Source organism: Halalkalibacter akibai JCM 9157, assembly GCF_000513135.1.
Classification (GTDB): domain Bacteria; phylum Bacillota; class Bacilli; order Bacillales; family Bacillaceae_D; genus Halalkalibacter; species Halalkalibacter akibai.
Genome location: NZ_BAUV01000020.1, coordinates 1 through 57,671, shown reverse-complemented (window position 1 = coordinate 57,671; position 57,671 = coordinate 1). Strand labels below are relative to the sequence as shown.

General features: G+C 34.9%; 57 protein-coding genes and 3 pseudogenes (1 of these 60 running past the window's edge). 11 read left to right on the top strand and 49 right to left on the bottom strand.

All coding sequences use genetic code 11. From position 1 onward, the window contains the following. The 6 genes from JCM9157_RS12315 to JCM9157_RS12290 all read right to left on the bottom strand — a co-directional run. Window positions 1–200, bottom strand: the 5' portion of a protein-coding gene (locus tag JCM9157_RS12315) for a hypothetical protein (protein ID WP_148296863.1). It extends 553 nt beyond the left edge of the window; the window shows 200 of its 753 coding nt (coding positions 1–200); it begins with the start codon at window positions 198–200; the stop codon falls past the left edge of the window. Window positions 201–739: 539 nt separating this feature from the next. Next, window positions 740–1,570 (bottom strand): hypothetical protein, encoded by an 831-nt coding sequence (locus JCM9157_RS12310; RefSeq protein WP_035665084.1) that lies wholly within the window; start codon window positions 1,568–1,570, stop codon window positions 740–742. Window positions 1,571–1,694: 124 nt separating this feature from the next. Further along, a complete protein-coding gene (locus tag JCM9157_RS12305) occupies window positions 1,695–1,991 on the bottom strand; it encodes a nucleotidyltransferase family protein (protein WP_035665083.1) in 297 nt (98 codons plus the stop codon). Between the two features lie 598 nt (window positions 1,992–2,589). Next, window positions 2,590–3,039, bottom strand: a complete 450-nt coding sequence (locus tag JCM9157_RS23425; protein WP_052013117.1) for a GIY-YIG nuclease family protein — start codon at window positions 3,037–3,039, stop codon at window positions 2,590–2,592. Between the two features lie 11 nt (window positions 3,040–3,050). Continuing rightward, window positions 3,051–3,860: a hypothetical protein gene (locus tag JCM9157_RS12295; protein WP_035665081.1), complete on the bottom strand. Its 810-nt coding sequence runs from the start codon at window positions 3,858–3,860 to the stop codon at window positions 3,051–3,053. Window positions 3,861–4,048: 188 nt separating this feature from the next. Then, entirely contained in the window at window positions 4,049–5,038 is a 990-nt protein-coding gene (locus JCM9157_RS12290; protein ID WP_035665080.1) for a ParB N-terminal domain-containing protein, read from the bottom strand. Between the two features lie 489 nt (window positions 5,039–5,527). Between JCM9157_RS12290 and JCM9157_RS12285 the strand changes: the two genes are divergently transcribed. After that, window positions 5,528–5,839, top strand: a complete 312-nt coding sequence (locus JCM9157_RS12285; RefSeq protein WP_035665079.1) for a hypothetical protein — start codon at window positions 5,528–5,530, stop codon at window positions 5,837–5,839. 673 nt (window positions 5,840–6,512) lie between these two features. Here JCM9157_RS12285 and JCM9157_RS12280 read toward each other — a convergent pair. Both JCM9157_RS12280 and JCM9157_RS12275 read right to left on the bottom strand, forming a co-directional pair. Then, the gene (locus tag JCM9157_RS12280; RefSeq protein WP_035665078.1) at window positions 6,513–7,031 is read right to left on the bottom strand and encodes a hypothetical protein; all 519 of its coding nucleotides are present in this window, start codon (window positions 7,029–7,031) and stop codon (window positions 6,513–6,515) included. Next, window positions 7,031–7,225: a hypothetical protein gene (locus JCM9157_RS12275; RefSeq protein ID WP_035665077.1), complete on the bottom strand. Its 195-nt coding sequence runs from the start codon at window positions 7,223–7,225 to the stop codon at window positions 7,031–7,033. The genes JCM9157_RS12280 and JCM9157_RS12275 overlap by 1 nt, the downstream gene beginning before the upstream one ends. 456 nt (window positions 7,226–7,681) lie before the next feature. Between JCM9157_RS12275 and JCM9157_RS12270 the strand changes: the two genes are divergently transcribed. Next, window positions 7,682–8,956 (top strand): hypothetical protein, encoded by a 1,275-nt coding sequence (locus JCM9157_RS12270; protein ID WP_035665075.1) that lies wholly within the window; start codon window positions 7,682–7,684, stop codon window positions 8,954–8,956. Between the two features lie 96 nt (window positions 8,957–9,052). Here JCM9157_RS12270 and JCM9157_RS12265 read toward each other — a convergent pair whose 3' ends face one another. The 6 genes from JCM9157_RS12265 to dcd all read right to left on the bottom strand — a co-directional run bounded on the left by JCM9157_RS12265 (window position 9,053) and on the right by dcd (window position 16,870). Continuing rightward, entirely contained in the window at window positions 9,053–10,384 is a 1,332-nt protein-coding gene (locus JCM9157_RS12265; RefSeq protein ID WP_035665074.1) for a hypothetical protein, read from the bottom strand. Between the two features lie 58 nt (window positions 10,385–10,442). Beyond that, a complete protein-coding gene (locus JCM9157_RS12260; RefSeq protein ID WP_201768899.1) occupies window positions 10,443–12,896 on the bottom strand; it encodes a heavy metal translocating P-type ATPase in 2,454 nt (817 codons plus the stop codon). Between the two features lie 221 nt (window positions 12,897–13,117). Further along, window positions 13,118–13,324, bottom strand: coding sequence for a copper chaperone CopZ (gene copZ / locus JCM9157_RS12255; protein ID WP_003321466.1), 207 nt, complete (start codon window positions 13,322–13,324; stop codon window positions 13,118–13,120). A 215-nt stretch (window positions 13,325–13,539) separates the two neighbouring features. Continuing rightward, a complete protein-coding gene (locus JCM9157_RS25895) occupies window positions 13,540–14,880 on the bottom strand; it encodes a murein hydrolase activator EnvC family protein (protein ID WP_035665070.1) in 1,341 nt (446 codons plus the stop codon). Between the two features lie 953 nt (window positions 14,881–15,833). Continuing rightward, window positions 15,834–16,178 (bottom strand): hypothetical protein, encoded by a 345-nt coding sequence (locus tag JCM9157_RS12245; RefSeq protein ID WP_003320839.1) that lies wholly within the window; start codon window positions 16,176–16,178, stop codon window positions 15,834–15,836. After that, a complete protein-coding gene (dcd, locus tag JCM9157_RS12240) occupies window positions 16,175–16,870 on the bottom strand; it encodes a dCTP deaminase (protein ID WP_003320838.1) in 696 nt (231 codons plus the stop codon). The genes JCM9157_RS12245 and dcd overlap by 4 nt, the downstream gene beginning before the upstream one ends. 637 nt (window positions 16,871–17,507) lie before the next feature. On the opposite strand from dcd, the gene JCM9157_RS12235 reads away from it, so the two are divergent. Beyond that, window positions 17,508–17,897 (top strand): cytochrome b5 domain-containing protein, encoded by a 390-nt coding sequence (locus tag JCM9157_RS12235; protein WP_003322272.1) that lies wholly within the window; start codon window positions 17,508–17,510, stop codon window positions 17,895–17,897. Window positions 17,898–18,085: 188 nt separating this feature from the next. Here JCM9157_RS12235 and JCM9157_RS12230 read toward each other — a convergent pair. Together JCM9157_RS12230 and JCM9157_RS12225 are read right to left on the bottom strand one after the other, a co-directional pair. Beyond that, window positions 18,086–18,448, bottom strand: a pseudogene (locus JCM9157_RS12230) (GrpB family protein). Window positions 18,449–19,302: 854 nt separating this feature from the next. Beyond that, window positions 19,303–19,851, bottom strand: a complete 549-nt coding sequence (locus JCM9157_RS12225; RefSeq protein ID WP_035665068.1) for a recombinase family protein — start codon at window positions 19,849–19,851, stop codon at window positions 19,303–19,305. A gap of 390 nt (window positions 19,852–20,241) precedes the next feature. Between JCM9157_RS12225 and JCM9157_RS25315 the strand changes: the two genes are divergently transcribed. After that, window positions 20,242–20,454, top strand: coding sequence for an NUDIX domain-containing protein (locus tag JCM9157_RS25315; protein WP_235714961.1), 213 nt, complete (start codon window positions 20,242–20,244; stop codon window positions 20,452–20,454). Between the two features lie 1,065 nt (window positions 20,455–21,519). On the opposite strand, the gene JCM9157_RS12215 is transcribed toward JCM9157_RS25315, so the two are convergent. The 3 genes from JCM9157_RS12215 to JCM9157_RS12205 form a co-directional block, all read right to left on the bottom strand. Next, window positions 21,520–22,008 carry a DUF8837 domain-containing protein gene (locus tag JCM9157_RS12215; RefSeq protein WP_035665066.1) on the bottom strand — a complete coding sequence of 163 codons (489 nt, stop codon included), beginning with the start codon at window positions 22,006–22,008 and terminating at the stop codon, window positions 21,520–21,522. Between the two features lie 209 nt (window positions 22,009–22,217). Then, on the bottom strand, window positions 22,218–23,591 hold the full coding sequence (locus JCM9157_RS12210) for a beta propeller repeat protein (RefSeq protein ID WP_035665064.1): 1,374 nt from the start codon (window positions 23,589–23,591) through the stop codon (window positions 22,218–22,220). Window positions 23,592–23,998: 407 nt separating this feature from the next. Continuing rightward, window positions 23,999–24,811, bottom strand: a complete 813-nt coding sequence (locus JCM9157_RS12205) for a hypothetical protein (RefSeq protein WP_035665063.1) — start codon at window positions 24,809–24,811, stop codon at window positions 23,999–24,001. Window positions 24,812–25,104: 293 nt separating this feature from the next. Here JCM9157_RS12205 and JCM9157_RS24660 point away from each other — a divergent pair, with 293 nt between their 5' ends. After that, window positions 25,105–25,257 carry a hypothetical protein gene (locus JCM9157_RS24660; protein ID WP_158318624.1) on the top strand — a complete coding sequence of 51 codons (153 nt, stop codon included), beginning with the start codon at window positions 25,105–25,107 and terminating at the stop codon, window positions 25,255–25,257. Between the two features lie 15 nt (window positions 25,258–25,272). Then, complete coding sequence (locus tag JCM9157_RS12200) at window positions 25,273–25,542, top strand: glutaredoxin (protein WP_035665062.1); 270 nt, start codon at window positions 25,273–25,275, stop codon at window positions 25,540–25,542. Window positions 25,543–25,725: 183 nt separating this feature from the next. Here JCM9157_RS12200 and JCM9157_RS12195 read toward each other — a convergent pair whose 3' ends face one another. Continuing rightward, window positions 25,726–28,737 carry a Tn3 family transposase gene (locus JCM9157_RS12195; RefSeq protein ID WP_035665061.1) on the bottom strand — a complete coding sequence of 1,004 codons (3,012 nt, stop codon included), beginning with the start codon at window positions 28,735–28,737 and terminating at the stop codon, window positions 25,726–25,728. Between the two features lie 154 nt (window positions 28,738–28,891). Here JCM9157_RS12195 and JCM9157_RS24015 point away from each other — a divergent pair. After that, window positions 28,892–29,138, top strand: a pseudogene (locus JCM9157_RS24015) (tyrosine-type recombinase/integrase); the annotation flags it as partial. Window positions 29,139–29,446: 308 nt separating this feature from the next. On the opposite strand, the gene JCM9157_RS12185 reads toward JCM9157_RS24015, so the two are convergent. The 12 genes and pseudogenes from JCM9157_RS12185 to JCM9157_RS12135 all read right to left on the bottom strand — a co-directional run bounded on the left by JCM9157_RS12185 (window position 29,447) and on the right by JCM9157_RS12135 (window position 38,351). Then, complete coding sequence (locus JCM9157_RS12185) at window positions 29,447–29,686, bottom strand: hypothetical protein (protein ID WP_003322275.1); 240 nt, start codon at window positions 29,684–29,686, stop codon at window positions 29,447–29,449. Window positions 29,687–29,779: 93 nt separating this feature from the next. Continuing rightward, window positions 29,780–30,034, bottom strand: coding sequence for an SHOCT domain-containing protein (locus tag JCM9157_RS12180; RefSeq protein ID WP_003322276.1), 255 nt, complete (start codon window positions 30,032–30,034; stop codon window positions 29,780–29,782). Between the two features lie 277 nt (window positions 30,035–30,311). Continuing rightward, on the bottom strand, window positions 30,312–31,025 hold the full coding sequence (locus JCM9157_RS12175; RefSeq protein ID WP_035665059.1) for a DUF881 domain-containing protein: 714 nt from the start codon (window positions 31,023–31,025) through the stop codon (window positions 30,312–30,314). Window positions 31,026–31,368: 343 nt separating this feature from the next. Beyond that, window positions 31,369–32,625 carry a CopD family protein gene (locus JCM9157_RS25310; protein WP_235714960.1) on the bottom strand — a complete coding sequence of 419 codons (1,257 nt, stop codon included), beginning with the start codon at window positions 32,623–32,625 and terminating at the stop codon, window positions 31,369–31,371. Continuing rightward, window positions 32,555–33,256: a copper resistance CopC family protein gene (locus JCM9157_RS25305; protein ID WP_235714951.1), complete on the bottom strand. Its 702-nt coding sequence runs from the start codon at window positions 33,254–33,256 to the stop codon at window positions 32,555–32,557. The genes JCM9157_RS25310 and JCM9157_RS25305 overlap by 71 nt, the downstream gene beginning before the upstream one ends. 37 nt (window positions 33,257–33,293) lie before the next feature. Further along, window positions 33,294–33,479 carry a hypothetical protein gene (locus JCM9157_RS12165; protein ID WP_003322280.1) on the bottom strand — a complete coding sequence of 62 codons (186 nt, stop codon included), beginning with the start codon at window positions 33,477–33,479 and terminating at the stop codon, window positions 33,294–33,296. Beyond that, window positions 33,476–34,888 (bottom strand): sensor histidine kinase, encoded by a 1,413-nt coding sequence (locus JCM9157_RS12160; RefSeq protein ID WP_012960979.1) that lies wholly within the window; start codon window positions 34,886–34,888, stop codon window positions 33,476–33,478. Before JCM9157_RS12160 ends, JCM9157_RS12165 begins: the two co-directional genes overlap by 4 nt. Next, window positions 34,885–35,579: pseudogene (locus tag JCM9157_RS12155) on the bottom strand (response regulator transcription factor). The gene JCM9157_RS12160 and the pseudogene JCM9157_RS12155 overlap by 4 nt, the downstream one beginning before the upstream one ends. Window positions 35,580–35,928: 349 nt before the next feature. Beyond that, complete coding sequence (locus tag JCM9157_RS12150; RefSeq protein WP_003322284.1) at window positions 35,929–36,135, bottom strand: hypothetical protein; 207 nt, start codon at window positions 36,133–36,135, stop codon at window positions 35,929–35,931. Between the two features lie 124 nt (window positions 36,136–36,259). After that, window positions 36,260–36,994, bottom strand: a complete 735-nt coding sequence (locus JCM9157_RS12145) for a cytochrome c biogenesis CcdA family protein (RefSeq protein WP_034634016.1) — start codon at window positions 36,992–36,994, stop codon at window positions 36,260–36,262. Window positions 36,995–37,024: 30 nt separating this feature from the next. After that, complete coding sequence (locus JCM9157_RS12140; protein ID WP_035665057.1) at window positions 37,025–37,837, bottom strand: cytochrome c oxidase assembly protein; 813 nt, start codon at window positions 37,835–37,837, stop codon at window positions 37,025–37,027. 310 nt (window positions 37,838–38,147) lie between these two features. Further along, on the bottom strand, window positions 38,148–38,351 hold the full coding sequence (locus JCM9157_RS12135) for a hypothetical protein (protein ID WP_003322288.1): 204 nt from the start codon (window positions 38,349–38,351) through the stop codon (window positions 38,148–38,150). A gap of 318 nt (window positions 38,352–38,669) precedes the next feature. On the opposite strand from JCM9157_RS12135, the gene JCM9157_RS24010 reads away from it, so the two are divergent. After that, a complete protein-coding gene (locus JCM9157_RS24010) occupies window positions 38,670–38,996 on the top strand; it encodes a four-helix bundle copper-binding protein (RefSeq protein WP_235714948.1) in 327 nt (108 codons plus the stop codon). Between the two features lie 153 nt (window positions 38,997–39,149). On the opposite strand, the gene JCM9157_RS12130 is transcribed toward JCM9157_RS24010, so the two are convergent. From JCM9157_RS12130 to JCM9157_RS12120, 3 genes are all read right to left on the bottom strand, one after another. After that, window positions 39,150–39,788, bottom strand: a complete 639-nt coding sequence (locus JCM9157_RS12130; protein WP_003322291.1) for an NAD(P)/FAD-dependent oxidoreductase — start codon at window positions 39,786–39,788, stop codon at window positions 39,150–39,152. A 128-nt stretch (window positions 39,789–39,916) separates the two neighbouring features. Next, window positions 39,917–42,154: a spermidine synthase family protein gene (locus JCM9157_RS12125; RefSeq protein WP_035665055.1), complete on the bottom strand. Its 2,238-nt coding sequence runs from the start codon at window positions 42,152–42,154 to the stop codon at window positions 39,917–39,919. A gap of 174 nt (window positions 42,155–42,328) precedes the next feature. Further along, window positions 42,329–43,477 (bottom strand): YncE family protein, encoded by a 1,149-nt coding sequence (locus tag JCM9157_RS12120; protein ID WP_012960987.1) that lies wholly within the window; start codon window positions 43,475–43,477, stop codon window positions 42,329–42,331. Window positions 43,478–43,816: 339 nt separating this feature from the next. Between JCM9157_RS12120 and JCM9157_RS24395 the strand changes: the two genes are divergently transcribed. Next, window positions 43,817–43,999, top strand: coding sequence for a hypothetical protein (locus tag JCM9157_RS24395; protein ID WP_148296861.1), 183 nt, complete (start codon window positions 43,817–43,819; stop codon window positions 43,997–43,999). Between the two features lie 457 nt (window positions 44,000–44,456). Then, window positions 44,457–44,684, top strand: coding sequence for a hypothetical protein (locus tag JCM9157_RS12115; RefSeq protein ID WP_035665054.1), 228 nt, complete (start codon window positions 44,457–44,459; stop codon window positions 44,682–44,684). Window positions 44,685–45,142: 458 nt separating this feature from the next. On the opposite strand, the gene JCM9157_RS12110 is transcribed toward JCM9157_RS12115, so the two are convergent. From JCM9157_RS12110 to JCM9157_RS12060, 12 genes are all read right to left on the bottom strand, one after another. Then, window positions 45,143–45,781, bottom strand: a complete 639-nt coding sequence (locus JCM9157_RS12110; protein ID WP_003322320.1) for a TVP38/TMEM64 family protein — start codon at window positions 45,779–45,781, stop codon at window positions 45,143–45,145. Window positions 45,782–45,851: 70 nt separating this feature from the next. Next, window positions 45,852–47,192, bottom strand: a complete 1,341-nt coding sequence (locus JCM9157_RS12105) for a serine hydrolase (protein WP_012960991.1) — start codon at window positions 47,190–47,192, stop codon at window positions 45,852–45,854. Between the two features lie 299 nt (window positions 47,193–47,491). Then, entirely contained in the window at window positions 47,492–48,199 is a 708-nt protein-coding gene (locus JCM9157_RS12100) for a DUF8832 domain-containing protein (protein ID WP_035665052.1), read from the bottom strand. 12 nt (window positions 48,200–48,211) lie between these two features. Next, a complete protein-coding gene (locus JCM9157_RS12095) occupies window positions 48,212–49,288 on the bottom strand; it encodes an MFS transporter (RefSeq protein WP_268870947.1) in 1,077 nt (358 codons plus the stop codon). Next, a complete protein-coding gene (locus tag JCM9157_RS25755) occupies window positions 49,285–49,539 on the bottom strand; it encodes an MFS transporter (protein ID WP_268870596.1) in 255 nt (84 codons plus the stop codon). The genes JCM9157_RS12095 and JCM9157_RS25755 overlap by 4 nt, the downstream gene beginning before the upstream one ends. Before the next feature lie 66 nt (window positions 49,540–49,605). Beyond that, on the bottom strand, window positions 49,606–49,953 hold the full coding sequence (locus JCM9157_RS12090) for a four-helix bundle copper-binding protein (RefSeq protein ID WP_003322324.1): 348 nt from the start codon (window positions 49,951–49,953) through the stop codon (window positions 49,606–49,608). A gap of 207 nt (window positions 49,954–50,160) precedes the next feature. Then, entirely contained in the window at window positions 50,161–50,994 is an 834-nt protein-coding gene (locus tag JCM9157_RS12085; protein WP_035665048.1) for a M15 family metallopeptidase, read from the bottom strand. An 89-nt stretch (window positions 50,995–51,083) separates the two neighbouring features. After that, on the bottom strand, window positions 51,084–51,641 hold the full coding sequence (locus tag JCM9157_RS12080; protein WP_035665046.1) for a TVP38/TMEM64 family protein: 558 nt from the start codon (window positions 51,639–51,641) through the stop codon (window positions 51,084–51,086). A 319-nt stretch (window positions 51,642–51,960) separates the two neighbouring features. Continuing rightward, entirely contained in the window at window positions 51,961–52,200 is a 240-nt protein-coding gene (locus tag JCM9157_RS12075; protein ID WP_012960998.1) for a hypothetical protein, read from the bottom strand. A 3-nt stretch (window positions 52,201–52,203) separates the two neighbouring features. Beyond that, on the bottom strand, window positions 52,204–52,458 hold the full coding sequence (locus JCM9157_RS12070; RefSeq protein ID WP_035665045.1) for a hypothetical protein: 255 nt from the start codon (window positions 52,456–52,458) through the stop codon (window positions 52,204–52,206). 212 nt (window positions 52,459–52,670) lie between these two features. Next, window positions 52,671–54,056: a sensor histidine kinase gene (locus JCM9157_RS12065; protein ID WP_035665044.1), complete on the bottom strand. Its 1,386-nt coding sequence runs from the start codon at window positions 54,054–54,056 to the stop codon at window positions 52,671–52,673. Continuing rightward, window positions 54,053–54,751 (bottom strand): response regulator transcription factor, encoded by a 699-nt coding sequence (locus JCM9157_RS12060; RefSeq protein WP_035665043.1) that lies wholly within the window; start codon window positions 54,749–54,751, stop codon window positions 54,053–54,055. Before JCM9157_RS12060 ends, JCM9157_RS12065 begins: the two co-directional genes overlap by 4 nt. A 291-nt stretch (window positions 54,752–55,042) precedes the next feature. Between JCM9157_RS12060 and spoIIP the strand changes: the two genes are divergently transcribed. Beyond that, a complete protein-coding gene (spoIIP, locus tag JCM9157_RS12055; protein WP_035665042.1) occupies window positions 55,043–56,206 on the top strand; it encodes a stage II sporulation protein P in 1,164 nt (387 codons plus the stop codon). Between the two features lie 214 nt (window positions 56,207–56,420). Here the strand turns inward: spoIIP and JCM9157_RS12050 are convergent, their stop codons facing one another. Both JCM9157_RS12050 and JCM9157_RS23420 read right to left on the bottom strand, forming a co-directional pair. Beyond that, on the bottom strand, window positions 56,421–56,921 hold the full coding sequence (locus JCM9157_RS12050; protein WP_035665040.1) for a helix-turn-helix domain-containing protein: 501 nt from the start codon (window positions 56,919–56,921) through the stop codon (window positions 56,421–56,423). A 103-nt stretch (window positions 56,922–57,024) separates the two neighbouring features. Continuing rightward, a partial coding sequence (locus JCM9157_RS23420; protein ID WP_052013116.1) for a YwmB family TATA-box binding protein occupies window positions 57,025–57,671 on the bottom strand: 647 nt, incomplete at its 5' end.

Here is a 57,671-nt window from a genome sequence, read left to right as displayed (position 1 = left end):
GGTGTATTCATTGTTAATGCCTGTTGTAAATTTAGTAAACCGGTACTTTTAATAGATTTACAATCGTCATTATTAGAAGTTACATGGAGCGCTACGGCTTCTATATTCTCATGTTCTAACTTATCTAATGAAATATTAAATATATCAATAAAACCATCTACATCAACATCATTGTCATCTGATTTTACGTACTCAATCACACTTTTAGGATCGATCTCCAAATAATCATTTAAAAATTGAAGTGAGCCTTCAAAACTTGTTATATTAAAAAGTAAAGACATATAGATTCTCTCCCTTCTCCCATTAAATTATAGCATTTTCATCCCCCCTACTAAGTGAATTTTAACCAAAAACAGTCGATTTCCCATACAAATGGATCGACTTTTTTGATTGCTTTGTATAACTAATGCATCGATAGCTGAGAAACCCTAGCGGCAAAGAACAAGTTCTGTGTCGCTAGGGTTTGGTTATTAAAATAACTTTATAAATTAAAATGCCAATAAATAAACCTGGGACTAAAAAGACCATATATCAAAAAGCCACTAACTCGCGTTAATGGCCTTTTGTATGGCTTTCTCGACAAGGAAGGCAACGATCTTTTGTTGTACCTGTCTCACTTTCTCCTCATCAATTTCATTACTGCTTGGGTGATAGACGAATTTTAGTTGCTTTGCCAATCTAAATCAATTCATGACAATGTATGAGGTGATAAGGTTGTCCTATGACGAGCTAAGATGAATTATTCTTTATCCAAACCTAAGAAAAACTCAACAAAATCTCGCCCAAACTTGGACATCTCGAAATTTTCTTTTGACTTCATTTTTGGTTCTTTTAACTTAGGCAATGACCCTTTATTTCTTGGATTGGTTAGCTTATCAAGGTAAGTGTATAATTCTTTAAACCTCTTCGCGATTTCATCAAGATCATCTGTAATGTTCAAATCCGTTTTCGTTGTTAGTAGCCCAATCCTTAATAAATTTCTTCTGACGGATTCATATTGTTCGTAACTGATACCGCGCCTCTCCATAACATCCTGAAACGTTTCCCGGGCTTCTTGGTCAAACATAAACCGAGAGGAGTACATAAGCCTTAAAACAGAAATATCGACTATTCTGAGCTCTTTAAGCACATCATAATACGTTAGGATAAAATCATCCGACACTTGTTCGTGCTCTGTGATGTTTACAAACCCATTGACCATGTACTCAATTTTGTCTTCTTGTTGCTCATCAATGACATAATCCATTACATAATGAAAGAGTTGATCAATTTTTTCTTTTTGTTCATCTGATTTATGCTCTAAATTAACACGGATGTCTTCTATCTTGGTGTATAAATACTCAGCAAAAGTTGTCATGTTTCTTTCAAAACGATTGCGCTTATAATTTTGAACCGCACCTGAAACGCCAGGGATAAGTGAACCTGCTGTATCCACCAAGATATCTCCTACCACACTTGTAATAGAATTTTTTGCAACTTCAGCTGCAGTATCACTACCAACACTTAGAACGGTTTCTAGCGTGAGTCCTTTTCCGGTTTCTTTTAGATTTTTTCTTTTGTCTTCATTCAAAAGCGATCTCTCCCCTTGAAATCATATTATAAAAAGCCAAAAGGGAGTAATTTGCTCCCTTGGATTTATCATACCTTCCAAAATAACATTGTTTCAAATCAACAGTACAATATCATTAAGACTTTTATTCAGTATCATCCCAGAGGTAGACAATTTCTTTGAGTATTTGCTCTCGCAATTGTGGTTTTAACATTGTTTCAGTAGCTAAATCAACCTTCATGCCTAATTTATCTTCTAAATAATATTTGATAGACAAGAATTCTAAACCGAGTGCCTTCTCAGATTCTATTAGAATATCTACATCACTAGAATCTTGTTGTTCATTACGAGCGTATGAGCCAAAAATGCCAATTTTTTTAATCCCGTATTCTTCTTGTAAGAATTTTTTTGATTCTTTTATTTGTTTTTCCAGAACTTTCATTATGGCATCACAATCACCCTTCTCTTATAACCACTTTTCAAACCATATTATCAAAGTACACTTATATACTTTCTTTTAACAACCCTGCCCCATTAGTTAAGTGTATTATTTCACAAGGCAACCTAAAAATGAAGATATTTGTTGCACAGTATTAAGTCTACTACGTAGTAAGATAATGATCCCATCTTCAAACGATTTTACAATCCTTCCTATATTTACGCATTTTAATATTCTTATCTAATGCCTTTTTCCACAACACAACGCTTTTTACTTTTATGATTATCATTTCAGAAAATATAACAAAAGACCATTTACCGACTACTAATCTAGCAACAGACTAACAATGGATTGAATAGTAATTGCAGATTATATGATTTAATGATGTTTACGTATACTTATAACATTAAATTTCTACATCACAAAAAACTATCAAAGTTAATAAGCTGTTGCTAAAGTGTCGTGTAAAGTATCGGAAATTAACTAACGCTAGACTTTTGCTTTTGCCATTCTAGAGTCCGCTTAGTGCTATCTCTTTTATCAATGAAGTAATTTTACGCCCTATAAATAACACTTGGATTCTCTCCAAGTGTTATTTTAGTTAATATCCCTTAATTGAATCATCAATGTCTCTTGGATAATTTGATTTTTTAACCCATTCAATTTCTTCTTCGGATAAGTCGAACCATTCTCCTTTATATCTCTTTTGGTCAAAATATCGATGAAATAGATTTTCTGTTTTATGGTAGTTCCTAGTCTGTATTAAATGTTCAACACTAAATTCATATGGCATAATTGTACCGAAATCACTTTTAATTCTTTGTTCGGGATTTTTGGCTTTACCAATTTTCACTCGGTTATTCCCCGATTCTCTTACAAAGTAGACAAATCCACTATCAAGATTTTGTGAATCATAGCGATGACGTACCAACCCTAAATCATGCCATTCCTCTATATTCTTTTCATCATTATTATAAGGGTTATAATGTTTCCATAATATGAATATTAATAAACTTATTACTGCAATAACAATGATATCAAAAAGATCCATTTTTCTGCTCCTTATTGAATCATTAATGTTGGGGAATATACTCTTTCAATCGGTTGAAATCCACTACGTTTTTTAAAGGAAACCATGTGCCGATGTTTTTGAAGGACTAAGATAGGGTTCTGTAATCTCCTATCGAGTGTGTCTTCAACAACAGTAGAAATAATCGGAGAGTGGTGCGTACGAGTCCCAGCTATACCATTTAGATAAATGGTGTTACACGGTAAAACCGCAAATAAATCTTGGACAATTTTCAATAAACAGCTATAGACATATGATTCATATAAAGAATATCTTTTCGTCTTGGGCATATCATGATAACGTAAATAACCTCTCTTAGTAATCTTTTCTATCTTGAATGGAATTATAACATCTATCGGCTGAAGAAAAACGTCACACTCAACTGTTTTCTGATCATAAACGTGAAGGCTATACGCCTGAGCTACATCCAGTTCCTTGTGAAAGGTTGCATACTTTCTTACCGCTTCTCTCCAAGACTCTTGATCCCCTTGTAATACCTTTTTAACAAATGGGTATCTTCTTTTCCAATTACTATATAAATCCGAATCCATTCTCCTGGCTTTTTTTTGCTTTGATTCCCAATACCTAACTTTGAGTTTATCTAAGCATACGAGGCGTTCAATCTTTGAAGAGTTATATTTATTTTTGATATCAGCCCAAAATTTTTCATTAGGACCTATTTCGCCTTGCTGGTAAGGTTCAGCTATCTGCTTGTCCCAATTTATAGAAGAACAAGTGAACAAATGATAAGATTTCAATTGTGTTAAGTACGATTTGTGTCTTTCAGTAACCTTATAGCTCATACAGATCATCCTAGTTATTAGTAAAAACATTAAGAAACATCTTTATGTAGATTATGGATTAGTTTTGATTTTCTATTCATTAAACAAGAAAATCACCTAATTCTTTTGTATTATTCGGCTCGCCAAAAGCAATTTCTTATTATGGCTGAAAGAAGGTAGTCAAGCTATCTTGCCTACCTTCTTTCAGCCTATAATACATGATCGTTTTCATCATCATTTTCTTCAAACCTATAGCGAAATCCGCCTTTTTCAGTTTTCTCACCGTAAATCCATTTCAACTTCTTATTTAGTTCCGATAAAGCGTTCTTCAGCCTTCGCTTTTGAAATTGATCTTCTACTTGATCTCCAACTTTTGGATGGACCTTTTGCGACATCTTTTCTAACTCAGAACATAGATTCTCAACCCATTGAACAATATCTCCATCGGCCGCTCGTTCTGGGTTGGTTTTTATCACTTCCTCTAACACGATGCGTCTAGCATGAGATTTTGTAAATTGACCTTCTCTTAAAGTTAACAATAAAGATTCTTTCTTTCCCTCCTCTTCAAGTAAAGAATACATCTCATCCTTTAATGTTTTCTTTAGTGCCGCAGCATGAACTGTTGTAATTGACCTATTTCTCAGCTCAGTAAGAAGAGCTTCTATAAATTCGTCCTCTAGATCTAAATGGTAAATAACATCTAAGGCTTCTTGACTTGCTCTTAGCTTTGCTATTTCTACCCGTAATTCTTCAGGAACATTTGAACCTTTTAAACACTTTCTTAGAGTAGATATAGGAATGTTTAACTGTTTAGACAACTCTTTTTCTGTCAATCCGTTTTTTAATGCCTCTTCTATCATAAATTGCCTTTCTATCCCAGTCCTTCTTCTACTATGGAACGATTCACCTAGTCTTTCCATGTTACGGTCAAATTGGGATGACAGTTGTTTAACAACAAGACATTTTACTTCTCTAAACTTTAACGGGAAGAGGCTTCTAATTTCTTTAATCGCCTCAATCCTTCTTAACCCATCTAATATAAAATAATTTCCGTTTACATCTGGACCTTCAACTTCTAATGGCTTGTTTAATCCGTTTGCTTTCACATCATCATAAAGTGAAGAATTATTTAAATGAACTCTAGGTATTGAATCATACTTGAGTTTATTGATTGGAATTAAAACTTCACCATTATTCATTTTAAGCACCCACCTTTTTATAAAAGACATATGATTGAATTAATTTGTCCTATTACAGTTTTCCTAGTTTGATAGTGAATTTTTTTAGTAAATTCATTTAAGTTACAAGCTTTTATGCACAGCTGAGTGGATGACTTCGACTAGAGCCAACAGAAAATATTTTTAGAACGCCAAAGAGAGCAGCACTTGTAAAAGTGTTACTCTTTTGAATAAACGCACCCCGTTAGAGCTTAAAACTAAAATTTTTTTCTTCTTACGAACTTGTCACTTCCAAAGAAAAATCCTAGTCGAGATTTCCTTCTTCAATAAAGAGCATCTATCCAAATTAGAAGCGAAGATAGAAGCCCTCGGACAAGAAATTGAAGAGTATAAATTTACTAACATTTTAATCGACTAATAAAGTGAAATAAAATTATCCCCTACATTAGCCACCCAAAAGCCTATCTCTTATAATAAGCCATATTACAAAGAAAAGGAGATTGGTAAGATATGAGAATATATCAGTTACAAACTACTTGGAAAGATGGTAATGATATGGGGGGTGTAAGTTTTTACTTCAAGGTTGAGCCACATGTGCGAAAGGGGGAAGAGCTGCAAATGATAAAACAAGCTGCGAAGGATTTTTTAATGACAGATGAAGGCAAAAAAATTAACAAATCAAATTGCAACGGGAATTTCGGATGGGGTGACATTTTCGAGATTCCCCATGAAATGTTTAATAGATACGGTTTGTATCACCACGAAGGACCCAAAGTCTTTCATTCAGATACCGTGGAACACGACGTTCCTATTTTGTTTTAACGGAAATTTGAAATAGAAAGAAATAGAATATTGAATACCCTTTTCGTTTACTTAGGAATCATTACTAACCCTAATGATACCTATTATATTTACCCTATTTATAACTTTATCGTTTTTCTTGGATGTTTTATATACCCGTAAAGAAAATTTCTAGTTATGACCAAATGACACATCAACAAAACAGCTCTGTATTAATGTTAAAGCTAGTGAAACCCAAACAATAAGAGACTTTTTCTTAAAAGGACAGAAAATCGGGTTAAACCCCTCCTTTTATGTACGTTGATAAAAAGTTATTTTCATACTGGAACAATGACCCAACTCATTTACATTTTTTGTACTTTTGTTGTTATAGTAATTGACAAATCTTTTTTATTTACTCAATTTACAATATACAAATTTTAAATCCTACTACGTAAAAACAACATTTTACGTAGTACTTTCTTGGATTTTTAGGGACTATTAACACCTTTCCCCTTTAGATCGTCATCGTCGAATTAATAGCCGAAAAACATTTTCATACCATGTAGTATTTTAAAGTTCGTAAGGAAAAAGAGAAAGCTATTCATCCACGGATACAGGATGAATAAGTAAATTACCTAATTCAGCAAAGTGTTCATGGAACATATACGTTCTAGTAGGTTACTTTTCTCATTCTGAACTTGCACAGTAATTGTTACTGTTGGGAGAGTTTTCGCAACTGTTCCTGTTTCTTTATCCCATATCTCGTCATCCCCCGTGGTTTGTATACTGACAAGATCGTAGTTAAAAACAACACCACTAATCCACCCCCAGCATGAAGAAGTTGTCCCCACAGACCATCAACGTTAAGAGCACCAGTCTGATGGGTGACATTCGCTAGATAACTAACTGTCGGCATATTTAAAAGCAAAATAACAGTTGCAACTATGGTAAGAAGAAGTTTAAAGAGAATCCAATAATGCCTAAATAAGCCCCAGGGGGTCCCAAGTGACATGACAAGCCCAGTTAGAAAAGAAACGAGTGCTAATGGGACAATGACATACCATCCAATAATCTCCATAGCACTCCACGCAACTCTCCCCATTTGAACATCTTGCGCTGTCAATGCAGCTATTACGAGAGCTATATATCCAAATACCGCTCCCAGCCAGCCAACTGTTGATGTAATATGTATCGTGAGTGTTAATTTCCGAAACCATGGTACCATGATCATTAATAACTACCTCCGAAAGGTAAATGGCGACCTGGTCCGTGATCGCCGGTGAAGATCATGATGACAACTAGTACAACTATGAGGATCACAATGATTCCTATTACCTTAACCCAGGTTGGTGTTCTATGGTTAGAATCAGAGCCGGAATTTTCCACATCCTTTTCAGTTTTAGTGCCTGATGAAAACTTTTTCATTTAGGTAACCTCCAAATTATAATCTACAGTTAAGTATAACAATTTTTTATGAACATTCGATGAATAAAATTTCTCTTTTTAGCTATTCAAAGACCAGATGGTTTACTAATTTTTCTCTTTCATATGTTTATATCCTTCTTCTAAATCCACTAACAAAACAATTACTAATTAATCATCAAGGATACACAAACGTGTCGTTCTACAAACTTTCTACAAAATTTATTTATAATATGTGGTTAGAATATAAAATCTAGAGGCGAAATCAAGGAAACTTAGATTTTTGTGATGACTACCTTAGGGAGAGGAATAGCTAAAGATATAAAGCAAACAAGAACGAATACTAGCTAATATCCGCATCTTTGATATTTACGATCCTTACAAAAATTGCGTTTTCAAAATATGTGTATAGCTGATTTGTCAGACTTTTATAGCCTCAAAAAGTATAGGAGATGTATTATGATATATGGAATAGAAAGCAGAAGGTTAATTTTTATTCGACATCTAGGCGTAGCGGTATTTTCCGCTATATTGGTTTATTTGTTTTATCTATCTTATTCAGCATGGGGGGTTGTTCCTGCTTTATTCCCAGATTGGGGAGCTGATCATCCATTTTGGAGGGCATGGGCACATGCTGCATTTGTTCTTCTTTTCCTTACCCTGATCATTTCACCAGCTGCCACACTATGGCCCCCTATTAAACGATTGTATTCTTGGAGGCGTGAATTGGGTATATGGTTTGCTGTGTTATCTTTCGGACATGGTTACGCTATATGGGACCGTTGGGCGCGCTGGGATGTGGCAAGATTATTTGGATTTGAATATATGGAAGACGTAGGTGGATATATTCTCTTTAGACCAGAAGTTGGCATAATGAACATGATGGGACTTATAATAGCTCCTATGATCATCTTACTTGTCGTTACTTCTTTTGACGGGGCAGTAAAGTTACTCGGAGCATCTGCGTGGAAGTGGCTTCACACCACATTAGTACATGTTATTTTCTATATTGTTATGATTCGCGGTGTATTGTATCTTTTTTATTTCTTTCAATATTCGCCTCCTAACTGGCGGGCGTATCCTCCAATTTGGTTCTTATATGTTTTTCTTGGGATGGCTATTTTTGTCGTTTTACTTCAGGCGTGCGCCTTTACTAAGACTGTACTCCATCGGAGAGGACGCAAACAAAAGAATGGTATTATCCAGATAGCTGCAGTAATTGGTATAGCCATAATGTTTGCAATGCCTTTGGTGCTAATGACGGGAACGGTTGCTTATTTTGACAATCGAACGATAAAAGAACCGCCTGAGTTTACCCAGGCCGCAGAAGATTATGCACAAAATTTTGAAATGGTTATCCATGAAGAAAACCAGAATACTTACATTTGGGCAAAAAATCTTGACAGCGCACCATACTTTCGTCAAATGACCGAAATATCAGGGGAGAAGGTTCTGAACCAAATATACCGTTACGATGATCAGACTTTATATATGGAAGAACTAGATGCTGACATGGAGCTTGTTTGGTCTAAAATAGAGAATGTGAGACCAGAAGATATTGGAATTTTAGAAGTTGCCATAGAAACAGGAGGATGGGCAGAACAGTACGGAGCAGGAGAACACAAAATCCCATTTTCTAGTGGAGAATTACAAGTCTCCATTCATAATGTAGGGGAAATCATTCCCGATGCGGTGTTTGAAATTCCCGAAGATATTGAATTTAGTTCACCTTAATGAGGTATCCGTAAGTTAATTCTGAAATTCTACTGCATAGTATTGAAATCTGAATCTTAAGAGGAGAGGTGGTTATACCAACCTCTCCTCCATTTATTAATGTCCTCCGTGGTCGTCTCCGCCTAATGATACAATTTCTAGTTTTTCATCTAGAATGCCTTGAGTTGTAAATGAAATATCCTTAAATGTTCCTATCATAAAACCATGATTATATGGACCTTCTGTAGGATCATCACTAAAAGCAGGCTTAACAGTTGCTAGGTATTGATAAACTTCATCTGTAATTTCACCTTCATCTAACCAAATTATTGGAGCATGCTTTCCTAAATGAGCAAAAGGAGCAGCTGCAATGGCAAGTTCAGGTGTATTAGTTGATGAAAATACAAAACCATGCCCAGGACTAGTAATTCCCCAACCAAAGTCTATTTCAGCGTCTTTAAATGACGCGAATTCAATGGATTGAGCTATTGGATTATCGCCTTCAACTCGATGGACTGTACCATACGTTTCTAACTCTTGAGCAATCTCATCAGATATAATATCTTCTGGTCCTACAAGATAGATCGTTACCCCATTCTCTCTTGCATTAAGAGCATCAATTGTTTCTTGAGGAATACCATCATTGTCTACATAAAGTAAAGATTCGTTCATGTGAGCAATCCAGTTTCCAACAGAAATTGTATATTCTTTTGCGTTTTCCTCTGAAGAACCAATTATTACATTTGGATGAACTTCATTAATGGTTTCTGTGAATTTTTCTTCAATGTTTCTAGCAAAATCTGCTACATTTGCACCCTGTACTTGTTCAACATTGTAGGCGTTTAATTTATTTAATTCTGCTTCTGGAAGATCGCCAACCACGAGGACTTGAGTGTCTTCACTATTGCCTTTTGGTTGTAGTCGATTAAGTTCATTTAAGACATCTTCAGAAATTTCTCCGTCCCAATACAACATAGGACCATCATTAGGATGGTGAACCAGTGTTAGAGCGGCTAAGGAATATTGCCATTGATTTAATGGAGCCAATATAACTGTCCCAGGTTGATTTTCCTCATGGGTTGCTGGCCAAATGGTTTGTGATACGTGAATTGACAACTGGATAGGATCATCCTCATTTATTCGAGTAATGTTCTTAGTATTTACGACCTTTAATTCATCAGTTGCTAAATCATTAAGGTTCTCCGGAGCTTTTGCCGCTTCCTGTTCTAAATTAGATCTATCTACGTCAACTGAGTCACCATGGTGCCCTTCATGATCCATCTCTTCGTCCATATGATCTATTTCTTCGCCGTGATCGATATCCTGATCGTTTCCATGCCCTGCATGATCTTCTTCGACTTGGGTACAAGCGGCAAGGAGCATACTTAACAGTAAGAAGGAGACAACTAACATCAACTTAATAGCTTTTGCTTTTTTCAATTTATCCATTCCTTTCTAATGAATAACTCCATTTATCTCTCCTACCTTTATCTTATCCAAATTAACTCTACTCAATCGTTGATTTGAATTTTTTAAGTCTTAAAGTGTTTAACACAACCGAAACAGAACTAAATGCCATTGCTGCTCCGGCTATCATAGGATTCAGCAGAATTCCAAATTGGGGATATAGTAAACCCGCTGCTACTGGAATCAAGACAATGTTATAACCAAATGCCCACCCAAGGTTCTGCCAGATCATCTTCATCGTTGATTTAGATAGTCTGAGGGCCGTTACAACGCTTTTAATATCACCACGCATCAAAGTGATATCTGCGGTTTCCATCGCAACATCCGTCCCCGTTCCAATGGCAATTCCTACATCGGCTTGAGCGAGTGCAGGAGCATCATTGATACCATCACCGACCATAGCCACCATTTTTCCTTCTCCTTGTAGTTTTTTTACTTCTTCTGCCTTATGTTCAGGTAACACCTCAGCAATATAGTTATCGATTCCGGCTTCCATTGCAATCGCTTTGGCAGTTCGTTTATGATCGCCTGTTAACATAATCACTTCAATGCCCATCGATTTTAAAGCTTTGATAGCTGGGATGGTTCCTTTTTTCAATGTATCAGCTACTGCTATGATCCCTGCAAATTCCCCGTCAATCCCAACATACATGGGTGTTTTCCCTTGATCAGCTAATGCAATTGCTTTTTCTTCGTATAACCCCAAATCAATATTGTATTCACTCATCAGTTTGATGTTGCCAATTAAGACTTCTTTGGTATTTAATGAGGCAAGTAATCCGTGACCAACAATCGCTTCGAAAGATTCAGGGTCATTTATAGGAAGGTCTTTTTCTTTGGCAGCTTCCACAATGGCTTCACCTAATGGATGCTCTGATGCAGTTTCAACTGAGGCAGCCATTTGTAAAAGTTCATTCTCGCTTACTATGTCAGTTGTAATAATATCCGTTAGCTTTGGCTTGCCTTCCGTAATAGTACCGGTCTTATCTAAAACAACGGTCTTAATTTTATGGGCACGTTCTAAACTTGTAGCATTTTTAATTAGGATGCCATTTTCAGCTCCTTTTTCTGTACCAACCATGATTGCTGTTGGTGTTGCCAAACCTAACGCGCAAGGACAAGCAATAATAAGAATCGCAATAAAGGTAGTTAATGCGAAAATCAGACTTGGGTCCGGACCGACAAAATACCAAACAATAAATGAGACTACCGCTATTAGTAAGACTGCCGGTACAAAGTAAGCAGAAATTAAATCAACGACACGTTGAATGGGAGCTTTCGAACCTTGAGCTTCATTAACCATTCGAATAATTTGTGCGAGTGCCGTTTCTTTCCCTACTTTTGTTGCACGAAAACGGAAACTTCCAGATTTGTTAATAGTCGCACCGATAACCTCATCTCCAGATACTTTTTCTACTGGGATAGACTCACCGGTTAACATGGATTCATCTATCGTAGATCTACCTTTCGTGACGACTCCATCGACAGGAATACGTTCACCTGGCCTTACAATGATCTCATCATCAATCTTTACTTCATCAACAGAAATTTCGAGTTCATTTCCATCTCTAATCACTCTGGCTGTTTTTGCTTGCAAACTCATTAATTTCTTAATTGCCGTAGAGGTTTGCCCTTTTGCTTTCGCTTCAAAGTAACGTCCTAAGAGGATAAGCGTCGTAATAACGGTTGTGACATCGTAATAAAGTTGGTACGGGAAGCCCATTGCCGTAAGCTGATCCGGAAATAACGTCATCGCACCACTATAAAGCCATGCAGCTGACGTACCCATTGCTACTAATACATTCATATCTGCTGAACCATTTCTTAATACCTTATAGCTATTTTTGTAAAATCTCCAACCAGGTACGAGTTGGATGTAACTTGTTAACACAAGTAAGAATAAAGGATTAGACAAAAATGTCGGTACCCATGCTCCCCAGCCATGCATCATGTGAGGGATGCTACCAACTAACACAACGGTTGTTAAGACGGCTGCTACTGTAAAATCTTTTAAAAGCTTTCTCGTTTCTACCTCTTGCTCATCAGATTCTTCTCTCTGTTCATTTTCATTGATAATTGATGCTTCATATCCTATCTTTTCAATTCGTTTTATAACAGCTTCGGGATCTAATATTCCTTTTTCTCCTTCAACCTGAGCTTGATTAGCAGCCAGGTTCACATTAACAGATTGCACACCTTCTACTTTTGCAATAGCCTTTTCCACACGGGTAACACATGATGAACATGTCATTCCCTTTACAGAAAATAGAACCTTTCTTTGATCATCGTTATCAATGGGCTTAGCATCATATCCAGCCTTCTCAATAGCCTTTATAATTGCCTCAGACATTTCTATTGTTTCATCCGCTTCAACTTGAGCTTGATTGGCTGCCAGGTTTACATTAACAGATCGAACACCCTCTACTTTTGAGATCATCTTTTCAACGCGATTGACACAAGAGGCACATGTCATTCCTTTTACCGAAAATATCATCTTACTCACCTGATTCCCCTCCTTTACAATTCGAATAATACTGTTATTGTGATCATATTTCCCTTATAGATTACCAAAAGAATGTAAAGAAAATATGTGAGATACATCACAGATTCTTCTTTGTTCTATAAGTATCTTCATTTAGATAAAGCTAATGAAAATAGTGAAGAAGGTCGTACTAAAATCGTGCGACCTCACTTATATGATCCCATGCAACTACTTCATTCTACATCATATCCTTGTTCTTCAATCTCATGAATAATTTGATCTAATGAAATAACACCAGAATCATAATTAAGGTTTACTTTCCCTTCAGACAGCATAACTTTTACTGAGTTGACACCATTTAACTTTCCTATATTGTTTTCTATTGTACTTATGCAATGCCCACATGACATTCCGTTCACTTTTAATGTTTTTTGTTCCATTATTTTAACCTCCTAAAATGAATGATATGATATTTTCTTTTCAAACTAAATTTACCATACCCCCCTACGGTAATCAAGTTAATTACTTCGTTGAAATTGAACACTTATTGAACAGAAGGAGGGATCAAAAAAGTATGCATACTAACTTTAAGAATTTCAGAATATAAAAGGATAAAAAAAGAAGGAATGAAAATAATCATCCCTCCTTTAATATCTTATCTTGGTATATAACGAAACGGATCAACAGCATTTGACTTTGCCGCATTCCATCCACCTTCATGCAATTCAAAATGAAGATGTGCACCAAATGATTGGCCTGTATTCCCCATAAGTCCTATACGTTGCCCTTTTGACACACGTTGTCCAGATGAAACTTCACGATTCTCCATATGAGCGTATAAGGTTGTAATTAATCGTCCATCTACCTGGTGAGCAATTAATACCACATTACCATAGCTTGATGAATAATAAGACTGGACAACTGTTCCATCTTGAACAGCAACAATAGGAACATCACCAGTCCGTCCATTTTTACCAATATCAATTCCATAATGCATTTGTCCACCAAAAACAGCTCGAGGACCAAATGTCGATGTGATCGAGCCTGTTGCCGGTCGCATAAAACCAGAGCTTGTTACTGACGGTGAACTATGGACTTGAGACGTACTTCCATTCGAATTATTGGAATTTGAGTTGTTCGCACTTCCTGAATTACTCCTAGATGTTGTTGCAGCAGCTTCGGCATTCTGACGCTTTTGTTCTTCTTCAGCTTCGCGGCGTAGACGTTCTTCGTGTGCAGCTAATTCATTCTTAAGTGCCTGTTCTTGAGCACGTAAAATTTCATCTGCTCCTTCGAGTTCACCTAGATCTGTATGTAGCTCGTCCTCTTGTTGTTCGACTAATTTCATTATTTTTTCTTTCTCATCACGCTGCTTCTCAAGCTTTTCCATCAAATTTTCTAATTCTATCAAATGTCCTTCTAACGTTTGCAGCTCTTTTTCTACCTTCTCTTTAGCTTTCTCTAACTCAAGATGATCTTCAATATGGGCATCTAAAATATTACGGTCTTGCTGGGCTATGACTGCTAAGGCACTCAAACGGTCTAAGAAATCACCAAAAGATTTGGCCCCTAAGACTACTTCTAAATAATTAATTGAGCCACCTGACTGATACATAGAGCGAGCTCGATCTTTTAACAATTTGTCACGTTCTGTTATACGTTCTTCAATGATAATTATTTCTGCTTGTAACTTTTCTATATTTTCTCTAACTTGGTTAATCTCTGCACGCTTCTCGCGAATTTTTTGATTCGTTTCTGCGTACTCATGGTCTAATCGTTCAATTTCATTTATGATTTCTTTTTTCTCTCGGTCTAATTGTTCGAGTTCTTTTTGCTTCTCCCCAGCTTCTTTTTTATTTTCTTCACGTTCTTTTTCAATGTTAGATAATTTGCTTTCTATATCACTGTTTGCTAATACTGTCTGGTTTAAAGGATCTACGGTAAGAGATCCTACTAGCAATAGAGTTATCACTATAGCCCTGGCGTTCTTTTTCATACAATATTCTCTCCTTGATAGTCTTTAAGATTTCGTTTAGTTAATATTAAAAAGTTCAAATATTAATCCAAGTTTATTTTCAAGTCAAAACCACTGTTAAGAATTTCATATGAAATTCTTAACAGTAGCTTCATAGATTAAGATTGGAGCATAGCTTAAAGATCAACTAAGTAGTTTCTCTGATTTATAAAACTTACCCATGGTGGATTTTGCTGAATTCTGATAGAATTTCTTTTTTCTTGTCGTATCTTGAATCATTTTACCATTTAGGAAGAGAAATTTTTGAGCATTTATATTACAGTTTCATTTCATATGCTTACTTAATGTTTAAATTAAGTTCATTTCTCTAATTAACTTTGGAAGATGAATTAAGCCTAGTTATTCTTGAATGAGGGAGAAATAAAAGAAAGTTGAGTTAATTTTAATGGGGCCGATAGTTACTTTGCTAGATTAACTATGAGTAGTTGAGTTTAATTCAATATTTTACGAACCATAACTTTTTGTTAATCTAATTGATATTTTTCTTGCGGGGATGGGATGTTACAATCTTTTTTTCAAAGGTGAATTTCAGCAATTGTATTAGAAGAATAACAAATCTATTTCTTTATCTAAGTATTTCTTGAAATGTGTATTTCAATAATGTGTCATACTCCCCAAGCACTTCCATGCAGGGGAGTATTCGTTATGCAGAATTCTTTGATGTATAAAATACTGTACCCAAATTTTAAAAATGTATTCTTTAGTGGCTTTTTAATTGGAGGGATATAAGTTGCTAATATCACACCAAGCGTGAAAAACCTATGAATCTGATAAACGAAAGACATTTCGAATTTAATAATTGTATAAAAGCAAAAACCGAAAGTTCATTTGAAATTCAAATGAACTTTCGGTTTTCTTGTACAAAGTACATATTTCATAGTGTCGGAGATAGGGGTTAAATACTGTTAGGATCTTCATTCACTCCAAAACGTAAAAAAAGCATGAATGACAATATTTATTAATGCTACGATTGCTACAACTACCCAATACTCCTCATTAACACCGTACGCAATAAGGATAGTTAACAATATGCTTAGGCTAGCGTATACAAACTTATTTCTTTTCCTTTTAATCGACTTGGGAGAGTCTTTTTCAAGCTCATCTCTAAAGGCATCTAAAATAGAATCAACTTTCTTGTCAATATGGCCCTCTTTAATAAGAAATTGAACCATAGCGTCCTGGTCAACATTTTCAGCGGACAATTCTTGTTTAGTTTCTGAAATGACATGCCTTCTGACTATTTCCCTTAAATTACTCATTTATCCTTTTTGCCTTTCTTAAACTCTTTTCTCGCAATATCAGCTAACTCTTTTGCAGCTAACTTAATATGAGACATTAAGTGTTTACCTAAGTCACTGGCCATTTCTTCAGAAACTTTCTTAACTCCTTTTTCTTTAAGAAAATCTTGGATTTCATCATCTAAATGTAATTTAGAAATACTAACCTCTGTAGCGTCCATGTATCTTGCATCCTGCTTTTCATAAGGTTTTAGCGGTTCTGTTTTCAACTCGAATAACGCCAATTGACAAATTTTAATACCAGGAATAAGTCTAAAACGAACGGGTGTATTGTTTACTGCAATTAGACTAATTTGTCCGCGATATCCGGGATTCATATAGTGAGCAGGACTAATCATTAGACCCAGAGACTTTACTCCATACCGCTCATATATACGAGCAGTCATATTATGGGGAACCTTTAAGAATTCATGTGTCTGAATCAAAACAGATTCTTTTGGTTCAAGCCAGAACTCATCTACAGAAATATCAAACTTTTCATAGTGATCCTCAGTTACTTCCTTACCTAGTATAATGGGCTCATTGGAAGAATAACGTTTAACAACTGTATCCAACGTTAAGTTGATAGTCGCTCCTTCACAATACTCCGGATTATATGGTGTTATCAACTCTTCCTCTATTGCTAGGGTGTGCAAATCACGATCACTTAACATTCCTTCCTCCCCCTTTCCATTTTCATTTTATTACCTTAATATTGCCATAAAAAATGAATTTTACAAGGGGGAACATGTGAACTAATGTATAACCTTGAAAAATATATACTTCTTTATTATCTGCATTTCCACAAAAGACCACTTCATTTGAAGTGAAAATAAAGTTATTTAATTTTAAAACCTCAAATACGTATACCTCCGTCCTGCTTTAAGGATGGAGGTAAATTAAAGTTGTTTAATTTTTGATAAAAAATATTTTCCATCGAACTAAAAAATAACAATAAAGTCTTTTGAAGTTTTATTTCATAATAGCCAGATTGTGAAATTCCTTTTTTTGAACAGTATATTTGTACTATGCAGCAAATAGATCTGTTGTTTTTCGTAATTTCTTCTTCAACATAAGCACCCTTTAGTTAAGTACGGTATTTCACAAATCCCACTATATTTCACTTGAAATCTCCTCGCGTAATATCCATTTTTTCATTCTGCCATTAGTTTATTTGACAAAAAAGTGACCACATTTTTAACGGAAAGTGAACACTACGTTAAATGTAATCAAAATCTCTTTTAGTGAGGGGAGATAACATTTAACATATAACTATATAAAAAAGTTTTTAAAAATGTAGGGGGCAAGAAGATGAAAAAATTTAAAGGTTTATTAGTACTGTCAATGACGGCTTTTGTTTTAGCAGCTTGTGGTGGGGACACAACAACTGAAGAACCAGATACGTCGACACCGGAAGAAACTACAGAGGAAAATACTACAGAAGAAACAGAAGCTTCAGCAGTTGAAGAAGGTCAAGTATTCACACTGGAAGAACTTAGTGAGTATAATGGGCAAGATGGAAACCCCGCTTATGTAGCGGTTGACGGAGTCGTTTACGATGTTTCAGATATTGGAGCTTGGGAAGGTGGAGAACACTTTGGTGGAGTAATGGCTGGTGCTGACAACACAGAAGAAATTTCAGCATCTCCACACGGCTCTTCTGTATTGGAAAACTTACCAATCGTCGGTACACTTGAATAACAATAAGAATGAAACAAGACACCTAGTTACGATTCAAATAATCGTAACTAGGTGTCTTTGTTTAAAGGTGGCGGGAGAGCTTATTACAATCCCAGTGTTGTCTATAGTCTTGAGTTTTGGAGAAGTTCGTTAACAAAATAAACATTAGGGGCTGCAACTGACAACTTTGAGTTCCGCTCTAGCACCCGTTAATTGAATAAGTTAGTTTTTCTCCACGTCTCTGCTTTATCATCAATTGCCTTAATATAATTGTTCTTGCCTTCTATATACTTAGTTATATTTGTAGGGGATTTCTCTGCCAATGTTTGTTTCAATTCACTGTACTTTATAGCTTCCTCTGGATGTGCAATCATATAATCCCTAAATGCTAAGTGACGAGCAATTTCTTAATTACCTTCTTCGTAAAAATGAACATGATGAGTTCTATTATCGCCACCCTTAATAAAAAAACGCCTTTTAGGAATTCCGTATTCACCCATCACTACATAGCCTAATTGTTCCATCTGGCTATTGAACTTATCAACTTCACTAATGTTAGTAACCTTAACCATAATATCAATTACTGGTTTAGCTTTAATATTTGGAATGGGTACTTCCAATATGATACACATTTAAAATTTCGTTTTTAAACAAAGCTTTAAGTTTCTAACTTTCCTCCCGAACCATTTCTAACCATTCCTCACTATATGGTAAAACCTCAACTCTTCGCAACATAAATAATACCAGAAAAGGACTAATTGTTGTTCTTGTTTTTCATAGGGTTGTAACGGATTGGGGGTTAATATCTTGGAAGTGACGGACTAAGAGATTTGCTTGCAGTCGGTAGGCATTCAAGTATGGGGCGAAAATCCTTCAATTCGTTTCTCAGCTTTGTATGCTTCCCAGGCTTTGGTTAGTTGCACAGCTTGTTCCCTCCTATGTATTATGTGTATTTTAGAGGAATTATTTCCATTAAAGATTACTTAGCTTTATCCAGCGAAGGATTAAAACCATCGAGTCTTGCTCATCGTGTTCGTTTTATCCGATCATTTTTTCGTTGGTTCACGAGGAAGGTCATATAACCACTAATCCTGCTGCCAAAATCACGGAACCAAAAGTAGGAAAAGGGGTACGGCAACCAAAATGACTTTCAACCGCCACATCTGAAAATTTTTCCAATAAATAAAAGGATACTAATCTGTTGCACCTTTTAATTATATATTCAAATTCCTTAATCACTTTATAAAAAGGGTAGAGGGAACTAAGCTAAAATATACCGTAAAACAGATTCCAAAATGCTTTAAACTTAAGCTAAACCTCGTTGGATTTCAACGAGGTTTTTAGGAGAGTACCTCATTTGTACAACCAGGGGCAAAGTAGATATTGCTCATTACCTCTTGCCCCCATTGGTTACTAGTTAGCCTCATTAAATTTTTTGCATCTTACGATACAGAGTCATTCTAGAGATACCAGCTTTCTCTGCAGCATCCGTCCGGCTCATCCCTTGGTCTATAAGATATAAGGCATAGTTGATCTTTTCCTCATCAGCTTTTGGTCTTCCAGGATATTTGCCCCGTTTTTTTGCAGCTAAAATGCCTTCCTTTGTCCGTTCAGAGGTGAGATCTCGCTCAAACTGGGCAATACCTGCAAAAATAGTAAACAACATTTTTCCATGTGCTGTTGTTGTGTCTAGCCAAGACTCCTTTAAACTTTTTAAATGCGCCCCTTTTTGTGAAATGAGCTCTGTAATCTCAATTAAATCTTTCGTTGAACGGGATAAACGAGTTAAATCCGTTACAACAACTGTGTCTTCTGGTCGGAGATACTCTAACATATGGTTCAGTTCAGGACGATCCCGTCTAGTTCCTGTTACTTTCTCAAAAAAGATACGTTCGCATCCAAATTCTTCAAGCTGCTTCTTCTGGCGATCCAAATTTTGATCAATGGTAGAAACACGCATGTAACCAAATTTCATTTACATCCTCACCTTTCAACATAATTGTACCAAAACTATCAAATAATTAATATTGTTACAAAATATTTTGTTACATATTTTTGTTGCGTAATTTATGCTTGATTAGTAGAGAAAATATTCTTTTTCACACCACGTAACAATAATGACCGTTTTTGTTACGATAATTTAGCGATAAACTTTTGATATTAACTGTTTTATGATAATAAAGTTAAAAACTCCAATCATCCTATTCCACAATCGGGCCAATATAATTGAACAACACTTGGCAGTTAATTTGGATATTTATGTTAAAATAATTAGAGATTGTGAAACATTGTACTTAAAGTAACGAAACAGATTTTATTTAAGAGGGTTGAAGAAAATGTATGGGATGAAAGGAGGAATATATTAGTGAAAGCGATTAGAAAAGCCTATGGTTATGTAACAAACATAAAAGAAGATAAAACACAGGTATTAGTCTTTCAGCATCCTATTGCTGAAGCAGGGATTCAAATACCGAAAAGAACTGTAAAACCTGAAGAAGACACTAAATATGTAGTAGTTAGGGAAATTGAAGAAGAAACAGGATTAAGCAATTTTAATGTTGAAAGTTTACTTGCCTAAGATTTTTGCGAGAACGAGGACGGCGCAATACATAACAGATTTTTTTATAAAATAACTGTCTCAAATGTTCCTGATGAATGGGACTATCAACCAACAGGTGGTGGCGAAGAAGAAGGGTTAACATTCCGTTTTTTTTTTTGATTTCATCTGAAAATGAAGTTGACCTCATAAGAGAACATGGAGATTATCTAAATCTTGTCTTTAACTAAACCTTATTAAACTAAAGTATAGCATTTCTTCCATAAGGCAACTTAAAATGATCTTCGGGCGCGATTGTTGAATAACTTGGATTTTTAAATGACTTTATTGCAAAAGCATCCTTTATAAAAAAATTAACAACTTTATTTTACCCCCATCCAAAACAGGATGGGGGTATGCGTATTTGAATCTTTAAAATTAAATAACTTTATTGTAATCTACATTATATCTTGACATTTCCTTATTACTAGTGGTGACAGCTTCGTTGGTACTCCCCCTACTAGGAGGAACCTAATGGTTAAAAACAATAAAAAATTATTAAGCACCATTTTAATTAGTGTAAGTACACATATAGACATTAGTATTTGAAGAAATCGCCGAATTAATGTTTTCGCTCTCATAATATTGAGCTACTTCGCTCATGAAAACGTAAGCCACTCCATTTCCAGTAAGAACACCGTCTTGATATGGAGTGAGAGGTATGATAGGCTAGGTGCCACTCGAAACATCCTAATGTCTCGCATTTCGAGCTAAATCATGCCTCTAGAGGCTACATGTCAATAAATTCCAGATTTACCAGTTGAAAAGTTAGAAGTGGCTCACCCTGATGTAATCGGAGTGGCTCAAAATTCAATTATCAAATACAATTAAATAAGGATGAATTAATTTTTTTCTACAGATTCCTTAATGAAAAGTATTTATCAACCAAATCAAGTAATGAACCTGAAAATTGGAAATTTATATTTGTGAATAAATATGATTATTCGTGTGTATAATTATATTAAAAATAAGTATATTTATGGACAAGAAATAGAAGGGTTGGATCCCTACACCCTTTTAACAATTAAAATTAACAGGGCATTTTAATTATGGAGTAAAGAAATCTAGTGTCCATTTTTTTTCTCCAAACTGTCTTGCTTTAATATACTGTGTGTCTGTACTTGGATTACACCCTAATGCAGTGGCATTTGTACCGGTATAAGCAGCATCACGGCAGAATCCCCACCAAATATCAATAGCATAATATGTTTGAGTTGAGGCTATACCAGTATCTTGTACAGTGAAGTGAATATAATAAGTACCGTAATCACCTACATTTACTGATGATGGTGTTTTAACTACTGTACCAAATGGTACATGTGGCTGGTTGGACGAATTTTTTCTTACTGCCACATACCCACTTGCTGGAACCTTTCCGCTATGAGTGTATCTCGTTGACCCATCTGACTTTTTTTTACTAGCCGAATAAGCTGTTACGTCTTGATTTGTTGCAGTAAAAGTACCTGCAAAAATCGAAGGTGCTGCAACAGTAAACATCATTAATGTAAGAATAAAAATTTTAACAATCTGTCTCAATTAAATCCCTCCCAAAAAAGTGTGTAATCTTTGATTCTTTAATTAAACTATGAAAATTGAATCTCATATTAAGGATTACTTATTTACTAGAATTTAATCCAATTCTTCCCATGAATAATCAGGTATGGTTGATACTAATAATTTGTTTTCTAACACAACTAAATCCGTAATAATCCCTTCATAATTTGTTTCATAAATTTTCTCTACCCTTACATTTCCATCCCCCCAAAGTTAATTAAATAAATTCCTCCAACTTCAGAAATACCTAATAATCTATTTCCCTTCATAATCAATCTAGTTAATTGATCATCAACTTGAATATTTCTCCATTCTTTATTGCTAAATTCATTTATCCATATTCGATTTTGATTTGCTATAACTATCTTGTTATCACTTATCTTTATGTCATTTGGCTTCTCATCGCTAAATGGAAGTGCCAAAGTACTCCATTTTTCTTTATTTCTTTTTAGGATTTGTCCATTTTCTGTTAGAATGAATATATCTCCCTGGTCAGATATTTGTAGAGATAGAATTGTTTCGGGTATAACTGTTTTTTCCCAAGTTCTCCCCTGATTTCTTGTTGAGTAAATTAAATTGTTAGATAATGCAGCAATATTATTATTTGAGGAGTAGGCTAGATACTCTATATTCTCTTCCAAAGAAAGGATCCTTTTTGCTTCGCTTCCTAAGTCGACATTAGCCCAAATCTCAGTATCAGTTGATACATATAATTCATTTGACGAATTAAACCATACATGAGTAATAAATTGTTTAATATTTAAATTAGTCCAAGAATTACCATTATCCTCACTTATTTCGAGAAATGGTTGTATAGTAGTATTGAATTCCCTAGGTTTTTTATCTCCCCACGTAACCAACTTATCCTTTCCAATTGCTAATCCCTTAACAGCCATTCCATTCTTAGATAAATCTAGTGAATTTAAATTTTGATTTAGAGAGAGGAGTCCCCCACCATTTGGAATTTTGTGCATTGCACTAGTTACTTTACCATTCTTAGGATCAAGATAAATCTTTGTAAAGAGCTTTTCTTGATCTATACCAACAACAGTTATAGTTGGGATCCCATCAAAAATATCAAGTGTATAATGGTAGCCAGTTGCCCAATCATTGCCCTGTTGGAGATTATATTTACTTTTTGCTATTTCTATTAAATCTGAACTATCCAATTTAATTTCGCTAAACTCTATTGCTTGTACATTATCAGGTCCAATTATTTCCTCGACATGAGTTACTTTTCCATTTGAAATACCTATCAAAAGATATTTTGTTGTACCAGGTACCATAAAATTTATAGTCCAGTTATACCGTTTTCCAGTGTCCCCTCTTGTTCCCTCAAAAGTTTCGTCAACACTAGTTGCATTAAAAATTGATGCCTTCTTATCCCATGCTTGTGCACGTTCTAATCCTAGGGTTAATGCTTCTTTAAGAGTTAATTCATTATTATTACCGCTATTGCTAGCTATTGTAGTTATATTATCTTGATAGCTAAGATAGAAACTTGAAAAAATAGTTATTATGAACAAAGCAATAAATATATATGTAAGTTTTTTAAATTTCTCCATTAAATTTTACATTCTCCCCTTTAAATTTACATATTTTTCTCACAATTCAATTATTCACCATAACAAATAATCTGTCTATAACCCATTTTTGCGGAATTTTGTCTTTATGTGTAAAAAAATGGTAGTAGATTGAAAATCGAGTAGAAGGAATTGATCGATCATCGTTTGGATACCAAGTTTCCTGACATCGCCGTTTGTTTCGGGATTTCGTTCTACAGAAGGGTTCTAGAAAGTAGATATCCTTTTTAATCTTTTCACGTATGGAAATCCAGTTTTTAGAAGATGGGGGCGGCTAGATGACTACTAACTTCATAGTTCAGGCTAAATGTTCCCTGGCGCACATAAAAAAAAACGCAATTAACTTAAATTAATTGCGTTTTTTTATAATTCTATTCTAAAAGTTTTCATTAATAATTACATTGCTCAATGCTTTCTTTTTCAGGAATATTTTTTTTGATTTTGATATTTTTAATTTTAACCCCCTCCTTTGGAGTATCTGTCAAAACTATACTTATTTTATCATAAGATCCATTATGGTGACCCGCATAGTTTAAAGCACTAGCAGATATAATATGACTTCTTGTATCTCCGTTAATTCTTTGAATCTTATCAATTTTAGGACACATGATAAAGTCAGAATATTTTTGGTCTAAGTGTGTATAGTAGCGAAAATATAGTGTTTCTTCTAGCAGCTCTTCTTTGGTTGGTCCATTAATCTCAAATTTCCATCCCACAAGGAGCCAATCAAAAAGCTCTTGTGATTTTAATCGCACTCTTTTGTTACCACTATTAAATACAACTTCACCATCTGAAACAATACACAGCTTTGTCTCATCCTTAGTACTACAGTCATACGCAGGTTCGACCGTAGCTACAATACCATTGTTATTTTTTAATTCTAACTTAAAAAGAACATTATCTAAGTTGGGATCAGTTGTTCCTTCAATGATTGATGCAGTATTAACCCACTCAAGCACTTTTCTAATTACTTTTTCTTCATAGCCATCAGTTAGCTTAAAGCTACGTAATAACTTATTTGATTTTTTCACCTCTATAGTTTTAATATCATTAATTTCTAATCTAGGTGAAATCGTTTCTGTTGTTGTTTTATTAACGTGTTGTTTTTTGTTTTCTAAATTTGATAATAAATCGGCCTCAACTAAATGATTACCTAGGAATAAACATGTAAACAACATTAGGATTATACCTACCTTCTTCATTGTCTCACCTCTAAAAGCAATTTATTTACTTTCATTATTATTACTCTAAACTGTAAAAACGATTCTTCAAACCATACATTTATCAAATCCATTGTCTTGACAGCAATTATGAAAGAGTTGGCTCAAGCAAAAGTAATAACAGAAGATGTAAACAATGCTTACTTTAAGTAATAATAAAAGTATTAATGCTCCTGAAATATAAAATGTTTAGGAGCATTTTTAAAAATGGACCGTTTCGAGGAGTTGGGTAAAAACACCCAAAAGCTGTTATCTGCATCAATTGATGAGGAATTTTGTTCAGAGAAATGTACGACTTTGCAACAAGTATAATTCAAGAGATTGAAGCCAAAATTCTCGATCGAAACAAAATGAAAACATTACTTGAGGATTTAGCAGAAAAATGTCCTGTTTCATGGGTTCCAAAAAGTGAGTGTCCAATTATTTAAAAGGAAAGGATAAAAATGACTAAAAGATTAATTGAAGTATTTACTGCTGGTTGTTCCGTGTATAATGGGGCTGTAAAACAAGTAAAAGACTTAGCTTGTGATAATTGTGAGGTTGTCGTTTATGATTTGAATAAAGGTTGCGATACGAACGACTGTCAAGATAAAGCAAAAGCATATGGTGTAAAAGCAGTGCCAGCCGTTGCAATTAACGGAAAGTTAGCAGATTGCTGTAAAAACAATGGTATCGACATTGATTCTTTAAAAGTAGCAGGTTTAGGTCAATAATTAACTATTGGAACAAGGGTGAAATCACCCTTGTTTTTATTTATTTTCGAGAAAAATTTGCACCCTTACTACCATGTAATAACGTAATTTTCCTATATTTTTTGTGGTGAAGTTAAGATTCATGAATGGCTAAAAGGTACTTTATTCAAGAACATAACATCATGATGGATGAACGAATTAGATTTATTTTGCAGTAGGCAATTCAAATGGAAGTACAGGAGGGTTCCGATCCAAATCAATGTTGTATTTCCCAAATCGATTCACATGAGCTGTCACATATGGGCTTAAATAAGACAACCACTCTTCCTCATACTCATTCCCTTCTATGATATAATCCTGAAGAATACGAGAAAGTGCAAATACATTATAAAAGATCAAACAATTTGCTACGAGATGATTATATTTAATCACTTTCCTTTGTTTCTCGCGATCATTTTCTGCAATAATACCAAGTCCACCAAAGAACAACCATTTGGTAAAGCCATTAAACGCTTCACTTTTATTAGTAGCAGACTGAATCGTACTTCTTAAATCCTCATCTGCCATATATTGAAGAAGAAACAGGGTACGAATAACTCTTCCAAGTTCCCGAAACGCTTTATATAGAATATTCTTTTGACTATAGGTTCCTAGTTTATTAAGGATGATTGAAGGAGTAATTTTCCCTGCTTTAATCGACATCGCCACTCGAAGCATATCTTCATAATGATCTTCGATCAGTTTCCAATCAATTTCGTCGGAAAACAACTCGTCGATGTTTTCATACACATCTTCTTTGGTTGGGCAAAACATCTTTAAATCCTTCCAGTTACGGATTCGGGGCATCAGTTGAATACCGAGAAGCGCAGAGAGTCCGAAGACGGTTACACTTTGCCCTTGTGTATCGGAATAAAGAATTTCGGGCTGAATGTCCACTTTTCCTTCATTCATGAGAATGTCTAGGATATGAATTCCTTCCCAAACCCCACAAGGAATAAAGTTACTGAACAAAGCAATATAGGTATCTGATACATGATAATATCCTATTCCACCATATCCTCCATAGCGAATATGATTTTCTGAGAGCAAATTTTGTTCATATAAGTCCCACATAGTTCCATCCGCAGAAGCACGCTTACCATCTCCCCAATGTTTCGGGAGATCAAACTGGTTATAAGCATTAATGATGTATCGAATAGATTTATCCAAATCCTCATTGGTCACATGATATTGGTTAATCCGAGCAATTTGTTTTCGATCCAGTTCTCCCAATGAACGAGACGTTTGAGTAGGACCTAGGTTGCATCCATAGCAAAAGGTATTCACTAAGTATCGTTCGACAGGATTTTCTATTCTGGCTTCATGCCCTGAGATCGGACCAAAGAAGCGAGTCCAATTAAGCCAATGCTCCGTATCTGCTAATACATCTAGTACATTGATTGGTTCAAGTTTTTGAGCAATATAAGCTTCCAAGGTTTTCAATCCTGGGGGAAGCTTTTTCTTTTTGATCTTGCCAATGACAACTTCGCCATTTTCAATACGCACTTGTTTATTACGTGGAAAGGAGTGATCGGTCTGTCGAGCCACTTTTTGAAATCGCTTACGCATATTTTGGATAAAATTAGTTGAAATAGGGGATAAGTTAACTTGCTCACAAAACTCTTCCACACTCTTCTCGTACTCTTCCCATGAAATCAACTGTTCCCGATAATCGGCATACTTTTCGCTACCTTCAATATACAAGTTTCCTGCTTTTAACTCCAGTATGATTTGAGAGAAGAGACAAACTTCAAAGTGACGACGGTTTACTTCCTCAGGTCTAGTTTCCTTCTTTCGTTTGCGACTGAGCCATCTCCACCACCCATCAGGAATCCAAGATAGGTCAAGTAAAGGAGTTACTTCTTTTTTCCATGGACCAATTTTCTCCATGTGAACCACTGAAATCCATTCCTTACGAGTATACTGATGGGATAACAGAAACGACACAGCTTCTTCAATAGCTGTATCTTGATTAGTGGAACGTAAGGGTAAAGATTTTATAATTTTAAAGAAAGTTGAGCGATGACTCTTAAAAAACCGCCATAAGAATAAAAAGTAGTTGTCTCCACTAAGTGCTAAATGATTTTCACAATCACGCAATACCTGTTCTTCTCGATCTCCAAGCACTTTCTGCATCGCTTGAATGCGCTCTTCAGCTTCGCCTTCAAGTTGATAAGCCAACAGTAAATGATGAAGCGTTTCAACCAATGAATCGGTTTTCTTTTGTGTCTTTTCTTTATAGTCTTTCAAAAATTGACGACCTTTTTTGTGAATACTCATCATGCGTTTACTCATGGTTTCAGCAATATCATCTAATACTTTTGAATATTGAACATAAACAAGTGAAACCGCAAGAGCGTAGCGTTTATCTGCTTTCATTTTCATCATTCGACCTGCATCTAAGGTTTTCGCTTCTGCTGCCATTTGTGTGATTTTGATGATAGGGATTTCTTTCAATGCTTCACAGGGGATTTGTTGTTGTTTCAACCAGTCACGATGAGCAATCAAATCTTTTAGATAAGATAACTTAGCACTTTTCGCATCTTCTTTTAACGTATTCCATAGGCTATAAGTCGTTCCTTCTGTGGATTGGAAAAGTTCATTGATCGTTTCTTTTTGCTCTTCACTTAATCTAACGTTGATCTGTTCATAGATCACACGATATGATTTCTTACGAACTTCGTTCGCTGCTTCTTTTAATGTGTTATAAACAGGGAGTTCATAACATTGGCGAATTAATTCATCGATAGCTGCGTTAACGAGGTCAGCAGGTTCATCTTTGCTCAAAGACAATTTGTCCATCGTATTGATCATGAATTGACGAGCTTGCTCATTAAACGGGCGAATTTGTAGGTAATCTCGAACGAAACGATAGTGCCTTGCGCATGTTCTAGATTCACAATAGGCTATCCAATCTTCCTTGCTAGGTAGAGGTAATTGTACTCTACTGGCAATATACTCAATGATCGTTTGAGGGATATCTAACATTCGAGGAAAAAAACCTAGCTTTTGCACGGTCTTAATTAGAACCAATAATCCTAACTGTTGAATATTTCCTCTAGACTTAGTATCTGTCCACTCAATTTCTTCTCTTCTAGGAGTATAGACTTCTTGTAAGTCTTGTTCAGTTAAACTACTCTTAATTCGAGGGTAAATGGTATCTTGAATACTAGGCAATAGAGTTCCCTTCTTTGCTACGTCTATTTTTCTGACTTTTTAGTCTATTTAATGATAAAATAAAAACCTACTCATATATATGGTAGGTTGATTCCTTATATGGGAAAATTTTCAGATGTGGCGGTTGAAAGTCGTTTTGGTTGCCGTACCCCGAAAACGAATCCCAAAGTTCTTAACAGAACGTGAAATTGAACATTTAAGGGAAGGTTGCCATACCCCGATGGAGAAGGCCTTGTTTGAGTTTATGTTTTCGACGGGATGTAGAATTGGTGAGATTGTTTCATTAGATAAGGATTGTATTTAATGTTGGGAATCGTTCAGCGAGTGTAAGAGGGAAAGGAGATAAAGAGCGTGAAGTGTATTTTAATATCAGATGTGATATTTGGTTAAAGCGTTACCTTTAGTTGAACAACCTATTGGACGTTTTAAATAACTTTATTGTAAATGTAACAACTTTATTTGTATTTAAACGACTTTATTGTCAATCGACATTCATGACAACGATGGAAGATTTAGACTTTTTGAAGTTTTTGAAAACTAAGGAAGGTCTAGACCACACTTTCTGTTCCCTTGAAAAGATTTATTGCCTGTTAGCATTCAGCAATTTATGAAGAAGGTCACGAAAAGGTCTTCTATATGCGAACGCACGTTGCACAAATAAAGAGGAAGGGTACTCCTTCCTCTCATACTAAAAAATTATTTAGAGTTCCTAATTTGTTTCAGTCTCGTCGCTTCCATATGATTCCATAAAGTTATTGCATGCTTCCATCATATTCTCGCCTTCTAAGGAATTCATACCTTCCATCATATTCATCATGTCACCATTCATCATATTCATCATGCCATGGTTTTCATTAGCTTGAGATATTCCTGAGAACCCCATTGTTCCTACGACTAAAACAGAAGATAATCCAAATGAAAAGAGTAACATTTTCGTTTTTTTCCGCATGTTATTCACTCCTCTTAATAATGTATTGAATTTATTTTACATTTTTAGTTTAGACTTTAATTTTGATGAAACTGTGATAAATACTGATTTAATTTAATTTTTTTCTTTTAAATACGTATATTTTTGTTCGAATTCACTTTGCGTTAAATCTCCTTTTGCAAACCGTTCTTTTAAAATTTGAAGTGATGTATCTTGGTCCCAATCTTGAGAATTATTGTTAGAATCCTTTTTATTTAAAAGTCTCATGACTAATACCAATCCACCATAAATGATTAAACCTAATATAAGAATTACTAAGATCATGTACAAAATCATACCGAGATTCATCATTCCCCAGTTCATCATCATGATTAAACACCTCCAATTATTTAGACTAAATGATTCCTTAGATTAAATCCAAATTATCCTTGCTACTCAATTCAGTCACAATAATATATTTCTTATTTCAACTATCCTTCGTTACTTTTATTTTAAAATATAAATGTGATAAAACTTTGATACATCTAAGAAAACAGTTTGCTAGTTTTGAAAAAAATAAAGAACTACTGTGTATAAACGAATCCAAGGTTCGTGTGTCTCAATATTTACATAAATTAATATGTTTACTATCTTTATACACATGTAATCAACCTTCTGTTAGGTAAGAGTCTAATAGAATATTAGTTTTTTTCTGTATTCTTACTGTTACTTCATCATTAATTAACTGATGCTGAACTCCGCCATGTAGGGTTAAAGCTGCTTCTAAATGATCAGCATCCCCAATCGCCGTAATAATAAAAGGAGCTGATGAAATATTTCCGTCTACACTTATTACAGGCCCTATACATTGAATAAATGATGAATGTCTTAGGCGATACCCATTTACGGCAATTGCTTCCGCTCCAGCAACATATAATTCTTGGACCACCTGTTGGATATGTCCTTCATGAACAATGTAATCATTCGGATTAGCCCCGTTAGGTAAATAGTCTGAATCCTCTAATGAGATTTCAATTCCTGGTCCAGTTACTTGCACTTGTCCTACAATCTTTCTTAACCTCTCTATGTCTTCGAGCAAATTTTCTGCTTTTTCTTCACTTTTTTCATTAACGGTGCTTAAGTTTTCTTCAAGTTCCCGTACCTGATATTGATATAACCTTAACTCCTCTTGAAGCATTTTGTTTAAGGATTGTTCCATGATGATTTGGTTTCTAAGTTCATTTTCCTGTGCCCATGTCGAATTCAATCTATTCAGAGGATCAAAGTTACCTGAATCTGTAAACTCATAATTCACCACTAAAATAAAACCAGTCAAGAACAGGACAAAAAATAAAATAATATGTTTTCCCCTTATCTTCAATCTTCTCCCCTCTTCTAAAACTATTTTCAACCCAAGAATTCTTTAAGGGTCGCACACTCAAATGGATTAACCGAGTTTTATAAAAAACATAACCTTAGCTGTATGACATCTTGAGAATAGCGGTAGAATCATCATCATTTTGACACTACTAGAGAAATAATCTTTAATTACTTTAACATTATTTACCAATAAAAGTATAGTTATCTGACTATGTACAAAAGTAAACAGTGGAGAGAAGCATATTCATAGCCAGTAAAGGGCCCTTAGAGAAAAATCTAAGAACCCTTTCTGTGAGAAGCGTGACATTCTTTATACAGTTGTGTCGGCAATCAAAAACGAAGCATTACATATCGCCGGGCACTTGTATTTCATATGGAATCATTAAGTTTTCGCCACTCGTTTTAGTGACATGAATATTTAAATAGGTCGTACCAGAACCATGTAATAGTCCACCAGTCACTTGAAAAGTCCCTTCCCCTAACGAAAACGCGGTTATCGTTCTGGTCATAAAAGGTGGCATAAAAAGCTCAACATCAACATTCTTTATATCTTCTGATTGATCAAATTTTATAATTAAATCATTATATCCCATCTGAAATGGTGTCAGTGATACAGAGACATCAACAGGAGAATAAAGATCTGTGGGATAAATTCCTTGTTCAGCAGCCTTGGGTGACGTGTTGATCATTGATGCTGCAAAGAAAAGAATACTCATTCCAATAATGAGTTCGGTTCTTCCTAAGATAGCGGTAAGAGATGTATGATTATGATCAATACCGCTTTTCAATAATCTCATTTGATAGAATCCTATAAAAGTTATAACTAGAAATAAAATCACCTTAAAAAGGAGAAACTGCCCCCAACTACTTATCATTAAACTGTCCATAGTAAAAGAAGGAAGATAACGCAATAGCATTCCTATCCCTGTTAAACTCATAATAAATATACTTATAAGTGCATATTTGGAGAACTTTCGTCCATTTTCTTTTAGCCATTTTAAACCTTCCTCTTTAGGTATCATGACTATTAATGCAAACAATCCACCAAGCCAAATTGCAATAGAAAATAAATGCAAAGCATCTAACGTTATTGAGATAAGCCCACCATACCGATCTGATACAGCATGACCTGATAATGCCCACATCATAATCGTTCCAGCTAACATTAATACCTGTCCTATCATCGACCTAAGAAAAAATGCAATAAGTACAAGGACAAGTTGAAGGACCATGCCCCAAACAAATTGAAATTGAATAAACTCCACGACTGAAATATTAGTAATTTCATCCTTCCGAATTGTAATAAGTAGTAGAAACCCTACAACACTCATGATGAAGAAGATCCGTTTCATCTTGTTCCACCGGTTGGTGTTTTCACTACCTTTTGAAATCAATAATTGAAAAACCATACTACCAAACAAGATGAAAACACCCAGATAGGACAGCCAACTAGCAAATTCAATCAATCCGACATGTTGCCATCCCCCCATTGAAACTCTTTTTCCCTCTGGAGGGGTAATAGATGTGACTTCATCCACTGCGAAGATAGAAAATTCCATTTTTACTTTTGTTATCTTTACGTACGTACCAATTAATTTCATATGTCCCTTTTGATAATTTCTTGTCTAGCTCTATTATATAGTGGGAAGCATCAGCTGGATTTACATAAGTTTCTCCTATCGGTGCTAAACTTTGATTATCATCATAGATCGCAAAAACCTCTAATTCTATCTCATCAGAGAACCATAGTTCAATTTTGTTTGGAGAAGTTGGTACGATCTCCCCATCTGCTGGAGCGGATTGAACGAGGGTTAGATTTCTCCAATAATCTAATTCTGAAATTTGTTCCTTTTTAATTTCAAATTGGAAACGCTCTTTAATTTCATGTCCATCCATGGCAATTGCGAAAATCTCTAATGTATACCTGCCATCTGATAATAGAGTTTCAACCGGTAATGTTACTAAACGTTTGTCAGTAGGATCAATCACCGCTTTTCCGATTCGAACGTTTGATCCGATCGAATTGGTTAAGCGAATAGACTCTGAATAGACTTCTACAGGTTCAGCAAACAAAACACTAATACGTTCTGGTGAATGGTCCAATATTTCATTCATTCCCGGACTTATTTCTTTTATTTCTGAATGGGCTTCAACCGCAGTACCGTCTACCAGTGAAATGAATATTGTCAGAAAGAGAATAAGACCGGCTAGTAAGTCTTTTTTTGTCCACACTCCATACACACATCCCTATTTTTTCTCATACAATTGCTTACTTTCTTTTTTTGAACAACAGAAAAATTAGTCCAATCGTTAGAGATGGAATTCCTACCCAAAGACAAATTTTTAGGAGAGAGATGATAAAATTCTCGTCCGTCGTTAACGTTAAGGACATACTTAAACAAACTAACCCAATAAGCAAAAGCAGACTAACAATGACCCAGTCTATCCATTTCATATCTTTTCTCCCCTCTCCTTGTTCCCAATATCATTAGGAAAAGAAAGAGTAAATTGGGTTCCTTCGTTTTCCTTACTCGTTATATCTATTGTACCACCGTGTAACTTTACTAACATTTTAACGATGGCTAATCCCAATCCGGTCCCTCCGAATTCTCTTGAGCGAGATTTTTCTACTCGGTAAAACCGATCAAAAATAAATGGAAGTTCGTCGGCTGGAATTCCTGATCCGGTATCTTTGATAATGATGTTAATTTGATTATCACCTTGCCTGAACTCACAGGTTACCTCACCGTTAGTCGTATGCCTCATCGCATTATCCAATAAGTTGGTAAAAACTTGTTCTATTCGTTTTCCATCTCCATAAAACAAGGAAAGGTTTTCATCCACTTTAACCGTAAATAGAAGATCTTTTTCTTTTGCTTTTAATGAATATTTCATATCGAGGTTATCGGCAAGTTCTGTTAAATCGATCCACTCCTTATTTATGTCAAACTTCCCTTCTTCCATCTTCGACAAATCAAACAAGTCTGATATAAGATAATTTAATCGAGTTGCTTCATGTTCAAGGATTGATAAATACTGTTCTTTTTCTTCCTCCGTCTGATACAGCTTTTCTTTCAAGACTTCCGAATAACCCATTAAATATGAAACCGGTGTTTTTAACTCATGAGAAATACTAGCAAAGAATTCACTTCTTGTATCATGGTGCCTCTTTAGTTCCTGAGTTAGGTTGTTAATGCCAACAGCAAGAGAACCGATTTCATCTTTTGATCGTACAATCACTTTTGTATTTAAATCCCCTTTGGCAATCTTTTTTGTTGCAGCCTGCATTTCAAGTAAAGGTGACGAGAGCTTTCGTGAAGCAATAAATGTAAACCCAAGAGCTAGAAAGAAACCTCCAACACCAGCAAGAAGAAACAACTGTCTTACCGTAGACATCGAATCATACATATCATTAAGTGGAAATAACATGAACAGACTACCTTTGAATTGATCAGCATTTATTGGATGACCATACAAAAGATAAGGAATGTCAGTGAACGGTTCTACGTATTCATAGAAAACAGGCCTTCCTTCAAAAAGGTTTTGCAAGTCGAACTCTTTAATGTTTATTTCCAGATCATCCGTACCTGTAAACGTGATCATATCTCCATCTTCGTCTAGTAAGAAGATTTTTTTTTGTGTAATATTTCCTGCCATTTCGACCATTGGCGTTGACATTAACATTTGATTATTCGCTATCATCTGGGCATAATTTGACGTTAATTGATGAGCTTCCTCTTTTGCCTTATTGTAATAATAATTACAAAAAACCTGATCAATGACATAAACAAAAGGTGCGAAAACTAATAAAAAAACGGTAATCATCGTCAGCCCTAATTTTACATCAATTCGATTCCATCTCATGTGTCTATTTCCTTTAACTTATAGCCGACACCCCAAACCGTTTCGATGATAGTAAAGCTCAGCCCTTCTTTCTTTAATTTCAAACGAATACTTTTTATGTGAGAATCAACCGTTCTTTCATCTCCGAGAAAATCCACTCCCCAAATTTTCAAAAGTAACTGGTCCCGGTTAAACACTTGCTTAGGATTCAAGAGTAATAATTTTAATAACTCAAATTCTTTAGGGGTTAAATGAACAGGATTGTCTTGAACAAAAACTTTATGATCATCCACATCCATTTTCAGCTCGTGGAAATGGAGTTGTTTTGTTTGCGTTGTTTGATTTACAACAGCTCTTCTTAAAAGTGCATTCACTCGTGCGATAAGTTCTTCTGGTTTGAAAGGTTTAGTTAAATAATCATCCGCTCCAATATCGAGTCCCTTCACCTTGTCCGTTGTCTCAGTTCTAGCTGTTAACATTAATATAGCAAAGCCAAATTTTCTTTTCTAATTTCTTCACACACTTCCCAACCATCCATCTCTGGCATCATTACATCTAAAATAATAAGTTGAAAAGAATGACATTTCATTTCTTTAAGCGCTTCTTTCCCATTCACAGCTTCCACTATGTTATATCCTTGCTTGGATAAATGAATTCGAATTAGATTTCTCATATTCCATTCGTCATCAACAATTAGAATTTTAGTGTCCATGTTCTCCCTCTTTTCTATATAAAGAATCTTACTTATAAAATATTTTTTTACACAAATCTACTTGAAAAGAAGAAAATGGAGGCAACTCAATTAAAAGCCTCCTCCACCGATTGATTTTACTATAATTTAGACCTATTGTGAGTTTGTTAAGCGGGATAAACTTACAATAAGGTTAGTTACTTTTTTCCCGTTTATCGAAGGGGTCATTCTGTTTATTAATCAAAAATTCATAACCCTCTGGTTTTCTTTTGATAGTAGCATAAGAGTGAATCATCATCGCAATTATTAGTAAGAATAAAAGTATGATCGGAACAAAAATTGATAATTCCTCCAAACGTACTCCCCTCCATTATTGTGACCTTTTTAAAGAATCAATTTCCTTCATCAACTTTTGATTTTGTTCCATTAAGTGATTCATATTTTTTTGTAAATCTTTTCCGTTTGGTTCACTCTTATTACTGTTATTTCCATCAGACATCCTTTTCATAAAGAAAAATAACATCACTAACATTAAAGGACATAATAATAGTGGAAGATAATAAGCTAAATTTTCCATAGTCAAATACCTCCTAATTTTTAAATCTATTTATATTATAAAAGGTAATTGTGTTGAAATTTTGAAGAAAAAAATATAAATTTCCTTTTGAATTAGATCATGGTTTAATGCAACACATACTTCCTTAAATCCCCCAATAAGTTATTGTATCTAAAATCCCAAGTATGATCAGAAAGCCCCCTGCAACTCTCTGTATCCATTTTCCGATGTTTCTTCCTTTTTTCAAAAGTGTCCCGTTTAATCCAAAAGTCCAGATGAGATACATTGTAATGAACAAAGGAATCGATGTACCAAACGAAAACACAGTTGGTAAGATGAATCCGTATGAAGTAGAAAGGGTTAACGGCATTAGCAAAAAGAAAAAGATTGAGAACATGGTTGGACAGAATCCTAATGAAAAACTACTTCCTAAAAGAAATGCCCCCCATTTTCCTCTGTTTTTATCACCAGCTTCTCTTTGTTTTAGACCGATAGACCATTTCCATGTGATGAGTCCAACTAAATAAAGACCGATTATGATAAAAATGGGCCCAAGTATTTTACGTATCCATGGAAGGTAACCAATTAGTTCTTGTTGAAATTCAGAACCTAATATCCACACTAGTAATCCTAACCCCGAAAAAACAACGACTTTCCCAAGTTGAAAGAATATAACTTCTGACCATGGAATAGCTTTTTGGATAGACCGATTCCCATAGAGTGTAATGGCACCTACATTTCCGGTGAATTGACACGGTGCAGCAGCTGCTAGAATTCCAATAATAAGCGCTGCTAAAAGCGGAATATGATCAAAACCATACATTAGTTGAATTAAGGGATCATATAATAATCGACTAATAGAATTAAATACATCATACATATTACAAACCTCGCTTTATAGTAATCAATTTTATGAAGCATCCTCATTTCGTATTTCTACATTTTCTTTTTTTCTTTCTTTTTTTGCCCATCGCAAGAAAAGAATCCCAATGATTGTAATAAATACCCCTTCTTGAATCAGCTTCATTACAATCCCTCCAAGTTGTTGATCATCTTTTATTGATAAGAACGAGATCAATTGAGGAGCATTTATATAGGTTGTATAAAGTACGTTATTAGAAAAGATAATTAAAGCGCAAACCGGTGTAATTAATACACTATTTAAGAAAATGTAGCCTAAACTTTTCAATTCAGATAACTCGTAATTACTTTTGGAATGAAGAATAGATAACCACATTGTAAAAGCTAATATTGTGAGAATTACATGATACACAGATTGATATTGATGGTTCAAACGTAAATAGTCAAATAGACTTGGATAATGGTATAGGGAAAATAATCCATTAAATAAAAGCGATGCGATGATCGGTTTGCTCAATACTCCTAATAATCCCCTGCTTAGTAAACTGGAGCTCGTAGGATGCTTAATTAACTGATTAGGTAGTCCTATAAGAATCAATGGTGGTGCCACAAAATAGACTATTGCTTGTTCAAGCATATGAGCACTAAACAAATAATTGTGTCCGATTAAGTGAAGTGGACTTCCTACTGCAACATAAAAAAACCATACTCCTATAACAAACGATACGGCTTTTCCTTTACTGGTCCTATTAGCAACTTTTTTAGTGACATAGAAATAAAAAAATGTAATAAGAAAAATAAGGATAAGCCACCCTATATTCCATAGCTCTTGGTAACTGTAACTTTCAAAAATATAATTCATCATCTTATCTCCTACTTTTATAATCAAGCGTTCTTACTATAGCGGAAAAATGTGATAGATTTATGATGAAAAGTAAAAATAAAAACTACGTAATATCCATGAAACTAGGTTCATAGTGAGAAAAAAAACAACAAACAGATTCCTTACAAGTGTCAATGGAATTTCATAGAGATAGCAAGAAGAAACTCGAGGATTGAAAGACCTCGAGTCTAATTTGTTATTATTTTCATTTAACCAGTATTCATACAAGGAAATCTCCTTAAAAACTTTTAAGATACTAAATGTTTTATTGACTAACCATCCTGGTTCATTAATTCGTACATCCACTTGTCATAGGGCATTCAGGAGCAGTGGCACAGTCAGAAACCCCGCCTTCCATTTTTTGTGCACACATAGCTACATGTTGTCCCTTCGACATTTGCGCACAATCCGCAACTCCGTTTCCACTAGCAAAAGCAGGAGTACTAATTGTCATGGTTGCAACTAATACAAATAAAGCCAACTTCATTTTCATTCCATTTCCTCCTCATAATTGTATATCCATCACAAGAAAAGAATATAAAAAAATTGTGATGAAAATATGATGGAATGGAAAAGGTTATTCTTGAAAATAACGAAGCAGTATCGAGACCAGGAAGACTGCGTTAGTTTTTTATCTTATCATACTGAGAAATTAAATAGCTGCCCGTTTGGAACTCGTAAAACCCTAAAAATTAGACTAATGCCTAAAGCATAGGTAATCAACTAGACATACGATGAACTTGTGATATAAGTTTTTTTAATTTAAGGAATTAAATTGAATCATACTATGTCTTATCATATGGAAAACCACATGTCACAACACAGAGCACTTGAAACGGTTCAACATTGTGAAGCTATTTGTGAATTTACCGAGTATTCTATTTTGCAAATGGACAGCTCAAGTCACAGAAAAGAGCAATTGCGATTACTTAGAGACTGCGCTGATATTTGTACGTTAACTGCTAAATATATGGCCCGTTGTAGCGTCTTCGCTAAATCTCTTGCTTCGTTATGTGCCCATATTTGTGAAGTTTGCGGGAACCACTGTTTACATCACCCAGACGAAGTTTCACAACGATGTGGTCAAATGTGCTTACATTGTGCTCAAGAGTGTCGCGCCTTTGCTATGGGTGCATAATTATAGTAAAGCTAAAGATAAGAAGTGAATACCAATGGCTAGGTAAAAACAAGTGCGCTACGTAATAAGTAGCGCACCCTTAGCTGAACCTATTTCTTCCTAAATCCTGTCAACAGCTTATTACTTTCAGTAGATTGAATTTTTGATTATCATTTATCTTTTTTTAAGAACTTGCTGCTGTAAATTTTCAAAGCCGAATCGATTAATAAACTTGAAAAACGGTTCTCTTTTTTTTCCAAATTCGTGATAAAGATCTAGTATATCATCCACCATCGCATATAATTGTTCAGGTACTAGTTGTTTCTTGAACAATGTACCTACCTTAGCATCTGCTCCCTTGCTTTTGCCACCGATGTATAAATCGAACTCATTTGTACCTACTTTAATAATCCCAATGTCATTGATTAATGGTTCACCACAACCAACTCGACATCCCGTATATGCTGGTTTGAGGGTAAAAGGCACTTCCCTTCCCGCAATTCGTTTATTTAACTCGATAGCTACCGGCATCCCTTCTTCCTCCGATCCTTTACAAAAATTACAGGTACGAAGGCTTTTAACAAAACTTCCAACCGGATAACAGATTAAACCAGCTTCTTTAAATTTTCCTTTTACTAACTCCAGTTTATTTTCAGACACATCAATATAGAGCTGTTGAAACGTTGTTAATTCCAATTCTTGATCATCATTCATATATTCAGCTAGAACTCGTAATTGTTTTGCATTTAACTTTGCCCCAAAGGATATCCCAGCATTCACAGCAAGTTTAACAAGTTTCTCTGTTTGACTCATCTATTCTTCCCACCTTGTTTGTTTTAACAATGTATTCTAACTAAAGTTACATTACCCTAGTAAGGTATGTCAATAACACAATAAGAGCCAGAATTTAATTCTGGCTAAGGAAAAATCACATTTCTGATTTACATTTTTAACAGAGGTTGAAAAATAAATAACAAGAGATAAACAACAATCCCTACTATTATTGTAAGATTCATTCCAAACGTTAAAGATAACATGGCTGCTACTATTGAACCGGCAACCGTCATTAAACCGTTGATCCCCCAACTAATTGAAATTTGATGCTTTTTAAGCCTACTCATCCCATATGGAAATGGCATTCCTATAAAAAAACCTACTGGGATAAGCATAGTAATGACAAGCAAGGTTCTTTGAAATGTGGAGAGTGCCAGCTCAGACTGATAGTAAAAATGAATTAATAGATACACGACAGATGTTAGAAATGCCACAAGTAATATTAGGACAAATCTTCTATCCTCTTCTCTTTTCCATTTAGTCGAATAGGCACTTCCAATTCCACCGGAAATAAGAAGTGTTGTTAATACGATAACAAATGCCCAAGTAGGATGCCCTAGAGGCAATGTCAGGCGTTGTATCAGTGTTACTTGAATAAGCATAAAACCGATTCCAATCCCACTGAAATAAACCATGCTTCCAACTGGAACTTGCTTTCGATAAATTAAACTCATTACAGAAGTGCCAAGACTTATAAGAATCAAACCAATCCATAAAAAAGAAGGAATCCCATCATTCTTATGAAAAAAGAAAGGCTGAGCATCTCGGTTTGCTTTAAAAGGGATGGCCGTATCATGAAGCCTGTTTGCTAAATCTTTGTAGTGATCAAATCTATATGGAACATGTAAAGGGAGCTGTGCGATATTCGCGGCAGAGTCGAAAAGTTTCGTCGCTTCCTTTTCTGTAAATGGATGCTTTTTCAAAATAAGCAGTGGCCGTTCGATGCTTCCCGGCTCGGCTACTACATGACCAAAAATGTGTTGACTACCGACAACGGCTATGTGATTTTTAATTTCATTAGATGGAATTCCCCTTTCTTGATAATAGCTTTCTGCACTATGGATGACTTTAGCTAGCTCCTTTTCGTCGTGAAGTAGAAATGAAAGTTGGCCATTTTCTTTGAGTTTATTAAAATAGTCACGTAACGCTTCATTCGTATAAATGAAATTTTCCGTTAAGGCTAACCCTAGTCCACTATCAGATTGCTTTGTTACCAGTGAAAGGAATATCAAATCATAAGTATTTGTTGTCTCACGAATATAATTTCGACCATCAGCTACAATCGTTTCGACACCATCTCGTTCAAATACATCCCCAGCAAATGATCGAAGTGAATGAACGGCGTTAAAGCTACCTTTATTTATGTCTAGAGCTTCAATCTTGGAATAGCCTGCCATTTCAGCAGATAAGACTTCTTGTCCACCACCACTTCCAATAATCAATGCCCTCTCTTTTTCTTTTGGATTCTGAAAAGCTAAATCACTTGTATTCATTTGCAAATAGTCTACTGTATTTAGGTCTCCGTCAAAACGAGAAATCGAAGAAACAGCACCTCCGTCTATCGTCATATACAAAAAATCTCCGTCTTTTGCATCGTAAACATCAGTGCGTGAAAATGAATCCCATTCAGAATAGATAATGTTTCCCTCTTGTTCAGAAAACGTTGTATATGGACTTGTTTGATAAGACAAAAAACGTTCCGTTGTTAAAAAAGGAGAAAATATATTTATCATCAATAAGGCTAGTATCATGATTAACATAACTTTTGCAGCTTTTTTTAATTGAGTAAATACCAGAATACTCCCAACTAAAAATAAAGCAAGTGATAACATAGATATCATTGGAATAGGGGATAAATGATTCATCAAGAGGATGGCAAGACTCGCCCCCAAACTTGCTCCGACTAAATCGATGAAATAAACAACATGAACTTTAGTATGTAATTTTTGAAAAATACTAGCTAAAATATAACCAGTAAACAAAAATGGTACTGTTGAGAGAATGGAGTAAAAGGTGATGCCTTGAAATGGCGTAAGATAAATTAATGACGTTACACCTATTAGTAAAACACCTTGCCCACATAGTGCAAATGGATATAGACTACGGAAAAGAATAGGAAACTGATAAGCAAAATATCCTCCAATTCCAATTCCTAATGTAGCTAACGAAATGACAAGAAATACATAATTGTAATCAAAAATAACTGCAAACAAACGTGTTAAAAAAATTTCAAACATGATCATCGAAAATGCAAAGAAAAAAGTCAGGGATAGATCCTTTATTAATTCTGGTTGTAATTTTACGAAGACTGATTTTTTCTTAATATTTAAAATTAGTTCTTGCATAAATCAATCACTTCCTATGCGAGAGTTTCACAAATAATTCTTGCCTCAAATCTAATTCTTTAACCCTTGAAACTCCATAGGATGTAATAAGCATTAAATTGGTTAGGAGTAAAAAAAAGGGCGAACAAAGAAAAGCCTTAAAAAGTTTACCTACAACTTCTTAAGGCTTTTCCTCTAGTTTATAGAAATACCATTAGGGTATTCCCCTACATCTAATCGTTTTACTTCTTCTAACGTTTTTAAATCAACAACGGAAACCGTGTCTTCAAACATATTTGTAACAAAGGCATATTGACTATCCTTAGAAATTACAATACCATGTGCCCCTTTTCCTAACGGAACCTCCTTTTCAACTTCTAATGTATCAAGTCCTATAATAGAGATCGTGTCTGATGGGTTCTCTTCACTTCCTTGATTTGCAACAACGACATATTGATTGTCGTAACTAGCAAACATTTGTACCGGACCTACTCCGACATCAATGTGTTTGATTACTTCTTGCGTTGACGTATTAATAACAGCTAGTTGGTTATCAACATGCAATCCAACAAAGGCATACTTTCCGTCATGGGAAAATCCAGTTTGAACAGCACCCTCTCCTACATGAACTCGATTAACTTCTTCATTCAATTGTAAGTCAATAATGCTAACATCAGCACTTTGCATATTCGCTATATAAGCATTTTGTTGATCGGGCGATATCCTTACTCCATGTGGATATTCTCCCACTTCTACATTAACAACTTCATCTGTCTTTCTATTAATAACCGTGACAGAATTATCACCAGAATTTGTTACGACAACGATCTCACCATTCTCTGTAGTCGTTACATGAGCTGGGTGACTCCCTACCTGATGTTCTTCCACTTTTTCTAACGTGTTTATATCATATGCTACAATCATTTCTTGTTTTACCTTATCTTGTTCTTCGTTACCATCATCTTCATGGTTATGACTATGTTTCTCATCTTCATTATCCTCATGTGGCGGATTAATAGTTACCCAAATTAACTGAGACTCGACATTGACTTCTAGATTATGTGCTTCCCCATCAAGGTAAACAAGCTCTTGCCTTCCTTCTGGATAGTAAATGACAGACATAGTTCCATCCTTTTCATTTCCGACTACAACAATGTACTCTTCTTCGAAATCCGCTTCCCCCACGTCCACTTGTTTTTCTGTCTCTTCCATACCATCGTTCAACTTGTTTTCTGCATTAGCATTTTCTTCGTTATTTACCACGCTTTCAGCGTTCTGTCCACAAGCAGCAAGCAAAAGTGAAATCGTCAAAATCATGAGTATAAAGCAAATTTTTCTATTCATCTATTTCCCTCCTAGTTCTTTATAAATGTAAGTATAAAAGGAGGATTATACGACAAATGTGATTCCAATCACAAAAGCAAATATTAAATGATTTTTGTTCAATAGATTGCCTTGCTTTCTTCATAGTTTCTATATAAATATCTGTAATGAAAAGTTGTTATCTGGTGACCCCTTTTTAAATTATAGAAATCAAAACACTTTATCTAATTTCCTAATTACCTGTGTATGATACTGCTTTTTCAAGATAATATTCATAATTTCAATTCATCATAACTTTTAAAATCATCAATAACCAATCTCTGAGTTAAATGGTTCAATTTACATTGGGGGAGAAGAACGGTGAAAAAAAGTGTAATGTTGTCTATTGGTGGTTTAGTTCTCTTTGGGTTCGTAACAGCTTGTTCAGATAGGGACGATGAAATATCAACAAATGAAGGGGAATACATAGGATCGAGACTGAATAAAACGAGCTTGCAGTCGAAAATGAGGACGATCACGAGCATCTGCAACAAAAGACACTGATGCCCCTCCCAATGAAGAATCAGAAATTGATCATCACGACGATCTTCCTTATGAATGGTCTGCGCTTTATAATTTTGATCCTGGTACTTATTCCTTAGAACTTAATCAAAATGATTCGAGGATGAGACTATGAGGAAAAATAAAAATATTAAAGACCTAGAACATCATGCTGCTCACCTTATCAAATCAACTGCCATTGAAGTAGCGGAAAATGACCATTTTGAGTTGTTTACGAAATACTGTTGAATTTGGATCAGTCGTTTTATTCGTTCAAAATTGAAGAAAAAGGAACTTATATGATATTTACAGAGCGTCACCCAAATGAATTCGACATGATTATCGCTGCTGAAACAGGGGCAACTATTGATCCGCAAAATCCAACTGAATATAAAGGACTGGGACACAGTCCTAATTTTCCCCGTTCCCTATAGGATTCCAAAGGTTGAGGTGTGTAGCCATGGACAGATTGTTTATTATAAGTTTGTTGTTATTAACAATTATACTCATTACGAATCCTTCCACCACTCATGCACATAGGTTAGTAATAGAACCTTTAGAACCAGGAGAAATTCGGGTTGTATACGATGATAGTCGTTTTTCAACAGGAACAACTGTGACCGTTTATGTTGTAAATGGTATCGTGTTACAAACTGGAGGACTTGATGATCAGGGCTATTTTCGTTAAGACGAGAATCACGCTCATTTTTTTGTAGCTGATGATAGGATTGGTCACCGTACAGAGTGGACTGCGGGAGAAGAAGTTGTTTTATCTCGGATCCTCATCGCTGGCTTATAGCAGGAATTGTTCTCTTTCTTTTAATAAGCATTGCTGTCTTTTTCTCTTATCGAGTTAGAAAATGAAATTAACTAAACAAAAGTGAACTGAGCAATAGACAACCTGTAATAGTAAAATATTTGCACAACAGGAAGAAGTCCTCTTACCCTCTATTGCTTTAATAGCCCTGGCCTTCATGTTATTTATCAGGAACCCTACTTAAAATCATAAAAGATCCTCTTCAGGTTATATGCACAAATCCATTGACGATTTGTGCATTCATTTAGTTAGATTGTTATAATGGGTAGCCTCTTCAAGAGTAAGCTAAATTCACAAAATCGTTTTTTAAACACTATTCTACCTAGTAACTAAACATTTAACCAAGAGACTTTTCTTTTTATTTTTAACGCTGTAATACCTACAACAATAAGGAATAAGAATAGATATACAATATATTGTTCCTCAAATGAAATCAGTCCAATAGATAAAATAGATAGTACAAATACAAAGATAGCGTGACCAAACATAGTACTAAGTACGTAATCTTTGGTTTTTATATTACTCATTCCACATGAAATATTTATAATACTAGACGGAATTACAGGTGTAATGCGACTCACTAAAATAACTAGGAACCCATTCTCTTCAATCGTTTTCTTTATTTTCAAATGATTGTGTTTAAAGATCTTCCCTTGTGAAAAATACCTCGCTATATAAAATACAATCACAGACCCGATAATATTTCCGGCTAAACTCCAAAGATACCCATAAAAGAAACCAAATAACCAAATATTGAACATGGTGAGAACTAAAAATGGTAGAAATGAGAATAGATTTTGCATTATCATAAGTCCCATGGTTATTAATAAGACAATTATTAATTCATTGCCGATTAGTCTTTTTAATTCTATCCATTCACCAGCTTTCAGATATAAAAACCAATCATTTTGGCTAAAAATTAAAATTTTGAAGATAAGTAGTGTTACTAAAAATAATAATACTTTCATTCTATTTCACTCTCCTTCTAGGAAAGAAATAGAGAGGTATCATCTAGACTTAGATGTACCTCTCAGATGATTAGAACCAACCTTTAATTGCGTTATAAAGAGTTACCCATAGTTCTGAGAAAAATCCACCTACTGAACGAAGAACCAAGCTAAAGAAACCTGCCTCTTCAATCGCTTCATTTGTTATTACATCTACTTGGGCAATATAATGACTATCTATAAATTCATAATCATTTTCTCCTACATACTCTAACGATATCGTTCCTATTTTCTCTCCTTTTTCTACAGGAGCAATTAGCTCGCCATTCTCGTTTAAACGTTCTTGGTCAAAAGTAACTACAGGAATATAATTGTCTCTTTCTCCTACACGCACGAAACTTATTAGACTTTCGTCAGTAAAAACAGCAACTTCATGTTCTTTCCCTTTCGAAACTCCAACGGTTTCCTGTCCCTCAGGTCTATATCCTTTAGGGATAAGTTCTTCTATTGAAAATTGTGAAAAACCATAGTCTAATAGTTTTTTAGTCTCGCTAAAACGTTCTTCAAGTGAGCTTGTCTTTGTTACAACTGTAATTAATCGAACGTTATCTCTTTCAGCAGTTCCAGTAAAGCTATATCCAGCTTGAGCAGTATATCCCGTTTTCAAACCATCTACGTCCGGGTATCCATAAACTAAACCAGGGAGCATCCAATTCCAATTATCCATTTGGATAAAGTCCTCTGTTCCTTCTTTAAAGATTTTTCTTTCAATACTAGCTGTCTCTAGAACTTCTGGATAATCTTTTAGTAAATGAAAAGCTAACTTCGCAGTTGCCCTAACCGTTAATTCGTTCTCATCCTTTTCTGTCGTTCCTTCTGGGTGCTTTCCTAAAAGATATTGGTTCGGTAGACCTGTAGAGTTAACAAATTTATAATCAATTCCATACTCCCCTAATTCCAATTGCATTGCTTTATCATTCATCATGTTAACGAATGATTCTTCTGATCCAGCAATTAGCTCTGCTAATGCCATCGTAGCACCATTAGCTGAATATATAGCTACTGACTCATAAAGTTCTTTAACTGTATATGTTTCATCTTGCCGTAAATAAACGTTGGAAAGATTATTATTATGTGATATTTCACGAACGAGGTCACTTATAGGAACGACCTGTTCCCAAGATATTGCCCCATTATTAATAGCCTCGAGAACTAAATATTCACTCATCATTTTTGACATGCTAGCAACTTTTAATAATTCATTTATATTTTTTTGTAATAAGATCTTTCCAGAGGTAGCATCTACAAGGATAGCTGAGTTTGTATTTATATTTGGATTCGCACTAACTGACACGGGAGAAGTTATTAATACATTTGTTATCACCAATAATAAAACTGCCTTTATAAAACTTTTTTTGAATCTTATTCTCACTTTTTCTGCCTCCAGTTCCAATTCTTTATTTAATATTCATTATTTATAATTAGCGACCTTACTACTATATTAGCGTACCTCTTAATTGTGTTTTTTTTGTGGACTTCTATCAATTTATATTTTTTTAAACGTCAGCTCATCCATTTCTATGCTTAGAAAGTTATTCTGGTAGTTTTTTCAATCGTATAGTATTCGTTTTATATTCACACTAGCCTTTGTAGGATTATAAGCAAAAAGAAAAAGACAAGAATTTTTGAGATTCAAGTCTCTGATAAGGCGTGATAAAATATTTCATGCATTTACTTTTCCTTTACTTCTATCCAAAAAGGAAAAGCAATTATTTGTTCTGCAAATTTAAATTCAACCCATAGTTTGTAAAAACCGCTATCTATAAATTGAGCAACAAATACTGTTTCATGATCTGAATTAGGATGCACATGAATAAATTGCTTTACTTCATCATCAATGATTACTACATGTCCAAGAGCCCCTAGATAAGGTTCAGGTTTCTCACCTTTGAGATCGAAATGAAGTGTAACATCTTCTCCGATTTTCAATGGACCGTGAGTCATTTCAACTATCTTCCCACTAATTTCCTTTATCTTTTCTTTGTTAGGAATAAGGTTCATTTCATTATCCCAGAAATGAGTATGATTAAGTATATTGCCCTCTATTGCATTCGCTTCAATTAGATAATGTTTCCCTTTCGGATTTATATCAACAAAAGCCTTATAAGATGTAAGATCACGAAGAGGGAGCGTTACTTCATACGTATACAAATCAATTTGCTCAGGATGTAAATGATAAAACTCTTGCAAATCATCACTGACGACGATCAGGTGCATATATTTCTCATGTGTTTGTAATAGCTCTAGTGGGCTCCCTTCTCGATCTTCTAAATGAATATTCAAAATAGAGTCCTGATATGTAATGGTTGTAATGATATCGTTTTCGGCTGCGCCCATGTGCATATGATGTTGCATTTCATGATGTTGATGTTGTTCCATTTGATTATCTTCCTATCTCTGTGAATGATTTTTTTTTCTGAAAAATACTTCTTGTTCCCAACCACTAAACGGATGAGAGCGGTTTTTCGTAGGTCCCGGTTGAACTCTTGGTGCGTGTCTCGGCTTATCATCTTGTGTCGTAGCCTTTTGTAATAATTGTTCAAGTGGCTGCCATTTCTTGAGTAATAGAACAACCAAGAATAACGCTACCCCTGTTGCTCCATACACGACCCACGGTAAATAACTAACTTCTGTTCCGATTTGAAGTAATTGACCACCAATAAAGTTTCCACCAGCTTCACCTAAGCCTGACATCACATTCGCCAATCCAAAGAAGAGACCGATCAATCCGGCTGTCGATAACTGTGAAATTGTACTATCGATAGTTGGTAAGATAAGCATTTCACCTACAACAAAGATGGCACCACTTAAAACAAGGTGAAAAAAAGATGTAGCAAAGTAAAGAGAACCGACTCCAAACCCAATAAATAACATCCCGAATGCAAGTGCGGTTAACGGATGTAACCTCTGAATAACTTTTCCTGTCATCACGTTTTGAGCCAAAATGACAATCCCACTATTGATCGTCCAAATCAAAGCCACATTACTTGGATCAGGCAAAACCTCCGTTGCCCGTAGTGGAAGCGTTAAAGCTAACTGAGCATACAAAGCCCAAATCACAACACTTACTACACCAAACATAATAAAAGGTTTGTTCTTAAACACTTCCTTATAAGCACCCGATGGGATAACGGGACAATTTGCATCTCCGCAATTTTTCGGAAGGAAAAACCAACTCTTTAATGCGAGTACCACATAAATAACTCCCGCTATCCAAAAAATCAACTTAGAGGATCCTGTCACAACAAAGAAGATAATAAGGCCAGCAGCTGCTGTTCCGATATTAGCTGCAATCCCACGCATCGAAAAGGCTGTCGTTTGCGTTTCTTCTGATGCCAGTGCCGCAATGGCCGCCTTGGTTGATGGAGCGTTCAATCCATTGCCAAGACCTGTAATCAGTGAGGCTACAAGTAATAATCCAAATATATTAAAGAGTCCAAAACCGATTAATCCAACTGCACCAATCATGCTCCTAACCCAATAATGAACCTTCTGCCAATACGATCTGCCAGAAATCCTCCGAGTAAGCTCCCAAATTGAAATGATATGGCATTCATTGCTAAGATCATTCCTATTTGCGCTAGAGATAATGCTGCATCTATTTTTAACATAATCGGTAACATAGGAATCACTAAGTATGTTCCTAAATGGGAAAGCAAGACTCCAAATAATAAAATCAGCATGGTACGATCTAATTTTTTAATGTCTTGTATAATCATTTGATCCCTTCTTTAACAGGTATTGAACAAAAACAGGCAACCTTGATCACCTGCTTTTGCTCGATTTTAAGCTACCATTTTACGGCATTCTTCTGCACACTTGCGGCAGTAAGTAGCACATTCCTGGCAATGAGCGTCTTGGAACTTCTCACAGTCAGTAGCACAGGCTTCGCAGATCATAGCACACATTTCACAAAATTGTTTTGCAAACATACTCCCACGTGACATCCATTGAGATGCCATTGAACAAATATCTGCGCAGTCTCTTAACATACTGATACAGTGAGTTCTAGCTTGGACATCAGGCTCTTTTAGACATGATGATAAACATTCTTCGCATGCTTGCATACATTTGTTGCAAGCATCAATACACGCCTGATGTTGCTGTATAGTTGAATCAATCAAAGTGGTCATTTTACATCTCCTCCCTTATTATTTAATAGACCACTCTACATAAATCTAGTAAATATTACCAAGTTACACAAGGCAGAAGTATTAAAGGAAATTTTGTTCGAAATTTAATTATCATCATGATACCAAAACGTAAATAAGCCCCCTGGAGAAGGGAGCTAAGAATAAAGATATTAGTATTTACTTTAATTAAAATCTACTCTTCAAAGCTTACTCAAATCCTAAGTATTCTTCTAACGTTAACCCTTGTTCATGAATTACTTTGGCTGGCTCTTTGCCTACAAACCGAAGATGCCATGGCTCGTATTGATAACCTGTAATTTTTTCTTTATCTTTTGGATAACGAATGATAAAACCAAACTGCGCAGCATTTTCCTTAATCCATTGACCCTCAGGTGTATCTTCAAATGAGGTAACTAATTGAAAGTTCACTTCCGGAGTAGTAACATCCATTGCTAGACCAGTTTGGTGCTCACTATGCCCAGCATTCGCACTTACTCGACTTGCCTTTTCTTCACCGCTTCTCTCAACATAATACGCAAAGATACTCTCCTGTCGTTCATAAGAGCGATACCCGGATTGAGCATAAAGATTTAAGTTTTCATCATTGGCTTTTTCAAATAAATCTTCAAGTGCTGTCGCTGCTTCCTGTCGCATTAAGCGTTGAGCCAGCTCCTCTATGAACGGAAAGGGTACATTTGGATCAACTAAATCCGAAGGTACATAGTCTTTTGGTAAATCCCGCTCTTTATTTACCAATAAAAGAACATCATCTAATTGCTCTTCCGTGTAAGATTCCCATGGTTTATCTTTAGCAAAATCTTCTTGGGATTGTTTGCCTTTATCGATACTATTTTTTATTGGAGCACTATCTAAATCACCGTTCTTATTCTTCATTTTTTCGTCGTCTGTTGATAAGTAATCACTTAATAACATTTCTTTATTTTCTTCTTTTGTAGAATCTGTTAATAGTGAATTTTCTTTATAAATTACAATTAAGATTACAAATACCACTGCTAGTGCAGCAATGTAAAAATACCTCATTTAATACAATACCTATCCTTTCTGTGTTATTACTGCAATTACAACTTAGCGAGATTTCAGGTCTTAAACTTTATTAGTAAGTGGCTTATTCATACAGAAGTGGGTTGCTTCCTTTTTTTCCAAACAACAAAAATTAAATAAATCGCTGCAATGCTAAGGATCATTTTTCCTTGCCACTCAAATTGAGTAATCTGATAAACCGAATACGCTTCAATCAAAAGCGCAGGTATTTTACCTATTGAGCTTGCAATAGCAAAAGTGATAAATGAGACACTACCAATGGCTCCAGCAAGAGTAACCAGACCTGAAGGAACAAAAGGAAGAAGGCGAAGGGATAAAATTAAATAAAAGGCATCTTTTCCTTTTAAATGTACTAACCGTTTTAATTTCGGGTACTTGTCCAATGGCTTCTGAGAAAATTGTTTTAACCCTTTTCGATACAAATAAAATGCTATGATGGCTCCGATCGCTTCTCCAACAAAAGAAATAAATGTCCCCATCCAGAAACCAAAAAAAATTAAATTTGCTGCGGTCACAAAGAAACTTGGAATAACTCCTAATACAGCAACAATAATACTAATTCCAATACTAATGAAGATTGCAAAGTGTTCATACTCTTGAAAGTAATATATAAGTCGATCCTCCATTTTCCCCTCCACTATTTGTCTTCATAATGATTTCAACCCTCGTATTTTTAATAGATCTCCATAGACCCTTACGTTTTATTTTTCGTGTATTGTTACTCTGATCAAGAACTATTATTCTATCGTTCAATTATGTAGAAAATATGAAGTTTTTTAAATTTTGGTATTATCTTAAGTAACTTTGTTTATAGACAACAAAAGACTCCTACAACAAATTGATAGGAGTCAATGCCATTATTCTTTCATGCGTCATTTGTTTTCTTCGATTACCAACATTACATTAATCTTTTACAATGATTACTCTATAACATGAGCATTTTCCTTAAGATGACTTTGACTTTTTTAGTTCCTCTAAAGATGCAGTCAACTTTTTATTTTCTTCCATTAACTTACTCATTTGTTTTTGTGCTTGCTGCCAATCTTCAGATGAGTTAATTAAATTCTCATTCTTATTTTTTTGCGTCCCATTAGGGGTACTCTGCTTAGCCATCTTGACGGCTTTCCAACAGAAGAACAGACAAACGATTTTAATCGCAATAAATACTAGTAAAAATGTGTTCAATTGTTACAACTCCTTTCGTAATCCGTCCATTTCTTTCAATAGTTTTTGATTATCCTTTTCTATTTTCTCTATTTGTGAATGCATTTTTTGTAACTCGATCGATTCAGAAACTGATTCTTCGTTGTTTACTGGATTAGCAGTTATGTTTTTTTTAGGCGAACAACAGGTAGAACTTCCACCGTGCTTGCCCATGCCTTTAACACAAGTCAGGATTAAGAGCACAAGAACACCAAGTAAAAGAAATGTAACTAAATCCATTTTCCCAAACCCCTTTCATCAATTCGGTTCCCTACAGAACTTTAAGGATCTCTCATAAAAAATGTAACAAAAGAATTTGATGGAAATATGAAGAAATACAAAAGATTAATACTTTCTTTAGAAAATTTATTTTTGAGGCTATTTCTATTTATGAAAAAAGGACTTATTCTGCTCGCTGGTTGTTAAGTCCATCCATATTTGATAACAATATATCAAGAATTGTTTAATCTTATGGTGAATACCGTTCCTACATTAACTGTACTTTTGATTTGTATTGTTCCACCATGCTGTTCAATAATTTGCTTAGTAATGGCTAACCCTAATCCGCTACCACCGTATTTCGTGGAACGCGATTTGTCTACTCGATAAAAACGGTCCCATATATAGGGAAGATCCTTAGCTGGAATTCCTTCGCCATTGTCTTCAATTTCAATTATTATTTCTTTGTATCTCTCCTCTAATCTAACTTGTATTTTCCCATTTAGGTTTGTGTGTCTAATACTATTATTCAAAAGATTAAGTAAGACTCGTTCAAACTGATCTGGGTCAATGTTAGCAAGAAGAGTTGGGTGGGCGTACGAAAAGAGTATGTCTATTTTCTTATCATCAGTAGCTAATGTTACTTTCTTTTTAACTTCTTGAATGAAATCTACAAGATCGATTTCCTGAATATTCAACTGGATTTTACCTTCCTCTAGCTTCATTAATTGAAAAAGGTTCTTTACTAAACTTTCCATTCGCACAGCTTCCTGGTGAATGATTGTTGCCTGATCATGAACAAGGTCTGCTTCCACCTTCTGATCTTTTAACAATGCAGCATAGCCTTTAATATATGTTAGTGGTGTTCGGATGTCATGGGAGACGTTGGTTAGAAATTGTTGTCTTGTATCTCTATATTCTTTAAGTTGTATTGCCATAGTAGAAATATGCCTTAATAAATCGTCTATTTCGTCATTTCCTTTACTAGAAAGTTGGACATCAAAGTTCCCTTTTGCTATTTGCTTTGTCAAATCCCGTGCATTCGTAATTGGAAGAGTAATCTTTTTTGATAAGAAAATTGTAAACATACCCGAAAATAAAAGTGTAATCAATCCCATTGATATTGTAATCCCTAAAAGAGTTAATCTAGCTTCTTCAAAGCTACCAGTATCTTGGTCAATAAATAGATACCCTGCCAACTCTCCGTTGATTTTAAACGGTTCGTATGACCAAATATGGGGAATGTGCTCGGTCATGGTGTTAACAAATTCTGTTTTTTCATTCGATCGTTCAGAAAGGCTAACAATCCAACTTTGATATCGATCAATCATTTCCTTTGAAACTTGTTGGGTACTATTTTTAACATTGAAATTTGCATCAAAAATAATAAATGTATTTTCTGGGTTTCTTTTTTCCATAATCATCACATGTTCTAGCGTTTCTGGCACCGTATGCAGTTCTACTACTTCGCGGTGTGCGTCAAGTCTATGCTCAATTTCCCCCTGGAGTTGATTTTTGTAAAATGATTTTGAAAGGGTGTAAAAGGAGAAACCCATCATGACTATGATCAATACCACAGACAAAAGAACAAGCAAGCTCACTTTAGTCGACAATTTCATGTACTCAATCCCTCATGCTGAGGAACTTTATAACCAATCCCCCATACTGTCTCCACGACAGTGTTGTCAAGCCCGGCTTTTTTTAATTTGTCACGGATGTTTTTAATATGGGTATCAATATTTCGGAAATCACGATCATCTGCCTCATCCCATACAAGGTAAAAGAGTTGTTCCCTTGTATAAACACGTCCAGGGTTGGATAGAAGGGTACTAAAAAGTTGATACTCTTTTTTCGTCAGTGGAATCCCTTTCTGATTGTAGAAAACCATTTGCTGCGAATGATCTATAGTAATTCCAAACATCCCCTTCCTTTTTTCTACCTGTTGAAAAGGTTCTACACGTCGAAGTACAGAATTAACTCTGGCCACTAGTTCCTTCGGTTCAAACGGCTTCGTAATATAATCAGATGCCCCAAGGTTTAACCCCTCTACCACCTGATCTGTTTCACCAATAGCTGAAATAATAATAGTAGGCACTAATAATTCTTTCTCTGTTAATTCCTTTAATACTTGAAAGCCATTCATTTCTGGCATCATAATATCAAGTAACATTAAATCAAACTGTTGCTCTTTTATTAATTCAAGTGCTTCTTTTCCAGAACCCGCGGTCGTTAACTCAAATTCGCTAGAACCAATACATACACAGAGCAATGATTGCATTTGTTTTTCATCATCAACTATAAGTATTTTTTTCATTGATCTCACCTCATGCTTAATCTATTTCTTAAACATACTGCCTCTTCACCTAAATTTTTAATATAAACTTCCTAATGTCATACTAACTTAAAAGTATGTAAAAACAATGAACTTTTAGTCAAAGAAGATTCATTTTCATTCCATTACCACTTTGTAATGAACTATTCTCTTGCCTCTTTTTCTATTATTAATAAAAAATTCCACTTAAATTAATAGAGTTTTGTAGAATTTGATTCTTCTAATATTTAACTTATGGTCATATCTATTAACGAGTGAAAGGAGAGGTCGCTTTTGAAATCTAGCAAAACTCGTAGTACTGCACCCACACAAAATATGATAATTATGTTGATTTTAGGTATGATTTCCATCTCTATAATTATTGGAGCATTAACGACCTTTCAAACATCGCTAACAAGTGACGCATTAAAACGAACAACTTATGACATCTCCGTTGAATCACTCTTTTATTTTATGAGCATGGAAAATCATTATTTTTCAGAAGTTTTGCCAGCTGAAAGTCAAAATCCTTCAATAGGGAAATTTGCATTTGAATTAATAACTAATATAAATTTTGATGATCCTAGAACTTTTTTAGGAAGAGAACTTCCTGGGTTTTCTTTTTATGATGGAACGATTGTTGTCGCTGGAGAAGGATCTAATTTTACAAACATGCCTACTTCTGAATCCGCTCCCCCATTGGATGTGATACTTGCTGAAAGAGAGGCCGCTTCTGAGAATTTAGCAAATATGAACGAAGAAACTTCTGATGAGCGTAATGATATGAGCGCCGAATCTCAATCAACAGAGAATAAAGTCGTTCATATTATCCATTCACATAGTCGGGAATCATTCCTGCCTGAATTAAAAAACGCATCTGAACCGGACGATGCTTGGCATGCAGAGCTAAATGTTACTTTAGTAGGCGAGAGATTAGGAAAAGAATTAGAAAAGAGAGGTATCGGAACTGAGGTCGACAAAACTGATATAAGTGGTATGTTAAGCGAACGTAGCTGGAGCTATCCTCAGTCCTATGAAGCGTCAAGAGACCTTATAAAAACAGCAATGGAAGACAATCAAGACTTGGAATTTTTCTTTGAAATTCATCGTGATGCATTACGCAGGGATATAACAACCGTTACAATAAACGGGATAGAATATGCGCGAACTTATTTTGTTATAGGAAAAAATAACCCTAACTATGAGAAGAATCAAAAACTAGCTGAGGACTTGCACTATTTACTCGAAAAACAATATCCAGGGTTAAGCAGAGGGGTACTTGTAAAGGACGGGACTGGGATTAACGGTAGATATAATCAGGATCTTTCAGAAAACTCCATACTTATTGAAATGGGCGGTGTAGATAATACATTAGAGGAAAGTTACCGGACAACTGAGGCATTAGCAGAAATTATTAGTGATTATTACTGGAACTCCGCTGAGAAGGTGAATAACTAATTTTACTTAGCATTATTTCTTAGAGTATAGTAATTACTCTAGTTCTACTTTGATTTTTGACAAACGTAACCAAATGAAACAATTATTGAAATGACATGACTATAATCCTGTTATTGAAGGCCCCTATAATTTTGGGACCTTCAATAACAATATTGGTTCCCCCTCAAAAAGAACGCAAAAAACAGAAAGCAGGAGAGAATTTACTTAAGTATAGTTAACATCGTCTTAAATAAAAATGATTAATTTTATGAGCCCCTGTTGAGATTATAATAAATTCATCAAAATTAATTGATCTTTTCTCTAGTAGTGGTATCACTTTTTCCACTATCAAATTAGAAATATTATTTGGTGAAAAAGCAGAAACTCGCTCGTATAGCTCGTTAGGAATGTCTATTATAAGTTGATTGGATTCATTAGATATTTTAATGAGAATTTCCGAGCTGAGATTTTCTGCTTCTGCACTTATTCCATATAATTTTTCACCTTTTTGGTTTAATGTATTTTGATCGATTCTTAGAAACTCGTACGATAAAAGTTCATTTGTTGTTACTGACAAATAGTGACAAAGAGTGTTCAAAGTATTAAAATTTATTTTATTTGCATGTTTAGAACAAAGATACAAAATTTCCTCCAGTGGAATTTTTGTATCTTTTGCAATATCTTCAAAAGAAATCTCCTTATCGAGCAACAAGTTTTTTAAGTGGAACACGATCATTTATACTCCCCCTAAATTATTCTATAATGAATTAAGTAATACAACTGAACCTTCGCGCAATCTTACAATCAAAACCTTTAAATAATTTGAAAATTCAAGGAAGCTAATGTTCAACCGTAATAATAGGTGTTCCTATTGTCACATCAACATTATCTGAGTATGGAACACTCCTAACCCCTATTTGTAAATTCATTTTATCATTCTGATTTAAGGGTAGACTTAAATCCCACCTAGGGTTATACGCAGAAACCGATATGAATTGATCCTCTTCAACCCCTTCTTTAACCTCTCCAGAAAAGTCACGTACTAAATCTTGAGCTAAGTCCTGTAAGTTCTTATTATTATCTTCAATACTTCCTTGAATCATATAAAAGATGGAACTGCCTTTAATGTTTGATGATATTTCATTCATAATGTCAGAATTCCACTCATCTCCAACAACCTGATAAGTAATATTCACTTTATACTTATTTCTATCTTCATAAGATGTAATCACGATACGTTCATCTAAGCTTTGGTTATTTTTTGTACCAACTACTTTATTGTGATGGTCATTTTCAATTTTTTCCGTGCTCCATACAAAGTCTGTTTTATTTTTTTGTGTGTCATCAATTAGTTCAATCACTTCAGTTACATTCATTACATATAGTTCCTCCCTTGAATAAGCTGACCAGGAATGTAACGTCATATTATTTTTTGTTATGACTTCATAAATATCTTCAAGTTCGTTTATATTTTCTTTTTTTTCAT

Excerpts from the sequence above, each read along its gene's own strand:
- JCM9157_RS12110 (WP_003322320.1), bottom strand. The coding sequence starts at position 45,781 with ATGAAAGTATTATTATTTTTAGTAACACTACTTATCTTCAAAATTTTA.
- JCM9157_RS12270 (WP_035665075.1), top strand. The coding sequence starts at position 7,682 with ATGATATATGGAATAGAAAGCAGAAGGTTAATTTTTATTCGACATCTA.
- JCM9157_RS12130 (WP_003322291.1), bottom strand. The coding sequence starts at position 39,788 with ATGAGTCAAACAGAGAAACTTGTTAAACTTGCTGTGAATGCTGGGATA.
- JCM9157_RS25755 (WP_268870596.1), bottom strand. The coding sequence starts at position 49,539 with ATGATTATACAAGACATTAAAAAATTAGATCGTACCATGCTGATTTTA.
- JCM9157_RS12050 (WP_035665040.1), bottom strand. The coding sequence starts at position 56,921 with ATGATCGTGTTCCACTTAAAAAACTTGTTGCTCGATAAGGAGATTTCT.
- JCM9157_RS12260 (WP_201768899.1), bottom strand. The coding sequence starts at position 12,896 with ATGATATTTTCGGTAAAAGGAATGACATGTGCCTCTTGTGTCAATCGC.
- JCM9157_RS12080 (WP_035665046.1), bottom strand. The coding sequence starts at position 51,641 with ATGGAGGATCGACTTATATATTACTTTCAAGAGTATGAACACTTTGCA.
- JCM9157_RS12205 (WP_035665063.1), bottom strand. The coding sequence starts at position 24,811 with ATGAAGAAGGTAGGTATAATCCTAATGTTGTTTACATGTTTATTCCTA.
- JCM9157_RS12160 (WP_012960979.1), bottom strand. The coding sequence starts at position 34,888 with ATGAGATGGAATCGAATTGATGTAAAATTAGGGCTGACGATGATTACC.
- JCM9157_RS25310 (WP_235714960.1), bottom strand. The coding sequence starts at position 32,625 with ATGAAATTAATTGGTACGTACGTAAAGATAACAAAAGTAAAAATGGAA.
- JCM9157_RS12295 (WP_035665081.1), bottom strand. The coding sequence starts at position 3,860 with ATGAGCTATAAGGTTACTGAAAGACACAAATCGTACTTAACACAATTG.
- JCM9157_RS12290 (WP_035665080.1), bottom strand. The coding sequence starts at position 5,038 with ATGAATAATGGTGAAGTTTTAATTCCAATCAATAAACTCAAGTATGAT.
- JCM9157_RS12145 (WP_034634016.1), bottom strand. The coding sequence starts at position 36,994 with ATGTATGATGTATTTAATTCTATTAGTCGATTATTATATGATCCCTTA.
- JCM9157_RS12200 (WP_035665062.1), top strand. The coding sequence starts at position 25,273 with ATGACTAAAAGATTAATTGAAGTATTTACTGCTGGTTGTTCCGTGTAT.
- JCM9157_RS24010 (WP_235714948.1), top strand. The coding sequence starts at position 38,670 with ATGTCACAACACAGAGCACTTGAAACGGTTCAACATTGTGAAGCTATT.
- JCM9157_RS12125 (WP_035665055.1), bottom strand. The coding sequence starts at position 42,154 with ATGCAAGAACTAATTTTAAATATTAAGAAAAAATCAGTCTTCGTAAAA.
- JCM9157_RS12090 (WP_003322324.1), bottom strand. The coding sequence starts at position 49,953 with ATGACCACTTTGATTGATTCAACTATACAGCAACATCAGGCGTGTATT.
- JCM9157_RS12165 (WP_003322280.1), bottom strand. The coding sequence starts at position 33,479 with ATGAAATGGATAGACTGGGTCATTGTTAGTCTGCTTTTGCTTATTGGG.
- dcd (WP_003320838.1), bottom strand. The coding sequence starts at position 16,870 with ATGTTAAGTGATCGTGATTTGCACACCCTAGCAATAGAGGAAGAGTTG.
- JCM9157_RS12085 (WP_035665048.1), bottom strand. The coding sequence starts at position 50,994 with ATGAGGTATTTTTACATTGCTGCACTAGCAGTGGTATTTGTAATCTTA.
- JCM9157_RS12100 (WP_035665052.1), bottom strand. The coding sequence starts at position 48,199 with ATGGAACAACATCAACATCATGAAATGCAACATCATATGCACATGGGC.
- JCM9157_RS12210 (WP_035665064.1), bottom strand. The coding sequence starts at position 23,591 with ATGGAGAAATTTAAAAAACTTACATATATATTTATTGCTTTGTTCATA.
- JCM9157_RS12180 (WP_003322276.1), bottom strand. The coding sequence starts at position 30,034 with ATGATGATGAACTGGGGAATGATGAATCTCGGTATGATTTTGTACATG.
- JCM9157_RS12150 (WP_003322284.1), bottom strand. The coding sequence starts at position 36,135 with ATGGAAAATTTAGCTTATTATCTTCCACTATTATTATGTCCTTTAATG.
- JCM9157_RS12135 (WP_003322288.1), bottom strand. The coding sequence starts at position 38,351 with ATGAAAATGAAGTTGGCTTTATTTGTATTAGTTGCAACCATGACAATT.
- JCM9157_RS12280 (WP_035665078.1), bottom strand. The coding sequence starts at position 7,031 with ATGATCATGGTACCATGGTTTCGGAAATTAACACTCACGATACATATT.
- JCM9157_RS12225 (WP_035665068.1), bottom strand. The coding sequence starts at position 19,851 with ATGAAATTTGGTTACATGCGTGTTTCTACCATTGATCAAAATTTGGAT.
- JCM9157_RS12275 (WP_035665077.1), bottom strand. The coding sequence starts at position 7,225 with ATGAAAAAGTTTTCATCAGGCACTAAAACTGAAAAGGATGTGGAAAAT.
- JCM9157_RS12065 (WP_035665044.1), bottom strand. The coding sequence starts at position 54,056 with ATGAAATTGTCGACTAAAGTGAGCTTGCTTGTTCTTTTGTCTGTGGTA.
- JCM9157_RS12265 (WP_035665074.1), bottom strand. The coding sequence starts at position 10,384 with ATGGATAAATTGAAAAAAGCAAAAGCTATTAAGTTGATGTTAGTTGTC.
- JCM9157_RS25895 (WP_035665070.1), bottom strand. The coding sequence starts at position 14,880 with ATGAAAAAGAACGCCAGGGCTATAGTGATAACTCTATTGCTAGTAGGA.
- JCM9157_RS12070 (WP_035665045.1), bottom strand. The coding sequence starts at position 52,458 with ATGGATTTAGTTACATTTCTTTTACTTGGTGTTCTTGTGCTCTTAATC.
- JCM9157_RS12095 (WP_268870947.1), bottom strand. The coding sequence starts at position 49,288 with ATGATTGGTGCAGTTGGATTAATCGGTTTTGGACTCTTTAATATATTT.
- JCM9157_RS12115 (WP_035665054.1), top strand. The coding sequence starts at position 44,457 with ATGGACAGATTGTTTATTATAAGTTTGTTGTTATTAACAATTATACTC.
- JCM9157_RS12140 (WP_035665057.1), bottom strand. The coding sequence starts at position 37,837 with ATGAATTATATTTTTGAAAGTTACAGTTACCAAGAGCTATGGAATATA.
- JCM9157_RS12285 (WP_035665079.1), top strand. The coding sequence starts at position 5,528 with ATGAGAATATATCAGTTACAAACTACTTGGAAAGATGGTAATGATATG.
- copZ (WP_003321466.1), bottom strand. The coding sequence starts at position 13,324 with ATGGAACAAAAAACATTAAAAGTGAACGGAATGTCATGTGGGCATTGC.
- JCM9157_RS12235 (WP_003322272.1), top strand. The coding sequence starts at position 17,508 with ATGAAAAAATTTAAAGGTTTATTAGTACTGTCAATGACGGCTTTTGTT.
- JCM9157_RS12120 (WP_012960987.1), bottom strand. The coding sequence starts at position 43,477 with ATGAATAGAAAAATTTGCTTTATACTCATGATTTTGACGATTTCACTT.
- JCM9157_RS12185 (WP_003322275.1), bottom strand. The coding sequence starts at position 29,686 with ATGCGGAAAAAAACGAAAATGTTACTCTTTTCATTTGGATTATCTTCT.
- JCM9157_RS12060 (WP_035665043.1), bottom strand. The coding sequence starts at position 54,751 with ATGAAAAAAATACTTATAGTTGATGATGAAAAACAAATGCAATCATTG.
- JCM9157_RS12245 (WP_003320839.1), bottom strand. The coding sequence starts at position 16,178 with ATGAGTAATTTAAGGGAAATAGTCAGAAGGCATGTCATTTCAGAAACT.
- JCM9157_RS23425 (WP_052013117.1), bottom strand. The coding sequence starts at position 3,039 with ATGGATCTTTTTGATATCATTGTTATTGCAGTAATAAGTTTATTAATA.
- JCM9157_RS12305 (WP_035665083.1), bottom strand. The coding sequence starts at position 1,991 with ATGAAAGTTCTGGAAAAACAAATAAAAGAATCAAAAAAATTCTTACAA.